General features: G+C 60.8%; 42 protein-coding genes, 1 tRNA gene, 1 other RNA gene and 1 pseudogene (1 of these 45 running past the window's edge). 33 read left to right on the top strand and 12 right to left on the bottom strand.

The annotated features are described in order from the left end of the window. Positions 1 to 207 (bottom strand): hypothetical protein (locus tag ACNA0I_RS08435; RefSeq protein ID WP_415805616.1); only part of this gene is annotated, 207 nt, incomplete at its 3' end. A 193-nt stretch (positions 208 to 400) separates the two neighbouring features. On the opposite strand from ACNA0I_RS08435, the gene ACNA0I_RS08430 reads away from it, so the two are divergent. Next, positions 401 to 769 (top strand): DUF4870 family protein, encoded by a 369-nt coding sequence (locus ACNA0I_RS08430; RefSeq protein WP_415805615.1) that lies wholly within the window; start codon positions 401 to 403, stop codon positions 767 to 769. 203 nt (positions 770 to 972) lie between these two features. On the opposite strand, the gene ACNA0I_RS08425 is transcribed toward ACNA0I_RS08430, so the two are convergent. Beyond that, on the bottom strand, positions 973 to 1,251 hold the full coding sequence (locus tag ACNA0I_RS08425) for an SWIB/MDM2 domain-containing protein (protein WP_026641087.1): 279 nt from the start codon (positions 1,249 to 1,251) through the stop codon (positions 973 to 975). A 146-nt stretch (positions 1,252 to 1,397) separates the two neighbouring features. Here ACNA0I_RS08425 and ACNA0I_RS08420 point away from each other — a divergent pair, with 146 nt between their 5' ends. Then, on the top strand, positions 1,398 to 2,591 hold the full coding sequence (locus ACNA0I_RS08420) for a M20 aminoacylase family protein (RefSeq protein ID WP_415805614.1): 1,194 nt from the start codon (positions 1,398 to 1,400) through the stop codon (positions 2,589 to 2,591). A 14-nt stretch (positions 2,592 to 2,605) separates the two neighbouring features. Continuing rightward, entirely contained in the window at positions 2,606 to 3,664 is a 1,059-nt protein-coding gene (gene pyrC / locus ACNA0I_RS08415) for a dihydroorotase (RefSeq protein ID WP_415805613.1), read from the top strand. Between the two features lie 247 nt (positions 3,665 to 3,911). Here pyrC and ACNA0I_RS08410 read toward each other — a convergent pair whose 3' ends face one another. Further along, positions 3,912 to 5,762 carry an ATP-binding cassette domain-containing protein gene (locus tag ACNA0I_RS08410; RefSeq protein ID WP_415805612.1) on the bottom strand — a complete coding sequence of 617 codons (1,851 nt, stop codon included), beginning with the start codon at positions 5,760 to 5,762 and terminating at the stop codon, positions 3,912 to 3,914. A 235-nt stretch (positions 5,763 to 5,997) separates the two neighbouring features. On the opposite strand from ACNA0I_RS08410, the gene rnpB reads away from it, so the two are divergent. The 16 genes from rnpB to lpxC all read left to right on the top strand — a co-directional run bounded on the left by rnpB (position 5,998) and on the right by lpxC (position 25,044). Further along, positions 5,998 to 6,413, top strand: an RNA gene (gene rnpB, locus ACNA0I_RS08405) — RNase P RNA component class A. A gap of 270 nt (positions 6,414 to 6,683) precedes the next feature. Further along, the gene (mraZ, locus tag ACNA0I_RS08400) at positions 6,684 to 7,112 is read left to right on the top strand and encodes a division/cell wall cluster transcriptional repressor MraZ (RefSeq protein ID WP_415805637.1); all 429 of its coding nucleotides are present in this window, start codon (positions 6,684 to 6,686) and stop codon (positions 7,110 to 7,112) included. 8 nt (positions 7,113 to 7,120) lie between these two features. Further along, positions 7,121 to 8,221 carry a 16S rRNA (cytosine(1402)-N(4))-methyltransferase RsmH gene (gene rsmH / locus ACNA0I_RS08395; protein ID WP_415805611.1) on the top strand — a complete coding sequence of 367 codons (1,101 nt, stop codon included), beginning with the start codon at positions 7,121 to 7,123 and terminating at the stop codon, positions 8,219 to 8,221. After that, a complete protein-coding gene (gene ftsL / locus ACNA0I_RS08390) occupies positions 8,221 to 8,517 on the top strand; it encodes a cell division protein FtsL (protein WP_415805610.1) in 297 nt (98 codons plus the stop codon). Before rsmH ends, ftsL begins: the two co-directional genes overlap by 1 nt. Continuing rightward, positions 8,514 to 10,244 (top strand): peptidoglycan D,D-transpeptidase FtsI family protein, encoded by a 1,731-nt coding sequence (locus ACNA0I_RS08385; protein WP_415805609.1) that lies wholly within the window; start codon positions 8,514 to 8,516, stop codon positions 10,242 to 10,244. Before ftsL ends, ACNA0I_RS08385 begins: the two co-directional genes overlap by 4 nt. Beyond that, positions 10,241 to 13,072, top strand: a complete 2,832-nt coding sequence (gene murF, locus ACNA0I_RS08380; RefSeq protein ID WP_415805608.1) for a bifunctional UDP-N-acetylmuramoyl-L-alanyl-D-glutamate--2,6-diaminopimelate ligase MurE/UDP-N-acetylmuramoyl-tripeptide--D-alanyl-D-alanine ligase MurF — start codon at positions 10,241 to 10,243, stop codon at positions 13,070 to 13,072. Before ACNA0I_RS08385 ends, murF begins: the two co-directional genes overlap by 4 nt. Then, positions 13,062 to 14,231 carry a phospho-N-acetylmuramoyl-pentapeptide-transferase gene (gene mraY, locus ACNA0I_RS08375; RefSeq protein ID WP_415805607.1) on the top strand — a complete coding sequence of 390 codons (1,170 nt, stop codon included), beginning with the start codon at positions 13,062 to 13,064 and terminating at the stop codon, positions 14,229 to 14,231. Before murF ends, mraY begins: the two co-directional genes overlap by 11 nt. Continuing rightward, complete coding sequence (murD, locus tag ACNA0I_RS08370; RefSeq protein WP_415805606.1) at positions 14,228 to 15,763, top strand: UDP-N-acetylmuramoyl-L-alanine--D-glutamate ligase; 1,536 nt, start codon at positions 14,228 to 14,230, stop codon at positions 15,761 to 15,763. The genes mraY and murD overlap by 4 nt, the downstream gene beginning before the upstream one ends. A 1-nt stretch (position 15,764) precedes the next feature. Continuing rightward, positions 15,765 to 16,958: a putative lipid II flippase FtsW gene (ftsW, locus tag ACNA0I_RS08365; RefSeq protein WP_415805605.1), complete on the top strand. Its 1,194-nt coding sequence runs from the start codon at positions 15,765 to 15,767 to the stop codon at positions 16,956 to 16,958. Further along, positions 16,955 to 18,028 (top strand): undecaprenyldiphospho-muramoylpentapeptide beta-N-acetylglucosaminyltransferase, encoded by a 1,074-nt coding sequence (gene murG / locus ACNA0I_RS08360; RefSeq protein ID WP_415805604.1) that lies wholly within the window; start codon positions 16,955 to 16,957, stop codon positions 18,026 to 18,028. Before ftsW ends, murG begins: the two co-directional genes overlap by 4 nt. Then, complete coding sequence (gene murC, locus ACNA0I_RS08355) at positions 18,025 to 19,431, top strand: UDP-N-acetylmuramate--L-alanine ligase (protein ID WP_415805603.1); 1,407 nt, start codon at positions 18,025 to 18,027, stop codon at positions 19,429 to 19,431. Before murG ends, murC begins: the two co-directional genes overlap by 4 nt. Next, on the top strand, positions 19,428 to 20,405 hold the full coding sequence (locus tag ACNA0I_RS08350) for a D-alanine--D-alanine ligase (protein ID WP_415805602.1): 978 nt from the start codon (positions 19,428 to 19,430) through the stop codon (positions 20,403 to 20,405). The genes murC and ACNA0I_RS08350 overlap by 4 nt, the downstream gene beginning before the upstream one ends. Positions 20,406 to 20,423: 18 nt before the next feature. Then, entirely contained in the window at positions 20,424 to 21,248 is an 825-nt protein-coding gene (locus ACNA0I_RS08345) for a cell division protein FtsQ/DivIB (RefSeq protein WP_415805601.1), read from the top strand. 4 nt (positions 21,249 to 21,252) lie between these two features. Beyond that, positions 21,253 to 22,479: a cell division protein FtsA gene (ftsA, locus tag ACNA0I_RS08340; RefSeq protein WP_415805600.1), complete on the top strand. Its 1,227-nt coding sequence runs from the start codon at positions 21,253 to 21,255 to the stop codon at positions 22,477 to 22,479. 185 nt (positions 22,480 to 22,664) lie between these two features. Next, positions 22,665 to 23,849 carry a cell division protein FtsZ gene (gene ftsZ, locus ACNA0I_RS08335; RefSeq protein WP_415805599.1) on the top strand — a complete coding sequence of 395 codons (1,185 nt, stop codon included), beginning with the start codon at positions 22,665 to 22,667 and terminating at the stop codon, positions 23,847 to 23,849. 271 nt (positions 23,850 to 24,120) lie between these two features. Beyond that, positions 24,121 to 25,044 carry a UDP-3-O-acyl-N-acetylglucosamine deacetylase gene (lpxC, locus tag ACNA0I_RS08330; protein WP_094837321.1) on the top strand — a complete coding sequence of 308 codons (924 nt, stop codon included), beginning with the start codon at positions 24,121 to 24,123 and terminating at the stop codon, positions 25,042 to 25,044. A gap of 55 nt (positions 25,045 to 25,099) precedes the next feature. Here the strand turns inward: lpxC and ACNA0I_RS08325 are convergent, their stop codons facing one another. Beyond that, complete coding sequence (locus tag ACNA0I_RS08325) at positions 25,100 to 25,588, bottom strand: DciA family protein (RefSeq protein WP_415805598.1); 489 nt, start codon at positions 25,586 to 25,588, stop codon at positions 25,100 to 25,102. Positions 25,589 to 25,631: 43 nt separating this feature from the next. Here ACNA0I_RS08325 and ACNA0I_RS08320 point away from each other — a divergent pair, with 43 nt between their 5' ends. From ACNA0I_RS08320 to ACNA0I_RS08305, 4 genes are all read left to right on the top strand, one after another. Continuing rightward, complete coding sequence (locus ACNA0I_RS08320; protein ID WP_415805636.1) at positions 25,632 to 26,678, top strand: M23 family metallopeptidase; 1,047 nt, start codon at positions 25,632 to 25,634, stop codon at positions 26,676 to 26,678. 248 nt (positions 26,679 to 26,926) lie between these two features. After that, complete coding sequence (secA, locus tag ACNA0I_RS08315; protein ID WP_415805597.1) at positions 26,927 to 29,677, top strand: preprotein translocase subunit SecA; 2,751 nt, start codon at positions 26,927 to 26,929, stop codon at positions 29,675 to 29,677. Positions 29,678 to 29,782: 105 nt separating this feature from the next. Further along, positions 29,783 to 30,499, top strand: coding sequence for a VOC family protein (locus ACNA0I_RS08310; protein ID WP_415805596.1), 717 nt, complete (start codon positions 29,783 to 29,785; stop codon positions 30,497 to 30,499). Between the two features lie 64 nt (positions 30,500 to 30,563). Beyond that, positions 30,564 to 31,829, top strand: a complete 1,266-nt coding sequence (locus tag ACNA0I_RS08305) for a D-amino acid dehydrogenase (RefSeq protein WP_415805635.1) — start codon at positions 30,564 to 30,566, stop codon at positions 31,827 to 31,829. A gap of 4 nt (positions 31,830 to 31,833) precedes the next feature. Here the strand turns inward: ACNA0I_RS08305 and pagP are convergent, their stop codons facing one another. The 4 genes from pagP to ACNA0I_RS08285 all read right to left on the bottom strand — a co-directional run bounded on the left by pagP (position 31,834) and on the right by ACNA0I_RS08285 (position 35,688). Beyond that, a complete protein-coding gene (pagP, locus tag ACNA0I_RS08300; RefSeq protein ID WP_415805595.1) occupies positions 31,834 to 32,385 on the bottom strand; it encodes a lipid IV(A) palmitoyltransferase PagP in 552 nt (183 codons plus the stop codon). A gap of 264 nt (positions 32,386 to 32,649) precedes the next feature. Further along, positions 32,650 to 34,113, bottom strand: coding sequence for a magnesium transporter (gene mgtE / locus ACNA0I_RS08295; RefSeq protein WP_415805594.1), 1,464 nt, complete (start codon positions 34,111 to 34,113; stop codon positions 32,650 to 32,652). An 11-nt stretch (positions 34,114 to 34,124) separates the two neighbouring features. After that, positions 34,125 to 34,532, bottom strand: coding sequence for an acyl-CoA thioesterase (locus tag ACNA0I_RS08290; protein ID WP_094823077.1), 408 nt, complete (start codon positions 34,530 to 34,532; stop codon positions 34,125 to 34,127). Positions 34,533 to 34,644: 112 nt separating this feature from the next. Next, positions 34,645 to 35,688 (bottom strand): YeiH family protein, encoded by a 1,044-nt coding sequence (locus ACNA0I_RS08285; RefSeq protein WP_415805593.1) that lies wholly within the window; start codon positions 35,686 to 35,688, stop codon positions 34,645 to 34,647. Between the two features lie 124 nt (positions 35,689 to 35,812). On the opposite strand from ACNA0I_RS08285, the gene ACNA0I_RS08280 reads away from it, so the two are divergent. Next, complete coding sequence (locus tag ACNA0I_RS08280; protein WP_415805592.1) at positions 35,813 to 36,700, top strand: LysR family transcriptional regulator; 888 nt, start codon at positions 35,813 to 35,815, stop codon at positions 36,698 to 36,700. Positions 36,701 to 36,711: 11 nt separating this feature from the next. Here ACNA0I_RS08280 and ACNA0I_RS08275 read toward each other — a convergent pair whose 3' ends face one another. After that, the gene (locus tag ACNA0I_RS08275; protein ID WP_415805591.1) at positions 36,712 to 37,911 is read right to left on the bottom strand and encodes a M20 aminoacylase family protein; all 1,200 of its coding nucleotides are present in this window, start codon (positions 37,909 to 37,911) and stop codon (positions 36,712 to 36,714) included. A gap of 89 nt (positions 37,912 to 38,000) precedes the next feature. On the opposite strand from ACNA0I_RS08275, the gene ACNA0I_RS08270 reads away from it, so the two are divergent. Beyond that, positions 38,001 to 39,668, top strand: coding sequence for an AMP-binding protein (locus ACNA0I_RS08270; RefSeq protein ID WP_415805590.1), 1,668 nt, complete (start codon positions 38,001 to 38,003; stop codon positions 39,666 to 39,668). Positions 39,669 to 39,673: 5 nt separating this feature from the next. On the opposite strand, the gene ACNA0I_RS08265 is transcribed toward ACNA0I_RS08270, so the two are convergent. Further along, positions 39,674 to 40,525 (bottom strand): inositol monophosphatase family protein, encoded by an 852-nt coding sequence (locus ACNA0I_RS08265; protein WP_415805589.1) that lies wholly within the window; start codon positions 40,523 to 40,525, stop codon positions 39,674 to 39,676. A 237-nt stretch (positions 40,526 to 40,762) separates the two neighbouring features. On the opposite strand from ACNA0I_RS08265, the gene mnmC reads away from it, so the two are divergent. The 6 genes and pseudogenes from mnmC (at position 40,763) to ACNA0I_RS08235 (ending at position 48,093) form a co-directional block, all read left to right on the top strand. Further along, positions 40,763 to 42,745 (top strand): bifunctional tRNA (5-methylaminomethyl-2-thiouridine)(34)-methyltransferase MnmC2/FAD-dependent 5-carboxymethylaminomethyl-2-thiouridine(34) oxidoreductase MnmC1, encoded by a 1,983-nt coding sequence (gene mnmC / locus ACNA0I_RS08260; protein WP_415805588.1) that lies wholly within the window; start codon positions 40,763 to 40,765, stop codon positions 42,743 to 42,745. A gap of 223 nt (positions 42,746 to 42,968) precedes the next feature. Next, complete coding sequence (locus tag ACNA0I_RS08255; RefSeq protein ID WP_415805587.1) at positions 42,969 to 45,194, top strand: glycoside hydrolase family 31 protein; 2,226 nt, start codon at positions 42,969 to 42,971, stop codon at positions 45,192 to 45,194. 198 nt (positions 45,195 to 45,392) lie between these two features. Then, positions 45,393 to 46,476, top strand: a pseudogene (locus tag ACNA0I_RS08250) (methionine ABC transporter ATP-binding protein); the annotation flags it as partial. Next, positions 46,436 to 47,089, top strand: a complete 654-nt coding sequence (locus tag ACNA0I_RS08245; RefSeq protein WP_094823069.1) for a methionine ABC transporter permease — start codon at positions 46,436 to 46,438, stop codon at positions 47,087 to 47,089. The pseudogene ACNA0I_RS08250 and the gene ACNA0I_RS08245, both read left to right, overlap by 41 nt. A 15-nt stretch (positions 47,090 to 47,104) precedes the next feature. After that, a complete protein-coding gene (locus tag ACNA0I_RS08240) occupies positions 47,105 to 47,902 on the top strand; it encodes a MetQ/NlpA family ABC transporter substrate-binding protein (protein ID WP_415805586.1) in 798 nt (265 codons plus the stop codon). A gap of 115 nt (positions 47,903 to 48,017) precedes the next feature. Continuing rightward, positions 48,018 to 48,093, top strand: a tRNA-Lys gene (locus ACNA0I_RS08235). A 52-nt stretch (positions 48,094 to 48,145) separates the two neighbouring features. On the opposite strand, the gene ACNA0I_RS08230 is transcribed toward ACNA0I_RS08235, so the two are convergent. Further along, positions 48,146 to 50,389, bottom strand: a complete 2,244-nt coding sequence (locus ACNA0I_RS08230) for a phosphocholine-specific phospholipase C (RefSeq protein WP_415805585.1) — start codon at positions 50,387 to 50,389, stop codon at positions 48,146 to 48,148. Between the two features lie 37 nt (positions 50,390 to 50,426). Beyond that, positions 50,427 to 50,585 carry a hypothetical protein gene (locus tag ACNA0I_RS08225; protein ID WP_415805584.1) on the bottom strand — a complete coding sequence of 53 codons (159 nt, stop codon included), beginning with the start codon at positions 50,583 to 50,585 and terminating at the stop codon, positions 50,427 to 50,429. Between the two features lie 356 nt (positions 50,586 to 50,941). Between ACNA0I_RS08225 and nadA the strand changes: the two genes are divergently transcribed. Next, positions 50,942 to 52,084, top strand: coding sequence for a quinolinate synthase NadA (gene nadA, locus ACNA0I_RS08220; protein WP_415805583.1), 1,143 nt, complete (start codon positions 50,942 to 50,944; stop codon positions 52,082 to 52,084). Between the two features lie 20 nt (positions 52,085 to 52,104). Further along, positions 52,105 to 53,026, top strand: partial view of an L-aspartate oxidase gene (gene nadB / locus ACNA0I_RS08215; RefSeq protein WP_415805582.1) — the 5' portion only. It continues 635 nt past the right edge of the window; 922 of the gene's 1,557 nt are visible here — the first part of the coding sequence; the start codon lies at positions 52,105 to 52,107; its stop codon lies beyond the right edge, outside the window.

Below are 53,026 nucleotides of genomic sequence, written 5' to 3'. Positions count from 1 at the left end.
ACAGTGAAACGCCTTCGCGCCGATGATAGTGAACATTCGTTTGTGAAAGTAGGTCATCGTCAGGCTCTTATCCTCAAAACCCCTCCAGCTAGCGCTGCGAGGGGTTTTGTCTTTGTGCCTTCGTCTTTGCGCGACCAAATAAATAATCCCTGCGTCCCGCATCTTCTGTAATTGCGTTCGTCTTTGCGCCGCTGCAATGACCTCCATATCGCATCTGCCAGGAGCGGCCTCTGACGCCTGTGCTTTGACCCACGCAGATCGGCATCGCTCGCGCCGACGCGCGTTCGACGCGGTGTCGCTTTTCTGCGCTGTGGCGCTCAAACCTCATCTCGATTTCTATCCCCGATCTGGCGTCTTTGTGCGGTAAGATTGGCTAAATCTATTCGATGGAGCGGTTATCGTGAGCGATCCCCAGATCCCTAATCAACCCAACAATTCGCTCGACCTGCGTACGCTGACCCACGTCACCTATGGCTTATATGCCTTGGGTTTTGTGACGGGAGGCTTTTTGGGCATAGCGACATTGGCAGCTGTGGTGTTGATGTACCTCAAACGTACAGATGCAGCGGGAACGATGTATGCAGCGCATTTTGATTGGCTGTTACGCACGTTCTGGTGGGCACTGTTGTGGCTTGCTATCAGCGCGATAGCCACGTTGATTTTTATCGGCTGGCTGGGTGTGGTGGCAACCGTGGTTTGGGTGCTCTATCGCTTGATTAAAGGCTGGTTGGCGCTCATGGAAGGCTCCGTGCCTACCCAGTACAGCTAAATCCTGTCTATGGCCGCTTGCTAAGCTCAGGCGGCCAGTTTTATTTGTACAGGTAAAAATAAAAACGGCTGACCGTAGTCAGCCGTTTTTATTTGGGCTCGCGTCTTGATGCACGCCCGGTGCGGCAAGCCCTGGGCGTATGGGCCGTCATAAACGGCCCACGACAGCAGACGGGGACGTACTGGGTACGACCCGATACCTGCTTACTTCAGGTGGGCGTTGACCAGCTTGGTCAATTCGAACATCGTGACCTGATCTTTGCCAAAGATCGGACGCAGCTTGGCGTCAGCGTTGATGTTGCGTTTGTTGCTGGCATCTTGCAGGTTGTGCTTTTTGATGTATTCCCAGATCTTCTTGGTGACCTCGGTGCGCGGCACGGCGTCGGAGCCAATGACTGCCGCCAGCTCGGCGCTGGGGGTCAGGGGCTTCATGAATGCGGCATTCGGCTTGCGTGCGGTCGCGGGTTTGGAGGTTGTAGCCATATTACGGCGCTCCTTCTCTGGCTGTTGGAAAAATTGTCCTGCGGGCGGAGCATAACGTGTCTCTCTCTCAAAGACAAAGCCATTTATGCTCTGTAGCAACTAAAATAGGGGCTTGACCCCCTTCTGTTCAAGGTGCGTAACGTCTCATGTACGCAAGATCAGCACTAGATTCTATCCGTCTATTCCATGACGAGTTGACGGCGATACGCCGGGATTTGCATGCCCATCCGGAATTGGGCTTCGAAGAGGTGCGTACGTCAGGCATCGTGGCGGGCTCCTTAGAGGCCCTGGGCATCGAAGTACACCGGGGCATAGGCAAGACAGGGGTTGTGGGCGTTATACGCGGCAGAAGCTGCGATAGCGGGCGCATGATCGGTCTGCGCGCCGACATGGACGCGCTGCCCATGACAGAGGATAACAATTTTGCGTACAAATCCAACAAACCCGGATTGATGCACGGTTGCGGTCACGATGGGCACACCACGATTTTGCTGGGGGCTGCACGCTATCTGGCACAAACCCGCAATTTTGACGGTACTGCCGTGTTGATTTTTCAGCCGGCTGAAGAAGGGCGGGGTGGCGCAAAGGCCATGATGGAAGACGGGTTGTTTGATACCTTTCCGTGTGACGCCATCTACGCACTGCATAATTGGCCGGGTTTGAAACCCGGCACCATCGGGATCAACCCCGGCCCCATGATGGCGGCGGCAGATCGTTTCGATATCACCATTACGGGGCGTGGGGGCCATGGCGCGCACCCCTATCAGACGATCGACCCTGTCACCGTCGCCGGACACGTGATTACCGCGCTGCAGACGATTGTGTCGCGAAATGTTAATCCGCTGGATTCGGCGGTGTTGTCCATCGGATCGCTGCAGGCGGGGCACCCGGGCGCCATGAGTGTGATTCCCCGCGAAGCCAAATTGGTGGGCACGGTACGCACCTTCCGCAAGTCGGTGCAGGAAATGGTCGAGACGCGGATGCGCGAGCTGGTCAGTGCAATCGCCGGCGGTTTTGGGGCGACAGCCGAAATCAACTACCAACGTATCTATCCCGCGACCCTGAATACGCCGCAACACGCGAATTTGGTCGCTGATATCGCCACCGATATGATTGGCAAGGAAAACGTGGTGCGTGATCTGGTGCCTTCGATGGGCTCTGAGGATTTTTCGTTCATGCTGCAAACCCGTCCCGGGGCGTATTTCCGATTGGGCCAGGGCGGGGCCGAATCTGGCTGCGTGCTGCATAATTCCCACTTCGACTTCAATGATGCTGTGATTCCGCTGGGTAGCGCGATGTTTTGCGCCTTGGCCGAGCGTGGCATGCCTTTGGCTGAATAAGCCAGGTTGCTCTCATGTCTGATCAAAACATTACTCAACTCACGATTACCCGTCCGGACGACTGGCATTTGCATTTGCGCGATGGTGCGGCATTGCAGGCCGTGGTGGGCGATACGGCACGCCAGTTTGCGCGCGCCATCATCATGCCTAATCTGCGTCCGCCTGTGACGACGACCGAGCAGGCATTGGCGTATCGCCAGCGCATCGAAGACGCCTTGCGCCAACAGGAAAATGTCCCGGCTTTCACGCCGCTGATGACGCTATACCTGACTGACAATACGACGGCTGAGGAAATCGTGCGCGCGCATGATTCCGGCCAGGTCTACGCGGTCAAGCTTTATCCTGCCGGCGCGACGACGAACTCCGACGCCGGGGTGACGGACCTGCTGGGCAAATGCGGCAAGGCGTTGGAAGCGTTGGAACGTTGCGGCATGCCTCTGTTGGTGCATGGCGAAGTCACCGATCCGGGGATTGATGTGTTCGATCGCGAGGCGGTGTTTATCGATCGTGTGATGCGGCCATTGCGCAAAGCCTATCCTGGCTTGAAGATGGTGTTCGAACACATCACGACCAAGGACGGCGCGGAGTACGTGCGTGACGCTGAGGGTCCGATAGCCGCGACGATCACGCCGCAGCACATGCTGTACAACCGGAACGCGATTTTTCAGGGCGGCGTGCGGCCGCACTGGTATTGCCTGCCTATCCTGAAGCGCGAAGTGCATCGCCAGGCACTGGTCGAGGCCGCCACGAGTGGTAGCCCGCGCTTTTTCCTGGGCACGGACAGCGCTCCGCACGCTCGTGGATTGAAAGAGCACGCCTGTGGTTGTGCGGGTTGCTACACCGCGCTGCACGCCATGGAACTCTACGCCACGGCATTCGAGCGTGCCGGGCGTCTGGATCGGCTGGAAGGTTTCGCCAGTTTCCATGGGCCGGATTTTTACGGTCTGCCACGCAACACCGATACGCTGACGTTGCGGCGCGAGTCCTTTTCGATTCCCGCTGAATTACCGTTTGGCGATACCTCGCTGGTCCCCTTGGCGGCCGGCGAATCGCTGGATTGGCGCGTGGCTTGATGAGGGCCTCTGGCGGTGGTACTCATCGCCTGATGCGCAGGAAAGTTTGAGGCAGGGCTTTGTGCAGGCTCAGTGCACTATGCCGGTTCCTGCCTTGCCGCGTTTCACAGAGGCCACATACCTCAGGCGGCTCTGTTTTGCCCAATGGGCTGGATTGGCATGGAATTGGGCTGCGCCTTGGCGAGGTGTGAATTCCTCCCCAAGGCGCCTGCCCAAGGGGCAGGATTACCCGCTGGCAGTCGATTGATTAACTGTCGCCGCGCCGAGCCTCCAGCAATTCCCAGCGGGCGAATTTTTCTTCCAGTTCTTTGTCCAGGGCCGCGAGTTCGGTATTGATGCGTTCGACTTCATCAGGCGCATCGCGATAGAGTGTGCCGTCCGCCAAACGGGCAGACAGGTCTTCTTGGCGCGCTTCGATTTTGGCAATCGCGTCGGGTAACCCTTCGAGTTCGCGTTGTTCCCACGAACTGAGCTTGGCTACGCGGTTGGGCTTGGCACGAGTGGCCGTCGCCCCAGTGTCTGAGTTGTTTGCGGCTGAGGTGCTCGCGTCGCTGGCGGCCGCGCGTGCGGGCTTTTCCTGTTGGGTATTAGGAACGGCCGACGCCGGACGTTGAGCGACCCAGTCGTCGTAGCCGCCAACATAATCGCGCCATTTGCCATCGCCTTCGTAGGCAATGGTTTGTGTCACCACATTATTAAGAAAGGCGCGATCGTGGCTGACGAGCAGAACGGTGCCGGTGTATTCCTGAAGGAGTTCTTCCAGCAGTTCCAGGGTCTCGATGTCCAGATCGTTGGTGGGTTCGTCCAGGACCAGCACGTTCGCGGGACGGGCAAACAGGCGTGCCAATAACAAGCGCGCGCGCTCGCCGCCCGATAGGCTGCTGACCGGCGACCCCGCCCGTGCAGGCGAAAACAGAAAATCGCCCAGATAGCTCATGACGTGTTTGCGGGTGCCGCCGATCTCTACCCACTCGCTGCCAGGGTTGATGATGTCGACCAGGCTCGCGTTTTCATCGAGCTGCGCTCGCATCTGATCAAAGTAGGCAACCGACACGTTGGTCCCGATGCGGACGTTGCCGGTGTCCGGCGCGAGCTCGCCCAGCATGATTTTCAACAGCGTGGTTTTCCCGGCTCCGTTGGGCCCGATAATGCCGATGCGGTCGCCGCGCATGAGCGTGGTGCTGTAGTCTCGGATCACAACGCGGTCGCCAAAGCTTTTGGAGACGTTGTCCAATTCGGCGACCAATTTGCCCGAGCGTTGGCCCTCGGCGATGGCCAGGCTCACATTACCCAGGCGATCGCGACGTTCCGAGCGCTCGACGCGCAGTTGCTCCAGACGTCGCACGCGGCCTTCGTTGCGGGTGCGGCGGGCCTCGACGCCTTTGCGAATCCAGACTTCCTCTTGAGCCAGCAGTTTGTCGAACCGGGCGTTTTCCAGGCGTTCGGACTCCAACCATTGGGCTTTGCGCTCTTGCCATTGTGAAAAGTTGCCGGGAAAGCTCAGCAGCTTGCCGCGGTCGAGTTCGACGATGCGCGTGGCAATCGCGTCCAGAAAGCGCCGGTCGTGGGTGATGATGACGGCCGCGCCGCGCCAGCTGCGAAGCAGTTCTTCCAGCCAGGCAATGCCGGTGAAGTCCAGATGGTTGGTAGGCTCGTCGAGCAGCAGGAGGTCGGGTTCGTCTGCCAGTGCGCGCGCCAAAGCGACGCGTTTGCGTGTGCCGCCGGACAAACCGGCAATGCGCGCGTCGCCAGGCAGGCCGAGCCGTTCCAGCAAGGCCTGGACGCGCGATGGCCGTTGCCAGTCTTCGTGGTCGTCTTCGCGGTTAAAGACTACGTCGTATACCGATGCGTTTTCGTCGAGATCGGGTTCCTGCTCGACGGTGGCGACTTTCAGGCCGGAATTGCGCGCGATGTCGCCATCGTCAGGCACGTTGCGCCCATCCAGCAGACGCAATAGCGAGCTCTTGCCGGCGCCGTTGCGGCCGATCAATCCGATACGTTCGCCTTCCTGGATGACGAAATCAGCGTGGTCCAGCAACGGATGGTGGCCGTACGCGAGTTGTACGTCCGTCAAGGTAATCAAAGTGTTGTTGGCCATGAAATAGACAAAGTGCGGTGGTTTTCTGCGATACCGCTATTGTCGCAGGTCGCGCGCTTTGCGTTCCGCATGGCGTCCGGCAAGCAGAGCGACGCACGTTTCAGGCTCGCATCCAAACAGGCCTCTTGGAACGAGTAACGAGCGAAAGGCGCGGCGGCAGGGATGGAGGCGCCAACTGTGCCTATCTAAATAGGGACTGAGTTGCCGCACCGGCGTGCCGTACAATGGCATCCGCAAGGCAGGTCGGGCAATCGCGGTGGGTGCGAATCCATCGAGGAAGGTCCGGACTCCACAGAGCAGGATAGCGGCTAACGGCCGTCCAGTCGCTGCCGGACTTACGTCCGGTTGACGGCTGAGGAATAGGGCCACAGAGACGAGTCTGCGGCGCGGGCGGGCTCCGGCACGCACCGGTACGGCCATCTCCGTACTGCGTCCATCGGCGACGATGGGCGGCGCGGCAGGGTGAAACGCGGCAACCTCTATCCGGAGCAACACCAAATAGGCATGTGCACGGCTTTCGGGCCTGAAGGGCGGCTCGCTCTAGCATGCGGGTAGGTGGCTACAGCGGCTCAGCAATGATCCGCGCAGAGGAATGATTGCCCGCCGGGGTGACTCGGTGTACAGAATCCGGCCTATAGACCTGTCTTGCAGCTGAATACCGTCAACGGGGCGGCTTTGCTGCGGCAAGGCCGAACGTAAAACATTGAAAGGGCGCTCTATTTGTCCCACTCCTGACTAAGGACTTTTAATTGTTACTGCAACCCCCTGATTTATCAGGGGGTTTTTATTTTTGCCTTTTTAAAAACTGTTCTAAGTCCTTGTTGTGATTGAAAAAATTGCAACCGTCCGCTTGACCCGCTTTGTCCATTACCGTAGAGTGGGAAAAAGTAGGAATTTGTGCAATTAAGTGGGGTGAATGTGGTGTTTCAGGGAAGCAGCGCGCTGACGCTCGATGCCAAGGGACGGATCTCGATTCCGACCCGGCATCGTGACGCGCTCGTTGCGCAGGCCGAAGGCCGGTTGACCCTGACCCGCCACCCCGATGGCTGCTTGTTGGTGTATCCGCGGCAAGAGTGGGAAAAAAAGCGCGATCAGATCGCTGCGTTCCCCATGTCGGCGCGCGCACTGCAGCGGCTGTTGTTGGGCAACGCTCAGGACGTCGAGATGGACGGTTCGGGTCGTGTGCTCATCGCGCCTGAACTGCGCAACGCTTCCGGTATGACGCGCGATGTGATGCTGCTCGGTATGGGCGCGCACTTCGAGCTCTGGGATGCCGCTTCCCTGGCCCGCCGCGAGGCGGAGGACCTAGCTCAGGGGATGCCGGACGTGTTGAACCAGTTTTCGTTCTGAAACCGAGTATGGAATTCGAACATCGGCCCGTGCTGCTGGCGCCGACGGTGGATGCGTTATTGCAGGCCAATTTTGGCGGCAAGGGCGCGGCACGGTCTGGCCAGGCGGACGACGCGCAGGCCGAAGCACAAGCTCACGCGCGCATGCAGCGCGGCGTGTTTGTCGACGGCACCTTCGGGCGCGGTGGACATAGCAGTGAGTTGTTGAGCCGTCTGGGACCTGAGGCCCGGTTGGTGGTGTTCGACAAGGACCCTCAGGCGATTGCGGTGGCCACCGAGTTGGCGGCGCGCGATCGGCGAGTGACGGTTGTGCATGATGGTTTTGCCACCATGCGCGAGGCATTGGCAGGACTCGGCATCGAGCATATCGATGGCGTGATGTTGGATCTTGGGGTGTCTTCACCTCAATTGGATGATGCCGAACGAGGTTTTTCGTTTATGCGCGAAGGCCCGCTCGACATGCGTATGGATACGACCCGTGGCCCAACGGTTGCGGATTGGCTGGCAGATGCCAGCGTGGACGAGATGCGGGAGGTCATAGCAGATTATGGCGAAGAACGGTTTGCTTTTCAGGTTGCAAAGGCGATTGCTGCTCGCCGCGCAACACGGCCGCTGCGCACCACGCTCGAGCTTGCCGAGTGCGTCGCCAGCGCCGTCCGGACGCGCGAAAAAGGCCAGCACCCGGCCACTCGCACCTTTCAGGCTTTACGGATTTACATCAATCGGGAACTCGAAGAGCTCGCGCGCGCCCTCGCGTCAGCTTTAGAACTGCTTGCCCCAGGGGGGAGGTTGGCGGTGATCAGCTTTCATTCGCTCGAAGACCGTATGGTCAAACAGTGCATCGCGGCGGCGGCCAAGCCTGCTGTCGCGCATGCACGTTTGCCGTTACGGGAGAGCGAATTGCCCCAGCCGCTCGTCCGTTCGTTGGGGCGGGTGCTCGCCAGCGATGAAGAGATCGCAGGCAATGCCCGGTCGCGTTCGGCGGTGCTGCGAGTTGCCGAGCGCACCAGCACACCTCTGGCTGCCGATGCGGCAACCTTTGTGCCGGCCATGCGTGTGCCGGGTGAGTCGCCCGCTGCCAAACGCGGCGCCAAACGGAGGCCGCGCTAATGGCACGCTTGAGCCTCATCGTTTCTATATTGTTGATGCTGTCGGCCATCTCGCTGGTCACCAGCCGGTATCAATCGCGTCAACTCTTTATTGAATTAGAGCGCGGCAATACGCTGTCCAATACCTTGGACACCGATTGGCGGCGACTGCAACTCGAGCGCGCCGAGCTGGCGCGCAATGCGCGGATCGATCATGCAGCGCGCCAGGATCTGAAGATGATCCCCATCGTGCCTGACCGTACGCTCTATTTGAATCAAGCGCCGATTTCCGTTCCGGCCGCCGGAGGCGTGCAATGAAACGTGTGCCGTTCTTCGACAACCCCATGTTGCGCGGGCAATTGCCTACCTGGCGTGCCCGGCTGGTCCTCGTGCTGTTGCTCGCGGCCTTTGTGGTGTTGGCAGGGCGCGCGTTGTATTTGCAGGGCCTGTCCACCGAGTTTTTGCAGCAGCAGGGTGAGCGCCGCTACGAGCGCACGCTGACGCTGGCCGCGACACGCGGCAAGATCCTCGACCGTAATGGTGTGGTGTTGGCATCCAGCGTGCCGGCGCGCGCTATCTGGGCCATCCCCGAGGACGCGAAGCCGGCGACGGGCGAACAGCTCTCCAATCTGGCCAAACTGCTGGGCCTGTCGGTCGCCGATCTGCGCGGCCGTTTGGCCGACGTCGACCGCAACTTCGTTTATCTCAAACGGCAAGTCCCCACGGACATCGCCGACCAGATCAAAAAGCTCGAAGTCCCCGGCATCCACCAGCAAGCCGAGACGCGGCGTTATTACCCGGATGGTGAAGTCACGGCCCACTTGGTGGGCTTTACCAGTGTGGAGGACTCGGGCCAGGAAGGGGTCGAGCTGACCTTCGACAAATTGCTGTCGGGCACGCCAGGCAGCCGCCGCGTGATCAAAGACCGGCTGGGCCGTGTGATCGAAGACGTCCAGGCCGTGACGGCGCCTGTCAATGGGCGCGATCTGAGCCTGTCGATCGATGCTCGCTTGCAGTATCTGGTGTTCCGCGAACTGGGTGAGGCGGTGAAAAAGCACCAGGCCTCTGCGGCCAGCGCCATCATTATGGATGTGCGAACGGGCGAGATTCTGGCGTTGGCCAGTCTGCCGACGTTCGATCCGAATGATCGCGAAAGCTTTCAAACCCCCAATCTGCGCAATCGCGCGATTACCGATACATTCGAGCCGGGCTCGATCATGAAGCCCTTTACCGCAGCCCTGGCGCTGGACCTGGGGCGTATCAATACCAAAACGCAGTTCGACACGGGCAATGGCGCATTCCGCTATCAAGGGAGCACGATTCATGATGTGAGCCGCAACGGCATGCTGAATGTGGCCGGAGTGCTGCGTCGTTCCAGCAATATCGGGATGACCATGATCGCGGAAAAGCTGCAGTCGCGCGAGATGTGGGAACGCTTTACGGAATTGGGCTTTGGCCGTGTGCCGCAACTGGGTTTCCCGGGGGCTGCGCCGGGACGTCTGCGGCCCTGGGACCGGTGGCGTTTGATTGAAAAGGCCACCATGGCCTATGGGTACGGTTTGTCGGTGTCCTTGTTGCAGGTGGCGCGCGCCTATACCGTTTTCGCGCGTAATGGCGATATGGTTACGCCCACCTTGATCAAGCGCGATAGCGATCCGACCAGCGTCAAAGTCTATAGCCCCGAGGTGTCGCAACTGGTGCGTAGCATGCTCGAGGCAGCCGCAGGTCCCGAAGGCACAAAAGCTGCACAGGTACAAGGCTATCGGGTTGCCGGCAAGAGCGGCACGGCACGCAAGATCGTTGACGGCAAATACAGTACGCAGCGCTATCGCAGTTCGTTTGTCGGGTTTGCGCCGGTGTCGAACCCGCGCATTGTCGTGGCCGTGTCCATTGATGAACCCAAGGTTGGCGGTTACTACGGCGGCGCGGTCGCTGCGCCTGTGTTTTCCACGATCGTGGGCGGCAGCCTGCGCATGATGGGCGTGCAGCCGGATGCGCCGTTCGAATCGACGATTGTGGCTGGCGTACAGGAGAAGACGCGATGACCGCCGTCCGCCACCCGTCTGCGGCTGACGAAGCGTTGGCTTGGCTGCGCGCGCATGCTGCGGCGGGGGCCGATTTGCGTCTGGATTCGCGCGAGATCGCGGCGGGCGATGTGTTCGTCGCCTGCCCGGGCGGTTCAGTGGACGGCCGGGATTACATCGCACGGGCTTTCGAACAAGGCGCTTCGGCGGTATTGTGCGAAGCGCCCGCGCCGACCGGCGCTCAGGATGATGCCCGGGTGCATGTTGTGCCAGCGTTGCGTACCTTGCTCGGCGAGCTCGCCGACAAATGGTATGGACAGCCGTCGGCGGCCTTGAGCGTGGTGGCGATTACAGGCACCAATGGCAAGACATCGTGCGTGCAATGGATTTCGCAGGCGTTGACCGCCGCAGGCAAACCCTGCGGCAGCATCGGCACGCTGGGCGCGCTGTTGCCGGACGGCCAGTCGCTGGGTGGCAGTTTGACGACGCCGGACGTACTGACGGTGCATCGCGTCCTGGCGCTGATGCGTGAGGCGGGCGCCCAAGCCGTCGCGCTTGAAGCCTCCTCCATTGGTCTGGAACAAGGGCGGCTGGACGGCGTGCGTATCGAAGTCGCTGGCTTTACCAATTTGACCCGCGATCACCTGGATTATCACGGCTCGATGGACAGCTACGAGCAGGCCAAGGCGCGGCTGTTCCATTGGCCCGGCCTGGCGGCGGCCATCATCAACGCCGACGACGCTGCCGGCGAGCGGTTGTTGCGGTCATTGCCCGATGCCTTGGCGCTGGGGTACACCCAGCAGGACACGCCCGCCGCGTTTCAGGTCCGGGACCTGCAGGCGACGGCACACGGCCAGGTTTTTTCTTTGATGTCGCCGGACGGTGAAGCGCAGATTGTGACGTCGCTCTTGGGGCGTCATAACGTCTCGAATCTGTTATTGGTCGCCGGCGTGCTGTCCAAGCTGGGTTGGCCGCTGACGCAGATCGCGCGCGCATTGTCCGAGACCCGGCCCGTGGATGGCCGCTTGCAAGTGGTTGAGCCGTTGACGCTGAATGCGGGGGCGGCCGCAGGTCGTGGTCCTCTCGTGGTGGTGGATTATTCTCACACGCCGGACTCGTTGGCGCGTGCCTTGACTGCACTGCGGCCCATCGCGGACGCACGAGGCGGCAGGTTGGTGTGCCTGTTCGGATGCGGCGGCGAGCGCGACGCTGGCAAACGCCCGGAGATGGGGCGCATTGCCGCCGATCTGGCCGACAAGATCACAGTGTCCAGCGATAACCCGCGTGGCGAGGATCCCGCAGACATCATTGCGCAGATCCTGCCTGGTATTCCGCGTGGTGCGCGGCTCACCGTGGAACCGGATCGCGCGAGCGCGATCATGCAGACGATTTGGGCGTCGGAGCCCGATGATGTGATTTTGCTGGCCGGCAAGGGGCACGAGACATACCAGGAAGTCGCTGGCGTCAAGCTGCCTTTCGACGACCGCGAATGGGCAAGGTTGGCGTTGCTGTTGCCGCATGCGGCAGCCTTGTCTACCGATACGCGGCAGGTAGGTGCTGATCAGGTGTTCCTGGCGCTGGCAGGGGAGCGTTTCGACGGTCACGACTATCTGTCTCAGGCACAGCAGGCGGGGGCGTGCGCGGCCGTGGTGGCGCATCCGGTCGCCGACGTATCGTTGCCACAACTGGTTTTGGGAGACACCCGTGTCGCGTTGATGCGCATCGGCGCAGCATGGCGTGCGCGATTCGCGCTGCCTGTGATCGGGGTGGCTGGCAGCAACGGCAAGACCACGACGAAAGAAATGGTTTCTGCGATCCTGGCCGATTGGCTGGGCGAAGCAGGCCGGCTGGCGACAGCGGGCAACTTCAATAATGACATTGGTGTGCCGCTGACGCTGCTGCGTCTGCGTGCCCAGCATCGTGCGGCGGTATTTGAGCTGGGCATGAACCATCCCGGCGAGATCGCGGTGTTGGCCGCCATGGCGGCGCCCTCGGTCGTATTGATCACGAATGCACAGCGCGAGCACCAAGAATTCATGCATTCGGTCGAGGCTGTGGCGCAGGAAAACGGTGCGGCTATCGAGGCGCTGCCGGCTGATGGCGTCGCCGTATTCCCAGGCGATGACGCGCATTGCGGTGTGTGGGAAGCCCAGGCCGCAGCGCGGCGCGTATTGCGGTTCGGCCTGCAGCCCGGATTGGACGTTTATGCCGAGAACATGACAGCGACTGAGCAAGGCACGCGCTGCCACGTCGTGACGCCGGCGGGATCCACGGATCTGGCGCTGCCGGTGCCAGGTTTGCATAACGTACGTAATGCGCTGGCGGCCATTGCAGCGACCTTGGCAGCCGGTGCGCCGCTGGCGGCAGCCGTGCGGGCACTGGAATCGTTCAGCGCGGTGGCGGGGCGGATGCAGCGCAAGGTTCTGCCCGACGGGACGACGCTGATCGACGATACCTATAACGCGAATCCGGACTCGGTACGCGCAGCAGTGGACGTCTTGGCGCAATTGCCCGGTCCGCGCGCCTTGGTGTTGGGCGATATGGGCGAGGTGGGTGATAACGGCCCGGCGATGCATCGCGAAGTGGGCGCGTATGCCCGCGAGCATGGTATCGACGCGCTGTATACGCTGGGAGAGGCCAGTCGCGATGCGGCGGCCGCGTTTGGCGATGGGGCCGTATCTTGCGAGTCTGTCGAAGCCATTGTGGCGGCGCTGCAGAGCATGCGTCCGGCGAGTTTATTAGTGAAAGGTTCGCGCTTTATGCGCATGGAGCGGGTGGTGAAGGTGCTGTCTACCGACAATAACAACAATATGACGGCTGCGCGCCAAGGAGGCTCTCATGCTGCTTGAAATCGCTCGTTGGCTGTCTGACGATGTGCGCGTCATCGGCGTCCTGGAATACATCACCATGCGCGCCGTGCTGGCCTGCGCCACGGCCTTGTTGATCGGTCTGGTGGCCGGGCCCCGCGTGATTCGCAAATTGACCGAGATGAAGATCGGCCAGGCAGTGCGTGCGTACGGTCCGGAGTCGCATCTGGTAAAGAATGGCACACCCACGATGGGTGGTGCGTTGATTCTGATTTCCATCGCCATCAGCACGCTGTTGTGGGCAGATTGGACCAACCGTTTTGTCTGGGTCGTGTTGCTGGTGACATTCGGATTTGGCTGGATAGGCTGGATGGACGACTATAAAAAAGTCGTGCATCGCGATCCTGAAGGCATGCCGGCACGGCAGAAATTCTTTTGGCAAGCCACCATCGGTCTGGTGGCTGCGGTGTATCTGGCGTTTGCGGTGTCGGCGCCGGCCAATACCGAACTATGGCCGCTATTCAAGGCGTGGGTGGGCAGCGGTTTCACCATGCCTTTGCCGACGCGTGCCGATTTGATCGTGCCGTTTTTCAAGTCTGTCAGCTATCCGCTGGGCGTGCTGGGTTTCGTGGTCCTGACATGGGCCGTGATTGTGGGCACGAGCAATGCGGTGAACTTGACTGATGGCCTGGACGGTCTGGCCATCATGCCGACGGTCATGGTCGGCAGTGCGCTGGGGATTTTTGCCTACGTGGTGGGGCGTGTCGACTTCTCCAAATATCTGTTGTTCCCCTATATCCCGGGGGCGGCCGAGTTGATGGTGTTGTGCGCGGCGATTGGCGGGGCCGGGTTGGCGTTCCTGTGGTTCAACGCTTATCCGGCACAGGTTTTCATGGGCGACGTGGGTGCACTGGCACTCGGCGGCGCGCTCGGCACGATCGCGGTGATCGTGCGTCAGGAAATCGTGTTGTTCATCATGGGCGGCGTATTTGTGGTGGAAACCCTGTCCGTGATGATGCAGGTGACCTGGTTCAAGTACACCAAACGCAAATACGGACAGGGGCGGCGGATTTTTCGCATGGCGCCGCTGCACCACCATTTTGAAGTCGGCGGCTGGAAAGAAACGCAGGTCGTCGTACGGTTCTGGATCATCAGCATGATGCTGGTGCTGATTGGCCTTTCTACTCTGAAGTTGCGATGAATAGTCCTGACACCCTCCGCGCGGAGTCACCGCTCGTCCTGATCCTCGGATTGGGCGAGACGGGCGTGGCTGCCGCTCGCTGGTGCGCCCGCCAAGGTGCAGCGCTGCGAGTGGCCGACACGCGTGCCGAGCCGGGCGGATTGGCCGCGTTGAAATCTGCGTTGGCTGAAAGCGGATCGGACGTGGATTACCGTCTGGGTTGCGGGGATGTCTTTGATCCGGCGCTGCTCGATGGCGTGTCGCAGCTGGTGCTCAGCCCGGGCTTGGCGCCCAATCAGGCGCCCGCGCAGGCGTTGTTGCAACTGGCGGCTGAGCGCGGCATTGAGGTCGTTGGTGAAATCGAGCTGTTTGCCCGGGCGTTGGCCGAGTTGGCGGCATCTCGGGAATATCGCCCTCACGTGTTGGCCGTGACCGGCACCAATGGCAAGACCACAGTGACGGCGATGACGCGGCAACTGGTCGAAGCCGGCGGCTTCAGCGCGCGCGCCGCGGGCAATATCAGCCCGGCCGCTCTGGCCTCGCTGATGGAGGCGCTCGATGAAGACGAGCTGCCCCAGGTTTGGGTGTTGGAGTTGTCCAGTTTCCAACTGGAAACGACGCAGAGTCTGTCGCCCGATGCCGCAACCGTATTGAATGTGACGCAGGATCATCTGGATTGGCACGGCGATATCGAAACCTATGCCCAAGCCAAAGCCCGCTTGCTGAAACTCGCGCGCGTCTCCATCGTGAACCGCGATGACCCGCGGGTTGCTGCCATGGTGCAGGCATTGCCGGATTTGAATGTGCGCTCGTTCGGTCGCGACATGCCCGAATTGATCGGTGATATGGGCATGGAGCTGGGCCAAGGTATGGCGTGGCTTGTGGCCTGCGAATCCACGGACTTCGACGAGCCGGCGCCTCCGGTCAAACGCAAGAAAAACGCGCCGCCTCCGCAACGGGAGACCGGGCGCATCAGCCGCTTGATGCCGTTGGACGCGTTGCGCATCCGTGGGCTGCACAATGGTTTGAATGCATTGGCGGCTTTGCAGTTGGCTCGTGTGCTGAATATTGGCTGGGGCCCCATGTTGCGCGCGTTGCGTGAATACACGGGCGAGCCGCATCGTGCGGCGTTCGTGCGGTCGGTCAGTGGCGTGGATTACATCAACGACAGCAAAGGCACCAATGTCGGCGCCACTGTCGCTGCATTGGAAGGACTGGGCCAGCCCGTTGTCCTGATCGCTGGCGGATTGGGCAAAGGTCAGGATTTTTCACCATTGTCCCCCGTCGTGGCGCGCTACGCGCGCGCCGTAGTGTTGATCGGTACCGACGGCCCCGAGATTGGGCGCGTGCTGGCCGAGACCGGTGTGCCGTGCGTCTCCGCAAAAGATATGCGTGAGGCAGTTCGCCGCAGCGCCGAGCTGGCCGAGCCTGGCGACGCCGTGCTGTTGTCGCCCGCCTGCGCCAGTATGGACATGTTCCGCAACTATCCGCATCGCGGTGCGGTGTTCGCAGAAGAGGTCGAAGACCTCGCCCGCGATCACGGAGAGGTGTGAGATGAGTCTATTCGCCGAGCTCACGACCAGCCTCAACGCCGTCCGGCCGGGACGCACGCGCATGCGCAATTACGACGCGCCGCTGGTGCTGGCGTCCGTGACGCTGCTGTTGCTCGGCCTGTTGATGGTCTATTCGGCGTCGATCGCCTTGGCGGATGGCCCTCGTTATGCCTCGTATGGCCGGTTCTATTTCGTGATCCGCCATGGTTTGTTTCTCGCGGCCGGCTTGGTCGCAGGCGCCGTCGCGTTGTCGATGCCCATGCGATTCTGGCAACGCATGGCGGTACCGGGGTTCATGGTCGCGCTGGCCTTGCTGCTCGCCGTGCTGATTCCTGGCATCGGCCGTGAAGTCAACGGCGCGCATCGCTGGATTCCGCTGGGTCCGTTGAATTTTCAACCGTCGGAAATGATGAAGCTGTGCGCCTTGCTCTACGCCGCGGACTACACCGTGCGCAAACAGGAATACATGCAGTCTTTCGTGCGGGGCTTTTTACCTATGGCTTTTGCCTTGGGCGCGGTGGGGATGCTGTTGTTGCTGGAGCCTGACTTGGGGGCGTTCATCGTGATCGTGGCGATCGCGATCGGCATCCTGTTTGTCGGCGGCATCAACGGCAAATACTTCAGCTGCCTCACGGGTGTCATGGTCGGGACGTTCCTCCTGTTGATCTGGTTGTCGCCGTGGCGGCGTGCGCGTCTGTTTGCCTATCTGGATCCCTGGGATGACGCCAACGCGTATGGCAGCGCCTATCAGTTGTCGCACTCGCTCATTGCATTGGGCCGTGGAGAATGGTTTGGCGTTGGTTTGGGCGCCAGCGTGGAAAAACTGCACTACCTCCCAGAGGCTCATACCGACTTTCTGATGGCGGTCGTGGGCGAAGAACTGGGTTTTGCCGGCGTGCTGCTGGTGTTGTTCCTGTTTGTCGTCATTATCCAGCGCGGCTTTGACATTGGCCGGCAGGCCATCGCCATGGAGCGTACTTTTGCTGGCCTGGTCGCGCAGGGTGTCGCTATCTGGATTGGCGTGCAGGCGTTTATCAATATGGGTGTTTGCCTGGGGCTGTTGCCGACCAAGGGGTTGACGCTGCCGTTGATGAGCTACGGCGGCTCGGGCATTGTGATGAACCTGGTTGCGCTGGCCATTTTGCTGCGTGTCGATATCGAGAATCGCATCATGATGCGAGGGGGGCGTGTATGACGGCGCCCACTATCCTGATCATGGCTGGCGGCACGGGCGGACACATCATGCCTGGTTTGGCCGTCGCGCAGATTCTGCGTGAGCGCGGCTGGCGCGTGTTGTGGCTGGGTAATCCCGACAAAATGGAAGGCCGCCTGGTGCCTTCGCGCGGTTTTGATCTGGTGCCGATGCGCTTTCAGGGCGTACGCGGACGCGGCGTCATGGCATTGCTCAAGTTGCCGTTCCTGTTGGCGCGCGCCTGCATGCAGGCCTGGCAGCGTTTGTCGCAGGTCCGTCCCGATGTGGTGTTGGGTATGGGCGGATATGTGGCCTTTCCTGGTGGCATGATGGCGTCGCTGCGCGGCATGCCCTTGGTGGTGCATGAGCAAAACGCAGTAGCCGGCACCGCCAATCGATGGCTGGCCAAGCGTGCCCGCCGAGTGCTGAGCGGTTTTCCGAATGTGTTGCCCCGTGGGGAAGTCCTCGGGAATCCCGTGCGCGAAGATCTGTGCGCGCTGCCTGAGCCTGCTGCGCGTTATGGCGAACGCACCGGTCCGTTGCGCGTTTTGGTCGTGGGAGGCAGCCTCGGGGCACAAGCGTTGAATACCGTGCTGCCTCGCGCGCTCGCACTGATCGAGCCGCAGTCTCGTCCGGAAGTCACTCACCAAGCCGGTGAACAACATCTGCAGGCATTGCGTGACGGTTACGCCCAAGCGGGTGTGCAAGCGGATTGTCGTGATTTTATTGATGACATGTCTGCCGCGATGGCGCAGGCCGACGTGTTGATTTGCCGCGCGGGCGCGATGACAGTGGCCGAGGTTGCGGCCGCCGGTGTGGCGGCGTTGTTTGTGCCGTTTCCGCATGCCATTGATGACCACCAGACAGCAAATGCCCGCTTTTTGAGCGATGTGCAGGCCGCCTGGCTTTGCCCGCAAACCGAACTGACGCCTGAGTGGCTGGCTCAATGGTTACGCCAGCGTACGCGTCCTGAACTCCAGTCCGTGGCGGAACGGGCGCGCGATCATGCGCGTCCGCAAGCTGCGGCAGATATCGCCGATGTCTGCGAACAAGCAGCGAGGCGCGCAACATGAAACACAGAATCCAGCATATTCATTTCGTCGGTATCGGCGGTTCGGGCATGAGCGGCATCGCCGAGGTGCTGTTGAACCTCGGCTATACCATCAGCGGCTCTGATTTGAGCGAGTCAGCGGTCACTCGTCGCCTTGCCTCGTTGGGGGCGACGGTCGCCGTCGGCCATACCGCCTCCAATGTCGCCGGTGCCGATGCGATTGTGACGTCGACGGCCGTCGCCGGAGACAACCCCGAGGTCATTGCGGCACGCGCCGCAGGAATTCCGGTGGTGCCGCGCGCCATCATGCTGGCTGAGTTGATGCGCTTGAAGCGCGGGATTGCTGTGGCAGGCACGCATGGCAAGACGACCACGACGAGCCTGGTCGCCAGCATATTGGCTGCCGGCGACCTGGATCCGACGTTTGTGATTGGCGGCCGCTTGAACTCGGCGGGCGCCAATGCGCGGCTGGGGCAAGGCGAGTACATCGTGGTCGAGGCTGACGAATCTGATGCGTCATTCCTCAATCTGTTGCCGGTCATGGCGATCGTGACCAATATCGATGCCGATCATATGGACACGTATGGTCATGACGTCGCTCGTCTGAAAAGCGCGTTCATCGAATTCACGCAACGCCTGCCGTTCTACGGCAGCGCCGTGTTGTGCGCGGATGATGCGAACGTACGCGAGATCATGCCGTTCGTATCGCGCCCGATTACGACTTACGGCCTGAGCCCTGATGCGCAGGTCCGGGCTGAAAATGTGCAGGCCGATGGCACCCGCATGCGCTTTACCGTGCTGCGTCAGGATCGTGATGTGTCCTTGCCGCCCTTGAACGTGGAACTGAATCTGCCAGGTCTGCATAACGTGCGCAATGCGCTGGCTGCCGTGGCGGTCGCGACCGAATTGGGCGTAGACGATCAGGCGATTTGCCAAGCCCTCGCGTCGTTTACCGGTGTGGGGCGACGCTTTACGCAAACGGGTGATTTCGCGGTGCCTGCTGCCCACGGCGGTGGAACGTTCACGGTGATTGATGATTATGGCCATCATCCCGTGGAAATGGCTGCTACGTTGGCCGCTGCGCGAGGCGCTTGGCCGGACCGGCGCATCGTCTTGGCTTTCCAGCCGCACCGCTACACCCGTACACGTGATTGCTTCGAGGACTTTGTCCGTGTGCTAGGCAATGCCGATGCCGTATTGCTGACCGAGGTCTATGCCGCGGGCGAGCCGCCGTTGGTGGCGGCCGACGGCCGTGCCTTGTCGCGTGCGTTGCGTGTCGCAGGACGCGTGGAACCTCTGTTTGTGGAAGACGTATCCGAATTGCCGCAAGCCATTGTGGATTTCGTGCGTGATGGTGACGTTGTGGTGGTCATGGGCGCTGGCTCGATCAGCAAAGTGCCCGGCTTGGTAGGAGAGTTGGCATGAGCCAGGCGGCAAAACAACCGATCGATGTGAAGGCCTTGGGCAAAGTTGGCGTCTTGTATGGCGGTCGATCCGCCGAACGGGATGTGTCGATCATGTCCGGGCAAGGTGTGCATCAGGCCTTGCAGAGCGCGGGTGTCGATGCGCATCTGTTCGACACGGGTGAACGTTCGCTGGCGGATTTGGCGGCGGCGGGCTTTGACCGTGTATTCATTGCATTGCACGGCCGCTATGGCGAGGACGGCACTTTGCAGGGTGCGTTGGAATTGCTGGGATTGCCCTATACGGGCAGCGGGCCTATGGCTTCCAGCCTGGCCATGGACAAGACCATGACCAAGCGAGTGTGGTTGCAGTATGGCTTGCCCACACCGGCCTTCGAGTCGCTGGATGCGCAATCGGAGCTGCGCACCGTGCCTGATCGTCTGGGTCTGCCATTGATCTTGAAGCCGCCGCATGAAGGTTCGACCGTCGGTATTACCAAGGTCGTCGGTTATTCCGACATGAAAGAGGCCTACGCGCAGGCGGCGCGTTTTGACGACGAGGTACTGGCCGAGCAATTCATCGTTGGACGCGAGTTGACCGTAGCCGTATTGGGTACCGGGCACTCGGCGCGCGCTTTGCCGGTGATTGAGATCGTGGCGCCGGGCGGCAACTACGACTACGAGCACAAGTATTTTTCCGACGAAACGCAGTATTTTTGCCCCGCCAATTTGCCCGGCGACGTGGCACGCCATGTTGAGGATATCGCTGAACGTGCCTATCGCGCGCTGGGTTGCGCAGGATGGGGGCGTATTGATTTCATGCTGGATGCGAACAACCAGCCCTGGTTACTGGAGGCCAATACCTCGCCGGGGATGACCAGTCATTCGCTGGTCCCCATGGCTGCGAAGGCAGTAGGTATGAGTTACGCCGAATTGTGTGTCGCTATTTTGTCCGAGGCTTCGTGCAAGGTGCACAGCCCCGCCCGTCAATCGTAATTTGAATCGGAATCTTCTGTGTGGAACGACGCTCGCACCACCAACCTGATTGCCAACACGCTAGCCGTGTTGGCAGTGGTGGCCATGCTCGCGGCATGCGTAGTGTGGATCGGGCATCGTCCGTACTTCACGTTGGCGGCGATCGAATTGGAGCCGGCTCCCGACACCGACTTGCACTACGTCTCCGCCGAATCCGTGCGTGCGGTGATAGCTCATCGATTCGACGGGAACTTTTTCACCGTGAATCTGGACGAAGCCCGCGAAGTGTTCGAATCGGTACCCTGGGTGCGTCGCGCATCGATCCGGCGTATCTGGCCTGGAACGTTGCGTGTGCAGATCGAGGAGGAGCAACCGCTGGCTCTGTGGAACGAAAACCAGATGATCAACACCTGGGGCGAAGCGTTCACAGCCAATACGGGCGAGCTCGACGACGATACGGAATTGCCGCAATTCTCCGGGCCCGAGGGCACAGAGGGACTGGTGGTGCAGCGTTACGCCGAATTGGCTCGCTGGTTCGCGCCGCTGGATTTGCACGTGCGCGAGTTGGATTTGAGTCCACGTTATGCCTGGAAGGCCACTTTGTCCAACGGGTTGGTGCTGGACCTGGGCCGCGATCCGGGGGCCGATGCGCCCGATCCGCATGGCGTGCCCGGCGCGCTGCCGTTCGCGGCTCGTATCCAGCGGTTCGTGCAAGCCTGGCCGGCTGTGGTCAGCCGGCTCGAGGGCCGCGGCGTGACACAGGCCGACCTGCGTTATCCCAATGGGTTCGCCCTGGCTCTGGCGCCGCTGCCGGAAGGGCAACCGAAATCGAAATCTTCATCCACATCTTCAAAGAAGCGTTAACGCCATGACCCGTGACATCAAGGACCTCATCGTCGCCCTCGATATTGGCACTAGCAAAGTAGTAGCCGTGGTCGCCGAAATCCTGCCGGAAGGGCGTTTTGAAGTGCTCGGCCTCGGCCAGCACGAATCGCGCGGCATGCGCAAAGGCGTGGTTGTCAATATCGAGACCACCGTCAACTCCATTCAGCGGGCGCTCGAAGAGGCCGAGCTGATGGCCGACTGCAAAATCCGCGACGTCTACACCGGCATCGCGGGCAGCCACATCCGCAGTTTTAATTCGAGCGGCATGGTGGCAGTCAAAGACAAGGAAGTCACGGCGACCGACGTCGCGCGTGTGATCGAGACGGCCAAAGCGGTGAACATCCCTACCGATCAACAAGTGCTGCACGTGTTGACCCAGGAATTCATCGTCGATGGCCAGGAAGACATCCGCGAACCCATCGGCATGAGCGGTTTGCGTCTCGAGGTCCGTGTCCACATCGTCACCGGTGCTGTCAGCGCGGCGCAAAACATCGTCAAGTGCGTGCGCCGGTGCGGCCTGGAAGTGCAAGATCTGATTCTGCAGCCGCTGGCCTCCAGCTTGGCCTGCCTGACCGCCGACGAAAAAGAGCTCGGCGTGGTGCTGGTCGATATCGGTGGCGGCACGACGGATGTGGCGATCTATACCGGTGGTGCGATTCGTCACACCGCGGTGCTGCCGATCGCGGGTGACCAGATCACGAACGACATCGCTGCAATGCTGCGCACGCCTACGCCGGATGCCGAAGAAATCAAACTGCGTTACGGCGTGGCCAAGCAAATCCTGGCGCGTCCTGACGAGTCGGTCGAGGTGCCGGGACTGGGCGATCGCGGCCCACGCCAGGTCAAACGCCAGGCATTGGGTGCTGTGATCGAGCCGCGTGTCGAGGAATTGTTTTCGTTGGTGCAACAAGTCGTGAGGGAGTCGGGCTACGAAGACCTCCTGGCTTCGGGCGTGGTGCTGACCGGAGGCTCTGCACAGATGCCCGGCATGATCGAACTGGCCGAGGATGTGTTCCTCAAGCCTGTGCGCGTGGCGACGCCCGAATACGAAGGCAGCCTGTCCGACGTGATGCGCAATCCGCGTTTCTCGACCGTGATGGGGTTGTTGCAAGAAGCACGCATGCAGCGTGTGCGTGGCCGCAAAGTGGCTGCGCAGACGGGCAACTTCAAGAGCCTGCTGGCTCGTATGAAGGAGTGGTTCATGAATTGATCAGGGGGCAGACCGGGGCCTGCTCCTGGCTTGATCCGTCGCAAGACGGCGCAGGCCGAATAGGGGAGACGCTTCAAACCCGTTGCGGATTATCCGATCGGCGTCGGCTTTGAAGCGATTCACAAAAGCATAGGTTGTTGGGGAATTTTTGTGATTTGCATATCCAGACTTGTGAGGGAGTCATCATGATGAACTTTGAAATGCTTGAGAACAACACCAAAGGGACCGTTATCAAGGTCGTGGGTGTTGGGGGTGCAGGCGGCAATGCCGTCGCGCACATGATCCGCAGCGGCGTCAACGGCGTGGATTTCATCTGCGCTAATACCGACGCCCAGGCGCTGGCCGCAACCAATGCGCCGGTGCAGATTCGCCTGGGCCGTACCGGCCTGGGTGCTGGTGCCAAGCCTGAGCAAGGCCGCGCATCGGCAGAAACCGCACGCGAAGAAATCCGTTCGGCCTTGAACGGTGCCCACATGGTGTTCATCACTGCCGGTATGGGTGGTGGCACGGGAACGGGCGCTGGTCCGGTGGTGGCGGAAGTCGCCAAAGAGCTGGGCATCCTGACCGTGGGCGTCGTGACCAAGCCCTTTAACTTCGAAGGCAACAAGCGCCTGAAGATGGCTGAAGACGGCATCAACGAGCTGGCCAAACACGTACATTCTCTCATCGTGGTGCTCAACGAGAACCTCTATGAGCTGATGGACGAGGACGCCACGCAAGAAGATTGCTTCAAGTCCGCCGACGATATCCTGCACAACGCGTGCGCCGGTATCGCCGAGATCATCAACGTCGAAGGCAACGTGAACGTCGACTTCGAAGACGTCAAGACGATCATGGGCGAACAAGGCCAGGCCATGATGGGCACGGCGACCGCCAGCGGTGCCGATCGTGCCCGCGTGGCAGCCGAGCAAGCCATCGCTTGCCCGCTGCTCGAAGGCGTGGACCTGAACGGCGCTCGCGGCGTGTTGGTCAACATCACGGCCAGCCGCACACTGAAGATGCGCGAAACGCGCGAAATCATGGAAACGATCCGCAGCTACGCCTCGGACGACGCGACCGTGATCTTCGGTACGGCTTACGACGAGTCGATGGCCGACAGCCTGCGCGTGACTGTGGTCGCTACCGGCCTGGGCCGTGCCGTTGCTGCACCGAAGTTGGTGCAAAACGTGGCCGAAGGTCTGCGTACCGGTACCGACAACATGCCTGTGATGGGCGGAATGGTTGGCCAGCAGGGCGACTACCGCAATCTGGACATGCCTTCGGTGATGCGTAACCCGCGCACCCAGGCATCTGCCCAGGTGCGTGCTCTGGAAAGCTCGGGGATGGATCACTTCGATATTCCCGCATTCCTGCGCAAGCAAGCGGATTGATGTTGTTTTAAACGGGCTGGGGAACTGGCCCGACTCCCTCAGCGCCGGCCCGTTTCCCCTGACGGGCCGGACGCCGGGCGGTGTGCGCTCGAAAGTTTTGTCTTGCTTTCAATTCCGTCCGATAGCAGATGTAATGCGTTCGGTACAGTGGGGCAGATGTGTCGGCAGATGTATCAAAGGCGTGGCGCAGGGCGCCTGCCGGGGTTACAATATGATCTTATGCCGGTGATTTCATTGATTTTTGCCGGCTAGGCTCAAGCACAAATAACCTATGTTTCGACAGCGCAGTATTCAGAATCTCGTCCGCACAACAGGCGTAGGCGTCCACTCGGGACGTCGGGTCGAGCTCACTCTGCGTCCTGCCGAAGCCAACACAGGGATCGTTTTTCACCGAGTCGATTTGCCGCAGGTCGTGGATCTGCCCGCGCAAGCAGACGGCGTGGGCGATACCCGCATGGCGTCTGTGCTGCAGCAAGGCAACGTCCGTGTTTCTACCGTCGAACACCTGATGTCCGCGCTGGCGGGCCTGGGCATCGACAACCTGCACGTCGATCTCACTGCCGAAGAAGTCCCCATCATGGACGGCAGCGCCGCGACGTTTGTGTATCTGTTGCGCTCGGCTGGCATCGTCGAGCAAAACGCGCCCAAGCAATTCATCCGCGTCAAGAAACCCGTCGAAATCCGCGAGGGTGAGGGCCGCAGCCTGAAATGGGCTCGCCTCGAGCCGCACGAGGGTTTTGCTCTGGCTTTCTCGATTGATTTCCGTCATCCCGCTATCGATTCCACGGCTAATTTTGCCGAGATCGATTTTGCTACGCATTCCTATGTCCGCGAAATTGCTCGCGCGCGGACTTTCGGGTTCGTCAACGAGGTCGAGGCACTACGCTCGATGGGCCTGGCCCGCGGCGGCAGTCTGGACAACGCCATCGTGATGGACGAATACCGGGTCTTGAATAGCGATGGCTTGCGTTACGACGACGAGTTCGTCAAACACAAGATTCTCGACGCGATTGGCGATTTGTACCTGCTGGGCAAGCCCTTGGTGGCGCGCTACGTCGCCTGCAAATCCGGCCACGGCCTGAACAACCAGCTGGCGCGCGCGCTGTTGGCGCAGCGTGATGCGTGGGAACTGGTGACTTACGAATCCCAGGCTGCAGCCCCGCAGGCATTCCGCCACGAGTGGAAACTCGCCTGATTTTTGCACTGAGTTGTGCGCGGCTCTGCGAGCCGTTTTGCTGAGTCAGTGCCTGCTACTTGTTTTTGTGGTGCGCCAGCAGTCTGGCGACGGCATCGGCCAGCGGCCCCGGGCGCAGATTCCCTTGTAACGATTCGAAAGCATCGAGCGCTGTTTCTCCCAGAGGCTGAGCTTCTTTTGGGGGACGGGGCGCTTTTGCCCCAGGGCGGGGCATTCCGGCTTGAACCTTGACGGCAATTTCGTTAAGGTTCCAACCTTGGGTATTGAGTGTTTGTGCAATCCGCGGAGCCAGCTGACGCAGCTTGGCCGCGTGCGCCGCGCTCGGTACCGCTAGTTGCAGCCGTGGGGTTTCCAGCTTGGCCACGACGCAGACAGCGCCGAGCGCTGGCGGTAACACAGCGGCGATAGCATGCTGTATTTGCAGGTGCACGCGCGCCGTAGCCAGCACGCCGGCGCCGCGCGTATCGTGACCCAGCCACCCCAGCGGGGTTTCTCCCCGCCGGCTGGCAGAAGAACGAGAGCGGTTTGATGCAGGTCTGTTCATGCCAGCTCAATAACAGGATTTACGTACCTTGAAACTCGTGATTATGCACGCCCGCGAGGGTCAGCCCGGACAACAGGTCCTGGGCGGCGCTCGTTTGTGGCTGGTGCTGGCCGCTTTCCTGGCCACGGCGGCGCTGATTGGTGCCACCGTACAGCGCTACCTTACTCCTATTGCCCCGGCTGCGTATTCTGTCGACTGGGCAGCCTATTCTCCCGGCGGACAACCCGAGCGCGATTCCGCTTTTTTGCGTGAAAACGTCGGGTTGCTGGCGGCAAAGGTCGGCGAATTGCAAGCCAAGCTGGTGGGCATCGACAGCGTCGGACGCCGGGTGGCCAAGGTCGCCGGGGTGGCTTATACCGATCCCGAGCTGGCAGCGGGCCTGAATGCGCCTGCGAAGGCCGAGCAGGTGATGGATAACTTGTTCACCGACCGCCAGCCGCCGCCCATGCAGGAATCGGCCGAGGCACTGGGCCGCCAATTGGATGAGTTGCAGGCGCGCTTGCTGCAGCAAACCGACAATCTGCGTATGCTGGATGTGGCGCTGACGCGCCGCTCGGCGGACCAGGCCCGCCTGCCGTCGACCATGCCGGTCAGCGACTATCCCTTTCTCAGCTCGTCGTATGGCTGGCGCCGCAATCCCGTTACGCACCGATATGCCATGCACGAAGGCCTGGACTTCGCCGCGCCCTCGGGGACCCCGATCTTGGCGGCTTCTGGCGGTGTCGTACTCGAGTCCCGTTTTCAATCAGGCTATGGAAATACCGTCGAGGTGGATCATGGCGACGGCATGATCACTCGTTATGCCCATGCTTCGAAGTTGCTGGTCAAACCGGGCGAATTGGTCAGCCGCGGCCAGCAAATCGCCCTGGTGGGCTCGACTGGCCAGTCTACGGGACCGCATTTGCACTTTGAGGTGCGTCTGGAGGGGCAGCCGCTGGATCCCCGCCTATTCCTGAAGTCTCCGGACACGACGCGGCCCGTGGTGGCCCAGGCATCAGGTCTGACCGCCTCCGGGCAGGCAGCCGGCACGGCGACGGGCAGCGCCGTAGCACGGGCAGGACCGGCGCCGTCTCAGTCCGTGACGCGTTGAGTACGGGATAAGCTCTCCGTTTCAGCGCCTTCAGTTTCCGGCCCCTGTGGCGCGGACAAACACCACAAGCGCGCATTGCATCGAGTGAACACGGCTCGTTTTATCCGGGTTGGGACCGATTCCGCCCAGGTGCGTTAAACTCGATCGTTTCCCAGCGGGATTGCTCCGCTCAACCAAGTAACATTCCGCGCCGAGCGGTACCTGGCCTGTTTTGGGACAGGAGGCCGACGGCGCTGCCACCGACACGCATGGTTTCTCTGCTCAAAAAACTCATAGGCAGCCGCAACGACCGGTTGCTTAAGCAGTATCGCAAGCTGGTAACCCAGATCAACGCACTGGAATCCAAGACTGCCGCGCTCTCTGATGCAGAGCTTACGGCCAAGACCGACGAATTCCGCAGCCGGCATGCCCAGGGGACATCGCTTGACGATCTGTTGCCCGAGGCCTTTGCCGTGGTGCGCGAGGCCGGCAAGCGTGTATTCGGCATGCGCCATTTCGATGTGCAGATGTTGGGCGGTATCGCGCTGCATAACGGCAAGATCGCGGAAATGCGTACCGGCGAGGGCAAGACCCTGATGGCGACGCTGCCCGTCTACCTGAACGCGATTGCGGGCAAGGGCGTGCACGTTGTGACGGTCAACGATTATCTGGCTCGCCGTGATGCGGGCTGGATGGGCCGTCTGTACGGCTTCCTCGGAATGACCACCGGCGTTGTGGTGCCCCAGCAGCCCAACGACGAGAAAATCGCCGCCTACGCCGCAGATATCACCTACGGGACCAACAACGAATTCGGTTTCGACTACCTGCGCGACAACATGGAATATCGCGTCGAGGATCGCCGCCAGCGTCCGCTGGCGTATGCGATCGTTGACGAAGTCGACTCCATCCTGATCGACGAGGCACGTACCCCGCTGATCATCTCGGGCCAGGCTGAAGACCACACCGAGCTCTACATCCGCATGAATGCCGTGCCGCCGCTGTTGACGCGCATGGCGTCGGAGCCCAAAGCGCACGAACCCGAGCCCGAGGGCGATTTCTGGGTCGACGAAAAATCGCAGCAGGTCTATCTCTCGGAAAAAGGCCATGAAACCGCCGAGCGCCTGCTGAGCCAGCAGGGTATCTTGCCCGAGGGCGAGTCGCTGTACGATCCGCGCCATATTTCCCTGATGCACCACTTGATGGTCGCGTTGCGCGCCAATACGCTGTTCTTTCGCGATCAGCAGTATGTGGTGCAAGACGGCGAGGTGGTCATTGTCGACGAATTCACCGGCCGCCTGATGGTGGGCCGCCGCTGGTCCGATGGTCTGCACCAGGCGGTCGAGGCCAAAGAGGGCGTCAAGATCCAGCACGAAAACCAGACGCTGGCATCGATCACGTTCCAGAATTACTTCCGCATGTACGAGAAACTCTCGGGCATGACGGGGACGGCCGACACCGAGGCCTACGAATTCCAGGAAATTTACGGTCTGGAAACGGTCATCATTCCGACCAACAAGCCGATGATCCGCAAGGATCAAAACGACCAGGTCTTCAAGACGGCGCAGGAAAAATTCAACGCCATCCTGAACGACATTCGCGATTGTCACGAGCGTGGTCAGCCTGTGTTGGTGGGGACGACCAGCATCGAAAACTCCGAGTTGCTGTCCGGCCTGCTCAAGCAAGCCAAGCTGCCGCACGAGGTGTTGAACGCCAAGCAGCACGCTCGCGAAGCCGAGATCGTGGCCGAGGCCGGCAAGCCTGGTCACATCACGATTGCGACCAACATGGCCGGCCGGGGTACCGACATCGTGCTGGGGGGCAGCGTCGAGAAACAAATCGATCTGATCCGTGCCGATGAGTCGCTGTCCGACGCCGACAAAGAAGCCCGTATCGAAAAAGTACGTGCCGATTGGAAGCCTGCCAACGAGCAGGTAAAGGCTGCGGGCGGCCTGCGCATCATCGGTACCGAGCGCCACGAATCGCGCCGTATCGACAACCAGTTGCGCGGCCGGGCAGGCCGTCAGGGTGATCCGGGCTCATCGCGTTTCTACCTGTCTCTCGAAGACCCGCTGATGCGGATTTTCGCGGGCGACCGCGTGCGCGCCATCATGGAACGCCTGAAGCTCCCCGAAGGCGAGCCCATCGAGGCAGGCATGGTGACGCGTTCCATCGAGACTGCGCAACGCAAGGTCGAGGGCCGCAACTTCGATATTCGCAAGCAACTGCTCGAATACGACGACGTTTCCAACGACCAGCGCAAGGTCCTGTACGCGCAACGTAACGACGTGCTCGAGTCCTCGTCGATCCGGACGTCCGTGGAAAATCTCGCCGAAGCCGCCGTGACGGATTTGGTTCGTCAGCATATTCCTGCAGACTCCGTCGAAGAGCAGTGGGACGTTGCCGCGCTGGAAAAGACCTTGGCTGCCGATTGGCAGATCGTCTTGCCGTTGACCGAGATGCTGGAGAAAGAGTCCAGCCTGACCGACGACGACATTCTGACGCGCGTACACGATGCCGTGCGAGAGGTCTATTCCGGCAAGATCGCTCTGGTAGGCGACGAGCCTTGGGCGCAATTCGAACGTTCGATCATGTTGCAGGCGATCGATACGCATTGGCGCGAGCATTTGTCCTCGCTGGATCACCTGCGTCAAGGGATTCATTTGCGCGGCTATGCGCAAAAGAACCCCAAGCAGGAATACAAGCGAGAGGCGTTCGAGCTGTTCTCGGGCATGCTTGATCGTATTCGTGACGACGTCGTCCGCGTGCTGTTGACCGTGCGGGTACAGTCGCCCGAACAGGTCGAGCAGGCCGAGGCCGAGACCAACCAGCCGCATGTGCAGAATGTGCAGTACCACCATTCTGATTACGATGAGGCCTTGGCCAATGCCGATGCAGCTGCGCAAGATGAGCAATCGGCTCAACAGCCGGCACGCAATGTCATGCCCAAGGTCGGGCGTAACGATCCGTGCCCCTGCGGTAGCGGCAAAAAGTACAAACAATGCCACGGCAAGCTGGCGTGATGTCTTTTTCGGCTGCAACCGCTTGATGAGCGGTTGTGTACTGGTGAGCTAAACACTTGGGGATGGTAAATTGCCATCCCCAGTGTTTTTTAGGCGGGCATAGTCATGTTGCATCCCTCTGACGAGACTGAATTCGATCATGCAGTGATCATGGTGCGCGATCGGCTCGATGAATTGGCGCCGCATTTCGAGAAACAGGGTTTTCTGTTGAGCGATAAATCGGTCCATAACCTGGGATCGTGCAATCGCCTGATTCCCTTACAAGGCACCTATGTCGAGTTGCTGGGTTGGCCACCAGGAGCGTCGCCAGCACGCAAGGAAATCGCTGATTCTCCGTTTGGCCTGGAGGCCTTGGTGTTTCGGTCTTTCGATGCGGACGCGACCTATGCGCGTTTGCGGGACGAGGGTTTTGCCGTCAATCCGGTGCAAGCGCTGACCCGTCCGGCCCTCGTAGATGGCCGCGAGATGCAGGCGAGCTTTCGCACGGTGCGCTTTGCAGAGCAGCCGTTGCCCGGGATCCGGATGTATTTTTGCCAGCATCTGACTCCCGAATGCGTCTGGATGCCTGCGCTCATGGCACACCCCAATGGGGCGTTGCGTATCCATCAAATCGAGGTGCGAGCTGCTGATGAGCAGGCGGTGGCCTGGCGCCTGGGGATCATCGCCGATGCCCGGGTCGAGGAGGTCGACACTGGCTGGGACGTGGTGCTGGGCAATTTGCGTTTGAATGTCGTCAATGACGACACGGCATTGATCCCGCGATTGGGACGATTGGTGCTGGAATACAAAGACGGCTCGCGAGAGCTGAACGTCGGCGTTTAAGAACTCTGGCCTGAGCCGTCGGCGATTGTGAACTGAATCTGAACGGCGAGTTTTTTCGGAGACCCTGATGAAGGTCGCGGTACTGGGTGCAGGCGTAGCCGGGGTGGCCGCTGCCTATTATCTGTGGCGTGACGGCCATCAAGTCGTAGTGCTGGATCGCCAAAGCGGCGCGGCACGCGAGACCAGTTTTGGTAATGCCGGCGGATTGTGCCCCAGTTTTGCCGGCCCTTGGGCTGCACCGGGCATGATAGGCAAGGTCGTGAAAATGGCCCTGCAAAAAGAGGCCCCGATTCGTTTTTCCTTTACGCCGAATCCGCGCAAACTGGCTTGGTTGGCGCGTTGGATGGGCAATTGCACTGCAGAACGTTTTCGCGCGAATAAACTGCGGATGCAGCGTGTGGCGCACTATAGCAACGCCTGTCTGCAAGATCTGGCGGCTGCGGGGTTGCCCGTCGAGTTTGACTATCACCGGGACGGCACACTGCAGGTTTTTCGCAGCCAATCCGATCTGAAAGCCGTCAAAGGCATTACGCAGGCATTGGATGAATATGAGGTGCCGTGGCGTTTGCTGGATGGCGATGAGGCCAGGGCCTTGGAGCCTGCCTTGGCGGCATCTCGCGCGCCGATTGCGGGGGCCTTGTATCTGCCCCGTGACGGCTCGGGTGATAGCCACAAGTTTTCTACGGGGTTGGCTGCGTATTTGGCGCAGCAAGGTGTGGTGTTTCGCTACGACACGCCGGTCGTGGCACTGATCAAGGCTGCGGACCGGGTACAAGGTGTACGGATCGAGGGCCAGGCCGAGTTATTTACGGCAGATGCCTATGTGGTTGCACTGGGGCCGCAGACGCCATTCTTGCTGCGTCCTTTGGGTTTGTCTTTGCCGATTTATCCCCTGAAGGGATATTCCATTACAGCTCGTATCGATGATCCGGATCGTGCTCCTCGCGCGGCGCTGATGGACGAATACAACAAAGTCATGATTTCGCGCCTGGGCGATCGCGTGCGGGCGGCCGGGATGGCGGAGCTCAAGGGCTATGGGCTAGCCGTTGATCCGGCTCGCGTCGCATTTTTAAAAGGTGTCGTGCGCGAATGGTTCCCCGACGGCGTGAGCCTCGACGATGCCCAGGCCTGGGCGGGTCTGCGTCCCATGACCCCAGATGGTCCAGCTATCCTGGGCAAGACACGCTATGCGAATCTGTATCTGAACTGCGGCCATGGCTCCAATGGCTGGACGCAGGCGTGCGGTACCGGAAAAATCGTGGCCGATATCGTGTCGGGGCGGCAACCGGAGGTTGACCTGGACGGCTTGACGGTCGACAGATACGCCTGAGTCCCTAGAACGCCCAGCTACCGAACATGAACAACACGTTGCCATTGCCGCTACCCCCGGGAATATAGGTGGCGTAGAGCGTGGCATCGCGATATCCCGCTGATACCAGCGGCAGAATCCCCGGGAACGGAATCCGATTGAAAATATCCGAGCGCGAGGTCAGGAATACGGTGTAGCCGGCGCCAAAACGCCAGTTTTCCCCAACCCGGCCGATTTTCTGAAACCCGTAGCCTGCCAGCGGTTCGATGTCGCTGTGCGAATCCAGAAACGCCATGGCGTAGAGTGCGTGCCAGTCGCCATCCTCGTCATACAGGCTTTTGCCTAGTCCACCACCCCAGGCGATCTCATTGAAGCTATCGATTTTCTTTTTGCTATACGTGGCGCGGTTGTGCCAGGAATAGCCTGTCAGATAGAGTTCGTTGCCGCCTTCGGTCCAGATCTGGTCGATACGCTGGCAGGCGGATTGAGCCCATGACGGCAGGTTGTCACAGGCGAATACTGAAAAAACGGGCGAACAAAGCAGGCAGAACAACACTGCCCGGAGTTTCTTGGTCATAGCGACTCCGTAGCAAGGTGAGATGGCAGATACGCCGGAAAACGGAAGTCTCACCGTCAAGCGGAAGCATGGAGGCTTGCGCCCACAGTATTTAAATATTTCAGAACTAAGTCAGACACATGATGCGTGTCTCTGGCTGAGTTGGGTGCAACGGAATGTTTCTTATTATTCGCGGAGCATACCGATGGACCCAGCCAGGCGTGGAGATCGGGCGTGATGGCATTCGGCCACGCCTACGGGGCGGACACGATGTGGATAGCGAGCCTATAGCAGGAAAACCGTCGCCAGGCCCAGAAAGATAAAGAAACCCAGCGAGTCCGTCGCAAAAGTCAGCAAGACCGAAGAACCGATCGCCGGGTCCTTGCCGAAGCGCGCGCGCACCATGGGGACCAGCACGCCGACCGACGCACCGACCAGCATGTTGCAGATCATGGAGGCCATCATTACAACCGCGATGGCAATGGAGTCAGAGATGGCCCAGGCGAATAGCGCCGCCACCACGCTGCCACAGAGGCCGACCATGAACGTGACCATCATCTCGCGTTTGACCAACTGCCACAGGTTGCGGCCGGTGATGCGGCCCATGGCGAGAGCGCGAATGATCATGGTCATCGTCTGATTGCCCGAATTGCCGCCGATACCGGCCACAATGGACATCAGAAACGCCAGGATCACAATATGGCTTACTGTGTCTTCGAATCGCGAGGCGACGAACGATGCTGTCGCGGCCGTACACAGATTGAAGAGCAGCCATGGTGCACGGTTGCGCAAGGCCATCGCCACCGGGGCGAAGATGTCTTCTTCTTGCAGACCGGCGCGCGAGAGGGCTTGCTCTTGCGAGTCTTCGCGCATCACGTCCACCACGTCGGCGATGGTAACCCGGCCGATCAACCGGCCCTGGTCGTCCATGACGGGTGCTGAGACGAGGTCATAACGTTCAAATGCACCGGCCGCGTCCGCATCGGAGTCCAGCGGGTTCAGCGTCAGGAAATCGGTACTCATGACCGCATGGACTTCGGTCTCGGGCTCGCTGACCAACAAGCGGGACAAGGGCAAGACGCCTTGTAATTTGTCCTGCCGGTCGACGACGAAGACCTGATCGGTATGGTCGGGCAACTCGTGCAGGCGGCGCAGGTAGCGCAGTACCACCTCGAGGGTGACATCCTCGCGCACGCGCACCATCTCGAAATCCATGATGGCGCCCACGCTGTCCTCGGGGTAGCCCATGGCCTCGAGCAGTTGTGCACGCTCTTCTTCGGTCAGGCCTTTCTGGACCTCGGCCACCACATCGGGAGGCAGATCGGGGGCCAGGTCGGCCAGCTCGTCCGCATCCATATTGCCCGTCGCGGCCACCAGATCCTGACGATCCATGGCCTCGATGAGCGATTCCCGCACCCAGTCCTCGACCTCGAGCAGCACGTCGGCGTCATGCTCGGGGCTGACGAGTTTCCAGACGGTCTGACGTTCGTCCTTGGGCAGCGATTCGAGAATGAACGCGATATCGGCCGGATGCAAGGCGTCGACCAGGGACTTGAGCTCGGCTTCGTGCTGGCGATGGACCAGGTCCTCGACCAGCGACGCTTTGTCGTCGCCTTGTTCCTGGCGATGAACGAGGTCCTCGACGAGTTGTTGGCGGCGCAGGCGTTCCTGGACCTCAGCCAAGGCGTGCTGAGCGTCTTCGGGGTCCAGGCGGCGGGGCGTCACGGGCGCGGCGGCGGGCTGCGTCATAGGCTACAAACTTACAGAATAGGCAGGGGGCGGCTGCGCCGGGCTTCGTCAGTGGCGACGTAGGTCAGGACGGCTTCGGTGACCTTGACCACCTCGGCGTCCATGCGATTACGTTCGGCATAGACCTCGACAGATACGGTAACCGAAGTTTTGCCTGTCTTGACGATGGTCGTGTAGAAACTGAGCAGATCGCCTACGAATACCGGCTGCTTGAACTGAAACGCGTTGACAGCAACGGTCGCGACACGTCCCGCGGCACGCCGTGCAGCAGGAATCGAGCCCGCGATATCGACCTGCGACATGATCCATCCGCCAAACACATCGCCATGGATATTGGCGTCTGAGGGCATGGGCATGACACGCAACACGGGATCCCGACCGGCAGGCAGGGTAGTCGTGAAATCTTTGACGCTAGACATGGGCCGGCTCCAGTCCTGATGAAAACCGGCCGATTATGCAGCAAAACGCGCCCCTCTGCGGTTGATTGGCGGGGATTTTTCGCCTTGGGGCGGCCCGGCGGCGAAAACGCCCCTACATCACCAACTTCACCACCCCATAGCCACCCAGTACCAGCCAGACATACAAGATCAATCCCAGCAGCATGACCTTGGGGCCCGCCTGGCGGATCTGGCCGAACCGCGTTTCGATGCCCAGGGCCGTCATCGCCATCGTCAAGGCAAAGACGTCCAGGCGGCGGATGGCGGTGATGACGTCTTCCGGCAGGACGTTCAGGGAATTGATGATGGCCAGGACCAGAAAACCCACGGCAAACCAGGGAATGGGCAAACGTGCCTTGGCCTGGCCTGATCCGTTGGCCGAGGCCGCGCTACGCAGCCACAGGCCCAAGACCAGCAATACCGGCACCAGCAACGCCACCCGGGTCATTTTGACGATCGTGGCCACGTCGGTCGTTGCGGGATCGATATTGCTGGCGGCGCCGACGACTTGCGCGACTTCGTGTACAGTGCCGCCAATATAGAGACCCAGTTCCTGGGGCGTCAGCGCGAGCCAGCCTGCCTGATAGGCCACTGGGTACAGGAACATGGAGAGGGTGCCAAACAGTACTACCGTCGCCACGGCCACGGCGCTCTTGTGAGGGGCGGCACGCAGTGTGGGCTCAAACGCCAGCACCGCCGCCGCGCCGCAAATAGCGCTGCCCGCAGCCGTCAGCATGGCGGTATCGCGATCCAGGCCCAGCAGTCGCTGGCCTACGGTGGTCCCTATCAGCAGCGTTCCCACCACAATGATTACCGACACGGCCAAGCCCGGCAGCCCCACGGCGGCGATCTGCTGGATGCTGATGTTCAGCCCATAAAACGCGACTGCGATACGCAGCAGGCGGCGGGCAGTGAAATTGACTCCCACCGCCCAATCAGCCGGCATGGTGCCGCGCAGGAAATTTCCATACAGCATGCCGCACACGATGCCGATGATCAGAGGCGAAAAACCCAGCTGCCGAATCGCCGGCAGATCGCTCAGCTGCATCACCGCCACCGTCATCAGCGCGACAAAGAAGACGCCATTGAGCTTGTCGCGCCATGGAGTGGCCAGGGGGAGGGTAGTAGAAGTCGACATGGGGGTTGCTGCATAACTTAATAACTTTGAGGAATATTAAATCTGACCGCGTTATTTGAGAAATTTTTAATTTGGATATTAAATATTCGAAATAACGATATCGCTGGCGGCGATGGCTCCCCTTATGACTCCAGATCAACTTTTGACTTTTGCGTATGTGGCGGACGTGGGCAATATCAGCCGCGCAGCGGAATTGCTGTATTTATCCCAGCCAGCCGTCTCGGGGCAGTTGCGTTTGCTGCAAGAATGGTTCGGCGAGCCGCTGTATCGCCGAAAGGGGCATGGCGTGATCTTGACCCCTGCTGGCGAGCGCCTGGCCGAGCAAGCGCGCCAGTTACGCCAGGTCTATCAGCAGGCGCAAACCCTGCGGGAGGCCTGGCAAGGGTTGGAAACGGGCCGGCTGCGGCTGGGGGCGAGTACGACGCCAGCGAGCTATCTGCTGCCTGGGCTCGTTGCCGAGTTTCATCAGCGGTTCCCCGCGGTCAGTCTGCATCTGTCCGACGGCAATACCAGTCAGATCGTGGCGCGTTTGCCCATCTTGGACTTGGCCTTTATCGAGGGCGAAGTGCCGGCAGGCCTGCCCCTGGATACGATGGTCCACCAGTGGCGAGACGATGAGGTCGTGGCGATTGCGCGCGCCGACCATCCTCTGGCGCGGCATGGCGTCGCGCATTTGCAGGAACTGGTCCATTTCGCCCTGGTCATGAGAGAACCAGGCTCGGGTGTGCGGCAATTGGTCGAACGGGCCTTTGCCGACGAGGGTTTGGCGCCCGCGGTGGGCTTGGAACTGGCCGGCGTCGAGGGCGTGAAACAGGCCGTGCGCGCCGGCCTGGGAATTGGATTTGTCTCGCTGCTGTCGATGCGGCACGAGGATGGCACCTTGGCGGTGATCCGGCTCCTGCCGCAGCCCTTGACGCGCACGCTCAGTATCCTCGTCCCGCACTCGCAGACCTCGGCCCGCGCGGCCGAGCGCTTTCTGGAGTCTTGCCTGACCCTGCGACCCGAGGGGTGATCAGCGGCGCGTCAATCCGGTCGGGCCAACCATTTCCGAGCCAGCTCCACCCAATACGTCCCGCCCAGCGGCAGCAGATCGTCATTGAAGTCGTAGCTGCCGTTATGCAGCATGCACGGACCCGCGCCATGCCCCACGTCACGATGCGTGCCGTCACCATTGCCTATCCACACATAGCAACCGGGGAGCTCCTGTAGCATGAATGCAAAATCCTCGGCGCCCATGGTCGGCTGGACGCGGTCGTGGACATTTTCTTCGCCGACGATGCTGCGCATGACCTCGACACAGAATGCCGTTTCGTTGGCATGGTTGATCGTCGGCGGGTAGTTGCGGTGGAATTCGAATTCCACGGTGCAATCCAGGGCCTCGCAGGTATACCGCGCGATGTCATGCATGCGGCGCTCGATCAGGTCCAGCGTCTCGTGTGTAAACGTCCGTACCGTGCCTCGCATGATCGCGACATTCGGCACCACGTTGTCCGCGCTGCCAGTATGGATCTGCGTGATGCTGAGCACTGCTGCATCCAGCGGATTGCGATTGCGGGTGATGATGGTCTGTAGCGATTGCGCCAACTGCACCGCGGTCATGACGGGATCTATTCCCAGGTGGGGCATGCCTGCATGCGTGCCTTTGCCCTGAATCGTGATGACGAACTCGTTGCTTGACGCCATGATGGGGCCCGCGGTTACGCCAAACTGACCCACTTTCAGACCGGGCCAGTTGTGCATGCCGAACACGGCCTCCATCGGGAATCGGCTGAACAGGCCATCGTCGATCATGCGTTTCGCGCCGCCGCCGCCTTCTTCGGCGGGTTGGAAAATCACATAGACCGTGCCTGGAAAATCGCGGTGCTGCGCCAGATAGCGTGCCGCGGCCAGCAACATGGCAGTATGGCCGTCATGACCGCAGGCGTGCATTTTGCCCGCATTCTGGCTGGCGTGTTCAAAGGTGTTCGCCTCTTGCATCGGTAGCGCGTCCATATCGGCGCGCAGTCCCACGGTGCGAGGACTATCGATGTTGCCGCGAATGATGCCGACAACGCCGGTACCGCCTAATCCGCGATCGACCTCGATGCCCCATTCCAGGAGCTGGGTGGCCACGACGTCGGACGTGCGGAATTCCTCGAAAGACAATTCTGGATGTGCGTGGATGTCGCGCCGGATACGGGCGATGTCTTGGTGCCAGGCGACGATGGGTTCTAACAGATTCATCGGAGTCTCGATTGGAGTTAAGCCAAGGGCAACAAGGGTATTATCAAACAAAAACCCTCAGAACATGTATCACACGTGGAGACCTCACTATGTCGCGTCCTTGGCTTGCTCATTATCCCGCTGGCGTTCCTGCGGAAATATCTATCGAGCCTTATGCGTCATTGCCTGACTTGCTGGATCGGGCGTGCCGCAAGCATGCCGCGCGTGTGGCATGCACGGCCATGGGGGCGGATATCAAGTATGCGGATCTGGATCGCCAGGCGCGTGCGTTTGCAGCATGGTTACAGAGCCAGGGCCTGCAAAAGGGCGCGCGCGTGGCGCTGATGATGCCTAACGTGCCGGCGTATCTGGTTTGCCTGTTGGGTACATTGCGTGCGGGCCTGGTGGTGGTCAACGTCAACCCGCTCTACAAGACAGATGAATTGCAGCGGCAATTGCTCGACAGCGGCGCCGAGGTCATCGTCATTCTGGAAAATTTTGCGCATACCCTGCAGGCCGTCAGTGATCGTGGTGCGCTGCGGCATGTGGTGGTGACGGGGCCGGGCGACCTGCTGGGTGGTTTGAAAGCGCCCCTGGTGAACTTCGTGGCTCGCCACATCAAGCGCATGATCCCCGATTGGCGGATTGAGGGAGCACATCAATTGTCTCGCGTGTTGTCGCAGGGCGCCTCGGCCACGTTCACTCCCCCGCCATTGGGGCATGATGACGTCGCGGTTTTGCAGTACACAGGGGGCACCACAGGCGTACCCAAGGGGGCTATGTTGTCGCATGGCAATCTGATCGCCAACGTGCTGCAACTCGAGGCCGTGGCCCGGCCGGCGCTGAAGGATCTGGACAATGTGCAACTCACCATCATCAGCGCTTTGCCGCTGTATCACGTGTTTGCCATGACGGTGTGCGGCTTGTTTGGACTCTATGCGGGGATGCGTAATGTGCTGATCATCAATCCCCGCGATCAACCCGCCTTGATCGATGCGTGGCGCAAGACCGGCATCAATATTTTCCCCGGCGTAAATACCTTGTTCAATGCCCTGGCGAACAACCCCGATTTTGCCAAACTGGATTTTTCCGGATTGCGATTGACGCTGGGCGGTGGAATGGCGGTGCAGCGCCATGTGGCTGAGCGATGGTTGCAGATCACGGGGCATCCTTTGGTAGAGGGCTATGGTTTGTCGGAAACCTCGCCCGTGGCGACCGTCAACCCTACCGACACGACGGCGTATTCTGGTTCAATCGGTTTGCCTCTGCCATCGACCGATGTAGCGATTCTGGATGACGAGGGCAATACGGTGCCGCTGGGCGAGCGTGGCGAGGTATGCATACGCGGCCCGCAAGTCATGTTGGGATATTGGCAAAAGCCCGATGAAACGCGCCAGTGCATGACAGCAGACGGTTTCTTTCGCACGGGCGATATCGGCATCATGGACGAGCAGGGCTATACCCGTATCGTCGATCGCAAGAAAGACATGATTGCCGTATCCGGTTTCAAGGTCTATCCGAACGAGGTTGAGGCCGTCATCGCATCACATCCCGGCGTTCTGGAATGCGCGGTCGTGGGCGTGCCCGATGAACACTCTGGCGAGGCCGTGAAAGCCTTTGTGGTGAAGAAGGACGAATCCCTGACTGAATCGCAACTGATCGAATGGTGCAAAGACAAGCTCACCGGCTATAAGCGCCCGCATAGCGTGGAATTTCGCGCCGAGTTGCCCAAGAGTAATGTGGGCAAGATCTTGCGGCGCGAATTACGGCCGGACTAGTTGGTTCATTCTTTGCGCAGGTGTGGGGCGATCATGCCGTGCAAGGCCTCGACAATGTCGGGGTTGCCGGCCACCACGCGTCCGCCGATGGGCCAGGGGTCATGTTGATGCATGTCGTGGCAGACTCCACCTGCCTCGCGCACGAGCAGCGTGCCTGCTGCAACGTCCCATGGCGCCAGGCCCATTTCCCAATAGCCGTCGTAGCGTCCGCATGCAGTCCATGCGAGATCCAGCGCTGCGGCTCCCATGCGCCGCACGCCGCGCGTGATGCAGATCGCTTCTTTCAACATAGGCATGTATTGATCTGCGAACGAGAAATCGCGAAACGGAAACCCCGTCGCGAGGACGGCGTCAGCGAGCGATTTGGTGCGCGAGCAGGTAACGCGTCGGCCGTTGAGCCATGCACCAATGCCGTGCACAGCGGTGAATAGCTCCTCGCGGCAGGGGTCGTACACGACACCAATGACCGGCGTGTCTTCTTGTAGGGGGTCCGGACCGGGAACTCGTGCGCCCGCATGGGCAACGAGCGCAATCGATACAGCATAGTGAGGAATGCCGTGCAGAAAGTTGGTCGTGCCATCCAGCGGGTCGATGTACCAGGTGGCGGGGCCTTGAGGAGTGCCGCCTGTTTCTTCGGCCACAATGCCGAAATCCGGGGTGCGCGAACGCAGCACCTCGATAATCGCAGCCTCGGCCTCGCGATCGGCTTGGGACACCAAGTCGTTGCGGGCCTTATGATCAATCACAAGGTCGCTGCGATGATGAGCATAGGATTGCAGGATCGCAGCACCTGAATGAGCTGCCGATGCGGCAGTATCAATCGCAGCGCACAGATCCAGCGCAGAGGGTGAAGGCATCGTAGTACGTCCGGTCTTCAGCATGAGTCCAGTGTAAGCCCTTGCGGCTGCACGCTCGCCACTTCTGTCAGAATCAGGCGTTTATACGTGGCTTTCACCCAACGTCATATGCTTGTCGTCTTAGGTATGCTGTATGTCGCAACGCATTGATGGGCTGCGTGGCGCCGGATCGTGAAAATCTCGTAATTTCCCGCAAAATAGCCGCGTTGCGCGCCTTGTGGTCGTGTCTCTTTATTTATGTCTTCTTACGTTCCGCTGACTGCTCCTGACGTTGGTTTCGATGCCGATGGCCATTTTCGCAATACTTCGTATGGCGATGTTTATCATTCGACCGCAGGTGCGCTTGGGCAAGCAGAGTATGTATTTTTGCGAGGCAATGGTTTGCCGGAACGGTGGCGTGGGCGGGGCGCCTTTACCGTGTGCGAAACGGGTTTCGGATTGGGGTTGAATTTTCTGGCGTTGTGGGACGCATGGCGCAAAGATCCCGCCCGTTGTGCGCGATTGCATATGCTTTCGGTCGAAGCGCATCCGTTTGCGCGCGATACTCTGGCCCAGGTGTTGCGGCGGTTGGCGCCCGAGTCATTGCGTGCATTGGTTGATCAGTTGGTGGCCCAATGGCCAGCCTGCCTGCCGGGGCTGCATCGCCTGGAGTTCGAACGGGGGGCCGTCACCCTGACATTGGCTTTTGGCCGAGCCGAGACCGTCGTACCGCAATTGCGCGCCCGCGTAGATGCGTATTTCTTGGACGGCTTTGCGCCAAAACGCAATCCCGATTTGTGGCAACCCGCATTGATGCACGACCTGGCGCGCTTGGCCGCGCCTGATGCCACCCTGGCTACCTGGGCCAGCGCGGGCGCGGTGCGTCGGGCCTTGACCGATGCGGGGTTCGAGGTCCGCAAGCAGCCAGGATATGCGGGCAAAGTGCACATGACGGTGGGCGTGCGGACGGCGCAAACGCGGCCGTCTGCACCAACGAGGCAGCCTGCACACGCGAAAGGCGCCACGTCGTTCGGCGACAGGGCCGTTGCATTAGACGAGGCTTGGTCCCTGGCGCGTGACGCAGACAGTCTCGGCACCGACGAGATCGTCGTTGTCGGCGCGGGGCTGGCAGGAGCCGGTATCGCACAGGCGTTGGCGCTACGCGGCCGGTCGGTGGTGGTGATTGATCCCGCGAATTCGGCGGGCGACATGGCACATGCCGGACACGTCGCGGCAGCCCTGACGCCAGTGATCGCCCGTGATGATAATGCCCGCGCGCGGCTATCGCGCGCGGGCAGTTTCAGAGCCCAAGCCCGCTGGGCTGATCTGGCACCGGATGCTGCCCCGCTGCGTTGCGGCACGGTGCAGCTCGAGCGCGATGCGGGCCGTACCGCGGCGTTGGACGACACGTTGCGGCAACTGCAGTTTCCGGCAGATTGGGTGCGAGTCGTTGATCGTGACGAGGCGTCGGCGCTGGCTGGCATGTCCGTCGCCAGAGGGGGCATGTTTCTCGCAGATGGGTTATTGGTGCAGCCTGCGGCATTGATCCCCGCCTTGTTGCATACGCCTGGTGTGCGGCGTGTGTCGGGATGTGCATTCGATTTGCAGCGTGTTGCCTCGGGTTGGCAAGTCCGAGCTGCCGACGGCCGAGTGCTGGCTCAGGCCACGACCGTGGTGCTGGCCAACGCGTTCGGGGCGCAGGCCTTGCTGCGAGAGAGCGGATTACTGGACCCATTGCCGAGGTTGGCGCAAATGCATCGGCTGGCTGGACAAGTCAGCTTGTTACCGGCCTCTGGGGGGCGCGAGACGGGCGGCACTCGCGAGGCAGATGCCGGCCCGCGCTGTATCGTCGGCGGTGAGGGATATCTCCTGCCTGCAATACAGGGACAGTGCGTGGCCGGCAGTACGTATGAGCATGGCGCCCTGACCTCGGACATCAGCACAGCGGGTCAGCAAACCAACCTCGACAAGGTCGCTGGGCTCTTGGGAGGCTTGCCGCCGGCCTGGGCGTCGCTGACGCCCGGCGAACTGCCGGGATGGGCGGGATGGCGGGCCGTGCTGCCCGGACGCTTGCCGGCGATTGGTCCGTTGTCGCATGCTCCCGGGGTGTGGGTAGCGGCGGGTTATGCGTCGCGGGGCCTCAGTTGGTCGGCATTGAGCGGAGACCTGATCGCCAGTGCGCTATGCGGCGAACCGCTGCCGTTGGAAGCCGATCTGCTTGCCAGCATTGCGCCGCGTTGACGTCACGATGGCGGCTGTTGGCGGCAGAAGCTCCAATAAATCGCCTAAATCCGCCCGGCAAAAATGCCGAAATCACCCCGGTTTTCGGTGTTTTGTATTCAACTTTTCGGCCTGTTCGGACAGGCAATTCGACCCGAAAAACGAAAGCGATTTTATTTCGTGGGCCAAATCCGTCAAAATAGCGTTTTTTAACGGTTTTTTGGCTTAAGCCGGGGGATGCTCTGTGCCGCCCAAGTTCGACTTTGCCCATACTACCCAGCTCGAGTCCGTCGAGTTGCTGTCGTCACGCCCCAGCCGCATCGATTTCGATGCGGGTGACGGGTTGCACCTGGTAGTCGAGGCGCATGCGCCTGGTGTCTTTCGCCTGCGCTGTGGCCAGGCGAGTGTCCTTAATGAGGAGAAACCCAGCGCGCGCGTACGCGCCGTTGCGGAAATGTTGCTGGCTCGCCAGGAAGCAGTAGGCGAGTGTACGGTCACGCCCCAAGACGACGGCAAAGGCTGGCGTATTGCTCAGGGCGAGGTGTCGCTCGATATCCAGACGGATCCCGTGCGGATCGCCTTGTATCGTGGCGAAACGCAGGTGCTTGCTTCTGATATCTCCGAGCACGAACCCGCTTTCGGCCATGACGCGCTGGATGAGGTTGATGACGCAGTCTGGAGCGCGGCTTTCACGCTGCAGGCTGATGAGCGTCTCTACGGCCTGGGCGAAACCTCCGGTGATCTGAATCGTCGCGAAGAAGCGATCGTTTCCGATGACCCGGATCATCGCGCGCTGCCGCTGGCCTGGAGCCCGCGCGGTTGGGGCATCTATGTCAATACGATGCATCGCGTGCACCACGATCTGGGGGTGGCGCCGACGGCGTCTGCTTATACGGTCAGTGTCGAAGACACCGTGCTGGACGTGTTCCTGTTCGTCGGCGACCCCAGCGAGATCCTGAACCAATACACGGCGTTGACGGGCCGTGCCGGCCAGCCGGTGCTGTGGGCGATGGGTGCCTGGCTGCAGCAGGCCGAGGGCGAGATGCCTACCGAGACCGCCGCGTTGGTCGAGCGGATGCGCGAGCTGCAATTGCCGCTGGATGCCGTCAAGCTGGCCGCACCGTCGGCCTGGGGATTCCAGTCCGACAAGGCTGTCTTTGAATGGGACGCTCAGCGTTTCCCGGATGCCAAACAAATGCTGGCGCTGTTTCACAAGCACCACGTTCACGTTGCGGCAACCGGTTTCCCTGGTGTCATCCAATCCAGCCCCCTGTTCGAGGAACTGGAGGATCGCGGCTGGCTATTGACCCGCGACGACGGCGGTGCCCAGGTTTTTGACGGCAACGACGCCACGGCCGGTCGGCCCTATGGCTTGCTGGATCTGACCTATCGCGACGTCTATAACCTCTGGATCGAGCGCCATCGCCAATTGATCGAGGACGGCTTGGACGCCCCGGTCTGTGATGCGCAGATTGCCATCCCTGATGATGTCAGCGCACGCAATGGCGACAACGGCGCGATCCTGCGTTCCCAATATCCGTTGCTGGCACGGCGCGCCTTGTTCGAGGCTGTCGCTGGCCACAAGGTCCCGCCCGAGGGCGTGGTGCCCAGCACCGATTTGTTCCCGGCGGCCCAGCGCCTGCCGTGGCAGCTCGGCCCGCAAGTCACCAACGACTGGGCCGGATTGGAACAGACCTTGCGCACGGCGTTGTCCATCGGGGCGAGCGGTGTGCCGGTGCAGGTGCATAACATCGGTTCGGCCAAGGCTCCGCTCGATGGCATGAGTGCCGAGCTTTATCTGCGCTGGCTGACTGTTGGTGTGTTTTCGGCGAATTTCTGCTTCCAGGGCGTTCCTGGCTTGATGCCCTGGGCGTTTGGCGATGAGGCGCTCGAGCAGGCTCGCACCTGGCTGCAATGGCGTTATCGATTGGTCCCCTATGTCCTGGGCGCGATCGAAGACTCGGCTCGTACTGGGCTGCCGGTACAGCGCTCGATGGCATTGAGCTTTCCGCATGACCCCGAGGCCCACAATTGGGACCTGCAGTACCTGCTGGGGCCGGCCTTGCTGGTGGCTCCGGTGATGCAGCCGGGCAATAGCGTGAACGTGTATCTGCCCAAGGGCGATGCTTGGTGGGATTTGAACACCGGCTATCGCTACGAAGGCGGCACCACCTTGGCCGTGGAATGGGGAACGGACAAATACCCCGTCTTTGGCCGCGAAGGGCATATGTTGTGTCTGGGCCCTGTGGCGCAGCATGCGGGCGAGTTCAACTCTGCGCGCATTCTGGACGAGGTCTGGATGTTTGGCATGCCGGTGCACAACCCCGTGGTGATGCGCAACAAGATCCGTGTCATGCAAATGCAGGGGTCCAGCTATATCAAGGGCCTCGAAGGCCTGCGCATCCTGCCCTCCGAGGGGCTGGAAGTCAAACGCCGCGGCGCCGAAGTCCGCATCTCGCGCGCTCGGTAACCAGCGTCTCCTGGCGTCCATTGGCGGCAAACGCCGATGGACGCCGATCTTGCTGTTCCCATTGATCCGCCCGTGACCTCTGCTTGCTGCTGGGGCCGGACAGGTTCGCAGGTGGGGCGGTTATATTTCTAATAGTTATTAAAAAGAGACGAAACTGTCGTTCTCTTTAGAAGCGCGATCCTCCACAATCGCAACGCCATGATTCACATCCAACATCTATCGAAGACTTACGCGACGCCGCACGGCCGCTTTGAGGCGCTGCGCGACATCAGCCTGCAGATCGAACAGGGCGAAGTCTTCGGCATCATCGGCCCCAGCGGGGCAGGAAAAAGCACGCTGGTCCAGTGCATTAATTTGCTGGAGCGTCCCGATAGCGGCCAAATATCTATTGGCGGCACTGAGCTGACTTGCCTGGACGAGACCGAGCTGCGCAACCAACGCCGCCGTATCGGCATGGTGTTTCAAGGCTTTAACTTGCTGGCTCGCCGTACGGTGTACGGCAACGTGGCTTTGCCTCTGGAGATCGCAGGCGTGCCGCGTGATCAGATTCCCGCCAAAGTCGAGCGCTTGCTGGCGCTGGTCGGGTTGGAACATCTGCGCGATCGCTATCCCAGCCAGATCAGCGGCGGGCAGAAACAGCGCGTGGGGATTGCCCGCGCCCTGGCCAACGACCCCGATGTGCTGCTGAGCGACGAGGCGACCTCGGCGCTGGACCCGGAAACCACGCACAATATTTTGGCCTTGCTGCGGGATATCAATCAGAAAACCGGTGTGACCGTCGTCATGATCACGCATCAGATGGAGGTCGTGCGCGAGATCTGTGACCGCGTGGCGGTGCTGTCTCATGGCCAAGTGGTCGAATCCGGCCGCACTCAGGATATTTTTGCCTCGCCTCGGCACGAGGTGACCAGCGCTATGGTGTCGGCTGCGACCGCCTCGGACCTGACTGACGCCACCCTGGCGGCCACACATGCACGCATGGCCGACATGGCCGCCGCACGGCCTGGGACGCAGGCGCGTTTGCTGCGTATACGCTTGGCGGGCGGCGCGGCTGGAACGTTGTTGTCCGACCTGACCCGTCAGCATGCGCTGGATGTCAGCCTGGTCCAGGCTCGCGTCGAAGACATCCAGGGGGTGGCTGTCGGTACCTTGTTTGTGTTGGTACAAGGCGAGCCTGACGCCGTCAATCAGGCGCTGAATACCCTGACCGCACTAGATATTTCCGTAGAAGACATCGCCCCATGAGTTCGCAACTGATCGACTTGCTCGTCACCTCGCTGCTGGAAACCCTGCTGCTGGTCGGCGTGCCCAGCCTGATTGCCGTCATCATCGGTATCCCGCTGGGTGTCATCCTGGTGGTGACCGCACGCGGCGCGATGCTGCAAAACCTGACCGTCAATCGCGTGTTGGGCGCCATCGTCAACATCACCCGTTCCGTGCCTTTCATCATTTTGATGGTGGCCATCATCCCGTTCACGCGGTTTATCGCTCAGACTTCGATCGGCACCACGGCGGCAATTGTGCCCCTGTCTGTCGCAGCGATTCCATTCATGGCCCGCATCGCTGAAAACGCCATGCGCGAAGTCGACTCGGGGTTGTTGACCGCCGCGCGCGCCATGGGTGCGAGTCCGTTGCAGATCATTGTCAAAGTCCTGCTGCCGGAATCCCTGCCAGGGCTGGTGGCGGCTACGATCGTGACCATCATCAGCCTGATCGGCTATTCCGCCATGGCTGGCGCCATCGGCGGCGGCGGTCTGGGCGACGTGGGCATACGCTACGGCTACCAACGTTTTCAACCGGAAGTCATGCTGGCCGTCGTGGTCGTGCTGGTCGTTCTGGTGCAGTTTGTCCAGGGCATGGGCGATTGGCTCGTGCGCCGGATGTCGCATCGCTAATCAGGAAGGTATTTCATGAGCATCAAGTTTTTCAAATCGTTGGCCGCATTGGCCCTGGGTGCGGCAGTCGTGGCCCAGCCGGCGCTCGCTCAAGACAAACCGCTCAAGGTAGGCGTGACGGCCGGCCCGCATGCGCAGATCTTTGACGTGGTCAAGGCAGAAGCCGCCAAGCAAGGCCTGCAAGTGCAGATCATCGAGTTCAGCGACTACGTGCAGCCCAATGCCGCGCTGTCCGCTGGCGATCTGGATATGAACAGCTATCAGCATCAGCCTTACCTGGATTCGGCCAATGCGGATCGTGGCTACAAACTGGTCAGCATCGGTAAGACGGTGATTTTCCCTATCGGCATCTACAGCAAAAAGGTCAAGAACCTGAACGAGCTGAAAGAGGGCGCGCAGATCGGTATTCCCAATGATCCGACCAACGGTGGCCGTGCCTTGCTGCTGTTGCAACAGCATGGGCTGATCAAGCTGAACCCCGACGCGGGCCTGAAAGCGACCCCGATCGACATTACGGAGAACCCGCGCAAGCTTCGCTTTGTGGAACTGGACGCCGCGCAACTGCCGCGTTCGCTGGATGACGTCGATGCCTCCGCTGTGAACACCAATTTCGCCATGGAAGCAGGCCTGGACCCCAACAAGGACGCGATCGTGCGCGAGTCGTCAGAGTCGCCCTATGCCAACGTGCTGGTCGTGCGCGAGCAGGACAAAGACCGCGCGGATTTGAAAAGGCTGGCCAGCATCTACCAGAGTGCCGCTACCAAGGCCTTTATCGCTGAAAAATTCAAGGGCGCAGTGGTTGCCGCCTGGTAATTTGGGACGGCGCCAATCGACGGCAACCGCGTTGTCGTCGACAATATTTTGAGCAAGAACGTAATTTTAGATTTGACAGGCTGATTCAGTTCCGTCATAATCTTGGGCTTCGGTCGGGCCTTTAGCTCAGTCGGTAGAGCAGCGGACTTTTAATCCGTTGGTCGCGAGTTCGAGTCTCGCAGGGCCCACCACCAGATGCAAAACAACGCCAACTCTTCGGAGTTGGCGTTGTTGTTTGTGGCGTTAGGCTTGAGATTCAGTGCCCATTGCCGGATCGCTTACCGAGTGTTCGCCAGTCTCTACCCGGCCTGCAAAGCGGCGTACGAATGCGGCATCGCTGTCGCATTTCACCTGGAAATCGTACCAACGGCCGCTGTCGGCCAGTTCCCAATGCAGGGATTCCTGGGCACCTGCCGCGACGCTGACTGTCCATGGGCCGTCCTCGCGATACGCCAGCGGCGTGATCGTGAAGGTGCAATCCGCCGAGCCGCCATTCATCAGTTCCGCGTATACATTGCCGTTGGCGATGTCATAGCAGACACGTATTTCCGGGTGCGCACCGCTGTCGGCGATGCGCGCCGTGTCGCCGACGAAGTGACGGTGATAGCCATTGGGGCCGAGCACCCACAGATCGTAGTGTCCCAGATTGTCCAGGCCCGCGTTCCACGTGTCGTCCAGCGTCGTGCCGGCCTCTAATGTGTAGCGGCGCGGAATGCGGTCCAGATGATGGCGGTCATAGACATGAAACACGGCAGCCTGCGTGCCCGTGTTGGCGAACAGCAGTTGAACCTGACCGTCGGCGGTGGCGCGTGCGCTGGTGTGCAGCTCATAGGGCAGTGCGCGCGATGGACGCGTGCCGCTGGCCTGCAGCGGCATCTGCAAATCGGTCGGTAGCGGCACTTGAGGCAACGCAGCCTGAGCATCGCGCAACTGATCGGCATCGGCGCGCGTGAGGCGGCCATTCAGCGTCGGCAGCACTTCTTCATTAGGCGTGGCGAAATTGAGTGCGCTGGTCAGATCGCCACAGACGGCACGGCGAAATGGGCTGATGTGGGGTGCCTGGACACCGAAACGCGTCTCCAGAAAACGCAGTACAGACGTGTGATCGAACACTTGCGAGTTGACCCACCCGCCACGGCTCCACGGGGAAATCACGTACAGGGGAACGCGAGGGCCGGGGCCAAACACACGTCCGTCAGCCTGGGGCTGGCCAGAACTGCCCGTCGGCGAGGGCTGCGTATAGTATTCGTATGCCATATCGCCCTCTGACAGCGTGGTCTTGCCTGCGAGGCTGCCGTCGGCATTGCGCGAGGGGGCGGACGGTGAGGGCACGTGGTCAAAGAAACCATCGTTCTCATCGAAGTTGATCAGCAGGACGGTCTTGCTCCAGACCTCCGGGTTGGCGGTGAGCGCATCCAGAATTTCCTGGACGAACCATCCGCCTTGCACCGGACTGGAGGGGCCGGGATGTTCGCAATAGATCGAGGGCGCATTCACCCACGACACTTGCGGCAGCCGCCCCTCTAGCACATCGCGCCGGAACGCATCCAGATACGTGTCGGGTGTCGTGCCGGGCAAGGTGTTGGCGATGCCTTTGTACAGCGGATTGCCGGGGTTGTCCGTGGCTGCATCATAGGCGTGATACGGCAGCGCTTGGCCCGTATCGGCATACGGCGAATTCGGCTCGCCGCCACTGGAAACCGGAAAGCCCGATGCCAGATTGGCCGCACGGAATTGACGGAATGCGCCCAGCATGTTGTCGCCCCATTCGTCGGGCATGTTCTGGTAGCAGATCCAGCTGACGCCTGCGTCCTCCAGATTCTCGGCGTAGGTTTTCCAGGTGTAGCCGGTCTCCTCATTGCCTGCCGTGCCGGCGATCCAGTCCCATTCGTTGTTCACGTAGGCGACATTCTGCGCGGTGGGGCCGTTGGTGCCAGTCAGGTGGAATGAGCGATTGGCATCCGTGCCTGTGTGCATGCTGCAGTGATAGGCATCACAGAGCGTGAACGCATTGGCCAGCGCGAATTGAAAGGGGACCTCCTGTTCCTTGTAATACCCCATGGATTGATCCTGCTTGTAGCGGGGCCATTGGGTCATGCGGCCATTGTCCCAGGCCTCCTGGCTGTCGACCCACGTATGGTTCGTGCCTGACACGCGTTGGGCATTATTGGCCGTGCTATCCAGGTGATAGGGCGTCAACAGCGCGCCGTTTTCGCGCTCCTGCTGCCAGACCTTGCGGTCGTTGACCATGGGAATGGTGAGCCGGTCGCCAAAACCGCGTACGCCTTTGAGCGTTCCGAAATAGTGGTCGAACGAACGATTTTCTTGCATCAGGATGACGACGTGTTCGACATCCTTGATGGTGCCCGTCTTGTTGTTGGCGGGGATGGCCAGTGCTTTGCGGATGCTGGGCGGGAATGTCGCGAGGACGGCGGCGGCGAGGCCTGCGCCGGTGGTGGTTTGCAGGAATTGGCGGCGTGAGGTCATGGAGATTGGTGAGGCAGTCGTGGGCGGATGGCAGGCATCAGGGCGCGCAGCGCAACTGGGGTTGCGCGGGCTGTTCGGTACCGGGCTCGCTGGGGGCGGGCGATGAGTCGTCGTCATCGCCGCTGCCACAGGCCGCCAGCAGAACGGCCATCGCCAGAGACGCGGCCAACAGGCGTATAGAGGAAAGGGTGGGCATAGGTCCGAGGTTTGCGAAGGATGAAAAACGGCTCGACGCGACGAGGCGTCAAGCCGATGCAAGCCTAAAAGGGGGACGTGACAGTAGAGTGAAAGCTGCGGGGAAGTCTGTAACGAAACCGCGCGTTGGCTGGAATGCGTAAACCGCTGGTTGAAAATGCCCAAGCGCTGCTTGCGGTGTTTTCATAGTGCGCCACGAGTGCTTCGACACACGAGTGCCTCGGACGCAGAAATAGGGCTTTACACGAACTTATGCTCAAAGGTAGCATAACTGCCTGTGCTCTTTTTTTGGTCTAAATATGCTCATTCTGAGCATATAAGAATGCTGTCGAGATGGCGCCCAATGGAGACTTAGCGATGGAAACGCTCGCCCCTAGAACGATCGAATGTGATCTACCCGTTCGGTCTGCTGCCGGCCTCACGCCCGTAGCCCAGGCCTGGACTCATGTGCCAGAGCCGCTGCAGACAGAGCAAAAGGCTGCATTAGTCGAACGTATCCGCGACCTGCTGCAGCGCGAACGCGCGGTACTGGTGGCTCATTACTATGTCGATGCCGATCTGCAGGAGCTGGCCGAGGCCACCGGCGGCTGTGTGGGGGATTCTCTGGAAATGGCCCGCTTCGGACGCGACCATCCCGCCGACACACTGGTCGTGGCCGGCGTGCGTTTCATGGGCGAGACCTCCAAGATCCTGAGCCCGAACAAACGTATCCTCATGCCCGATCTAGAGGCCACCTGCTCGCTCGACCTGGGGTGTCCACCGGACGCCTTCAGCGCCTGGTGCGACGCTCATCCGGGCCGTACCGTGGTCGTCTATGCCAACACCAGCGCTGCGGTCAAAGCCAGGGCCGATTGGGTCGTGACGTCGTCTATCGCATTGGACGTCGTGGCCGATCTGCACGCGCGCGGGGAGCGCATTCTGTGGGCACCCGACCGGCATCTGGGCGATTACGTGCAGCGTCAGACTGGCGCCGACATGCTGCTGTGGCAGGGCGCCTGCATCGTACATGACGAGTTCAGAGGTACCGAGCTCGAATTGTTGCGCGCCGATTATCCGCAGGCCAAAGTGCTGGCGCATCCCGAGTCGCCGCAGCCGGTACTGGCGCAGGCGGACGTAATTGGCTCCACCACACAACTGATCGACGCCGTCCGCAAGCTGGATGCCGAGTCATTCATCGTCGCCACCGATCAGGGCATTTTGTACAAGATGCGCGAGGCCGCGCCCGGCAAGACCTTTATCGCCGCGCCGACCGCTGGCAACAGCGCCACCTGCAAGAGTTGCGCGCATTGTCCCTGGATGGCCATGAACGCGTTGTCAAACCTGGCCGCTGTGTTGGAACACGGTCGCAACGCTATCACGCTCGATCCGGAGCTGGGAAGGCTAGCCAAGAAACCGATTGATCGCATGCTGGCGTTTGCCGACGAGCGCAAACAACGCGTGCGCGCCAGCGGCGATATGGCACGCGATACGACGCTGTATGCCAATGTAGGGCCGGCCTGAGGGACAGGAGCGCAATTCATATGGACTACGACGTGCTTATCATCGGCACTGGTCTGGCTGGCCTCTCGGCGGCATTGGAACTGGCGCCGCATCGGCGTGTGGCATTGATCGCCAAGGACGCCATCGACCACAGCGCCAGCAATTGCGCCCAGGGCGGTATCGCAGCCGCGTTGGATCCCGAAGACAGCGTGGATGAGCACGTACAGGACACCCTGACCGCAGGAGCGGGGTTGTGCGACGTTGAGGCCACACGCCGGATGACGTCCAGCGCGCCCGATGCCATTGACTGGTTGCAACGCCAGGGCGTGGTTTTCACGCCGGTCTCGACAGGACAGCGCGCGCTGCATTTGACGCGGGAAGGGGGACACGGCCGTCGCCGCATCGCGCACGTTGATGACGCGACAGGCCGCGCGATCATCGCCGCGCTCAGTGCGCGAGTGCGCAGCCATCCGAACATCACTTTGCTCGAACAGCATTGCGCGATTGATCTGGTCTGGACGCCGCAAGCGGGGTGCCGAGGCCTGCATGTCCTGGATATGCGGCGTAATCAGATCGTGACTTTAGCGGCGGCACATGTGGTGTTGGCCACGGGGGGCGCGGGGCAGGTATATGCGCATACCACCACGCCATCGACCGCAACGGGCGATGGTATTGCCATGGCCTGGCGCGCCGGATGCCGTGTCGCTAATCTGGAGTTCATTCAATTCCATCCCACCAGTCTGTACGACCCGGCGGGAGAGACGTTTTTGATTTCCGAGGCGGTGCGCGGCGAAGGCGGTTTGTTGCGCCGGCCGGATGGCACGCGTTTCATGCCTGCGTACGATGACCGTGCCGAGCTGGCGCCGCGCGACGTAGTGGCCCGCGCCATTGATCAGGAAATCAAACGCCATGGGCTCGATTGCGTGTATCTGGATATCAGTCACCGGCCACGTGATTTTTTGC

Origin of the sequence: Bordetella muralis, assembly GCF_965139205.1 — a bacterium.
Lineage (GTDB): Bacteria > Pseudomonadota > Gammaproteobacteria > Burkholderiales > Burkholderiaceae_B > Bordetella_A > Bordetella_A muralis.
This window is presented reverse-complemented; position numbering and strand designations above follow the sequence as displayed.

What these genes read in the sequence shown, in the direction of transcription:
- pyrC (WP_415805613.1), top strand. Translation starts at nt 2,606, where the DNA reads ATGTCTGATCAAAACATTACTCAACTCACGATTACCCGTCCGGACGAC.
- ACNA0I_RS08275 (WP_415805591.1), bottom strand. Translation starts at nt 37,911, where the DNA reads ATGAATCTGTTAGAACCCATCGTCGCCTGGCACCAAGACATCGCCCGT.
- murG (WP_415805604.1), top strand. Translation starts at nt 16,955, where the DNA reads ATGACGGCGCCCACTATCCTGATCATGGCTGGCGGCACGGGCGGACAC.
- ftsZ (WP_415805599.1), top strand. Translation starts at nt 22,665, where the DNA reads ATGATGAACTTTGAAATGCTTGAGAACAACACCAAAGGGACCGTTATC.
- secA (WP_415805597.1), top strand. Translation starts at nt 26,927, where the DNA reads ATGGTTTCTCTGCTCAAAAAACTCATAGGCAGCCGCAACGACCGGTTG.
- ACNA0I_RS08325 (WP_415805598.1), bottom strand. Translation starts at nt 25,588, where the DNA reads ATGAACAGACCTGCATCAAACCGCTCTCGTTCTTCTGCCAGCCGGCGG.
- ACNA0I_RS08245 (WP_094823069.1), top strand. Translation starts at nt 46,436, where the DNA reads ATGAGTTCGCAACTGATCGACTTGCTCGTCACCTCGCTGCTGGAAACC.
- ACNA0I_RS08285 (WP_415805593.1), bottom strand. Translation starts at nt 35,688, where the DNA reads ATGTCGACTTCTACTACCCTCCCCCTGGCCACTCCATGGCGCGACAAG.
- ACNA0I_RS08280 (WP_415805592.1), top strand. Translation starts at nt 35,813, where the DNA reads ATGACTCCAGATCAACTTTTGACTTTTGCGTATGTGGCGGACGTGGGC.
- ACNA0I_RS08420 (WP_415805614.1), top strand. Translation starts at nt 1,398, where the DNA reads ATGTACGCAAGATCAGCACTAGATTCTATCCGTCTATTCCATGACGAG.
- ACNA0I_RS08410 (WP_415805612.1), bottom strand. Translation starts at nt 5,762, where the DNA reads ATGGCCAACAACACTTTGATTACCTTGACGGACGTACAACTCGCGTAC.
- murC (WP_415805603.1), top strand. Translation starts at nt 18,025, where the DNA reads ATGAAACACAGAATCCAGCATATTCATTTCGTCGGTATCGGCGGTTCG.
- ACNA0I_RS08225 (WP_415805584.1), bottom strand. Translation starts at nt 50,585, where the DNA reads ATGCCCACCCTTTCCTCTATACGCCTGTTGGCCGCGTCTCTGGCGATG.
- mraY (WP_415805607.1), top strand. Translation starts at nt 13,062, where the DNA reads ATGCTGCTTGAAATCGCTCGTTGGCTGTCTGACGATGTGCGCGTCATC.
- ftsA (WP_415805600.1), top strand. Translation starts at nt 21,253, where the DNA reads ATGACCCGTGACATCAAGGACCTCATCGTCGCCCTCGATATTGGCACT.
- ACNA0I_RS08320 (WP_415805636.1), top strand. Translation starts at nt 25,632, where the DNA reads ATGCACGCCCGCGAGGGTCAGCCCGGACAACAGGTCCTGGGCGGCGCT.
- ACNA0I_RS08425 (WP_026641087.1), bottom strand. Translation starts at nt 1,251, where the DNA reads ATGGCTACAACCTCCAAACCCGCGACCGCACGCAAGCCGAATGCCGCA.
- ACNA0I_RS08350 (WP_415805602.1), top strand. Translation starts at nt 19,428, where the DNA reads ATGAGCCAGGCGGCAAAACAACCGATCGATGTGAAGGCCTTGGGCAAA.
- ACNA0I_RS08290 (WP_094823077.1), bottom strand. Translation starts at nt 34,532, where the DNA reads ATGTCTAGCGTCAAAGATTTCACGACTACCCTGCCTGCCGGTCGGGAT.
- ACNA0I_RS08230 (WP_415805585.1), bottom strand. Translation starts at nt 50,389, where the DNA reads ATGACCTCACGCCGCCAATTCCTGCAAACCACCACCGGCGCAGGCCTC.
- murD (WP_415805606.1), top strand. Translation starts at nt 14,228, where the DNA reads ATGAATAGTCCTGACACCCTCCGCGCGGAGTCACCGCTCGTCCTGATC.
- ACNA0I_RS08310 (WP_415805596.1), top strand. Translation starts at nt 29,783, where the DNA reads ATGTTGCATCCCTCTGACGAGACTGAATTCGATCATGCAGTGATCATG.
- lpxC (WP_094837321.1), top strand. Translation starts at nt 24,121, where the DNA reads ATGTTTCGACAGCGCAGTATTCAGAATCTCGTCCGCACAACAGGCGTA.
- ACNA0I_RS08270 (WP_415805590.1), top strand. Translation starts at nt 38,001, where the DNA reads ATGTCGCGTCCTTGGCTTGCTCATTATCCCGCTGGCGTTCCTGCGGAA.
- ACNA0I_RS08385 (WP_415805609.1), top strand. Translation starts at nt 8,514, where the DNA reads ATGAAACGTGTGCCGTTCTTCGACAACCCCATGTTGCGCGGGCAATTG.
- nadA (WP_415805583.1), top strand. Translation starts at nt 50,942, where the DNA reads ATGGAAACGCTCGCCCCTAGAACGATCGAATGTGATCTACCCGTTCGG.
- ACNA0I_RS08265 (WP_415805589.1), bottom strand. Translation starts at nt 40,525, where the DNA reads ATGCCTTCACCCTCTGCGCTGGATCTGTGCGCTGCGATTGATACTGCC.
- ACNA0I_RS08240 (WP_415805586.1), top strand. Translation starts at nt 47,105, where the DNA reads ATGAGCATCAAGTTTTTCAAATCGTTGGCCGCATTGGCCCTGGGTGCG.
- ftsL (WP_415805610.1), top strand. Translation starts at nt 8,221, where the DNA reads ATGGCACGCTTGAGCCTCATCGTTTCTATATTGTTGATGCTGTCGGCC.
- pagP (WP_415805595.1), bottom strand. Translation starts at nt 32,385, where the DNA reads ATGACCAAGAAACTCCGGGCAGTGTTGTTCTGCCTGCTTTGTTCGCCC.
- murF (WP_415805608.1), top strand. Translation starts at nt 10,241, where the DNA reads ATGACCGCCGTCCGCCACCCGTCTGCGGCTGACGAAGCGTTGGCTTGG.
- mnmC (WP_415805588.1), top strand. Translation starts at nt 40,763, where the DNA reads ATGTCTTCTTACGTTCCGCTGACTGCTCCTGACGTTGGTTTCGATGCC.
- ftsW (WP_415805605.1), top strand. Translation starts at nt 15,765, where the DNA reads ATGAGTCTATTCGCCGAGCTCACGACCAGCCTCAACGCCGTCCGGCCG.
- mgtE (WP_415805594.1), bottom strand. Translation starts at nt 34,113, where the DNA reads ATGACGCAGCCCGCCGCCGCGCCCGTGACGCCCCGCCGCCTGGACCCC.
- rsmH (WP_415805611.1), top strand. Translation starts at nt 7,121, where the DNA reads ATGGAATTCGAACATCGGCCCGTGCTGCTGGCGCCGACGGTGGATGCG.